A 57,671-nucleotide genomic window follows, 5' to 3' on the forward strand; every position below is an offset into this window, starting at 1 on the left:
ATGAAGCCTGCACTCTGTTCTTCAAGAGTTTGAACCAAACGACGACCTTTACTGTGTACGATGGTGTAAAGGAACAGCAATGGAATTGCGACAACCAGACCTAGCATGGTTGTAACAAGAGCTTCAGAGATACCGCCAGCCATTAGCTTAGGATCACCTGTACCAAATAGTGTGATTGCTTGGAACGTACCGATCATACCCATAACCGTACCCAGTAGACCTAGAAGTGGTGCTACAGAAGCGAACAGTTTGATTGAGCTGATAAAGCGCTCAATGCTCGGTGCGTTACGTAGGATGATTTCGTCCAGTTTCGCTTCAAGATCTTCAAGGTTGTCACCTTTGTGCTCTTGGTAAGCCTGGATAACTTCACCTAGAGGGTTACCAGGAATCACGGTTTCTGATTTCGCTTGCTTACGCATTTTACCGCCAATCACTTGAAGGCGTAGGAAGCAAACTAGAGCAATGATAGCGCCAACTGCACCCATACCAAGGATGACGTAACCTACAATGCCACCTTGATCAATACGTTCTTGAACGGTAGGGCTTTGTACAAGTAGAGACAGAATTACACCACGGGATGGGTCAATAAACAGTGGCTCATAGCTGTTTGACGCTGACTCAAAGCCTGCAACATGACGTGTAATATTGGTGCGAGGCTGTCGAGAGAGTTCTTCGAACTTACCTGTTTGAGGTACATAAGTAACGTACTTACCATCGGCAATCGCGTTAAATTCACCGACAAGAGTAACATCGCGAACCGCTTCTTTACCTTCGCCATAAACAACCGTTGCTTGGGTTGTTGCTGTCTCGCCTGAGGCAACCACTTGTTGAAGAATGGTATGCCAGAATGCTTCTAGCTCTTGTGTTGATGGCAGTTCTTTGCTTTCAGCCAGTTTCGTTAGTAGAGCGTCACGCTCTGGGAACTGAACAGCGTTTTGAGAGGCAGCAAATAAGCCCTTAAACTCGCCCGCATATTGGCGGACCACACCAAACATTTCGCCCAAAGTACCAGAGCGAACACGTAAGGTTTCTGTTAGTTCAGTCAGCTGCTTATCGTTTTCATCAAATGTCGCTTTAAGTTGATCGCCCAGTGCTTGCTGTGAAGCTAGCTCTTCACGAGCCTGTTGCAATAATGCTGCTTGCTTATCTCGGTTGTTCTTGAACTCAGCTTCACGGGCTTTGTTCTCTTTTGACTCAACGATGCTTTCTGATTTTACGTTTTTGAGTAGTTCAGATAGGTTTTTAGGCGTTTCTGCTTGTACGCCTGAAGCCATAAATAAGCTCGCTAGTAGACCAGCGGCTAGAGTTTTGAATCCTTTCATCTCTTATTCCTCCCCAGCATATACAGGCAATTTGATTAGCGCTGGTGGCGCTTGCTTCTTCGCGATTCGAAGGCCTTGCTGTACCGCTATGCGGTAGCTTTCCGGTAATGTTTCCCATTGACGTGTTTGTTGGTTCCACATACCTGTCTCACCACCGTCTGGAGATTGGAATAAAAGCGCCGTGCGACCAATACGTAGGAAATCGTAAGTCACGGTTTCCCCATTTCTATCTAGGCTAGCTTTGTAAGATTCAATTGAGCGAGAGAAGCCTTCTTCAATTTGGTAGGCTTCCATCACTTTACGGAATTTCTCAGAAGTCGTTACGTCGGCGCGATCCATGAGACGACGCAGTTCTTGGACACGTTTATTACGTTCTTTTTTCTGGAAAGGCAGATCGAGAGTCACAAACTCATCGAGTGCATCGATCATTTTAAGTGTTAGTGGCACTACTTCTGTTGCCGTTTGATCGATCTGAGCAATTTGGTTATTTAATGAGTCCAATTCACCTTGCTGTGATTGAACCATACGATTAATTTGCTCGTTGTAGACTTTCATGCTGTCGATTTGACGTAGTAAGCCTTTGTATTCTGCCAACATGCCTTCAGTACTTTCGGCATAATTGTCGATTTTTTGTTGCGAAGCTTCTGAAGATTGATTTGCTTTTGCTTGTGTGGAAACGACAGCACCAGAGTTGGCCGCTATAGAGCTACTACTGATAGTAAGCAATGCTGCAGCTATGGCACTGAGACCAAATTCCTTGAATTTCATGGTTGCATCCTTGTCAGTGTTTTAGTCAGTCGAAAAGGGCGCGGAAAACCCGCGCCAAATATTTTTTAGAAGTCGTATGATGCCTCGACGTATAGCTGACGTCCGATTGGATCGTCATACCCAGTTGCATAGAATGGAGAGGTATCGCTTAGAGGATCTGCAGGCGGTACTTTGTCAAACATGTTGATAGCACCAAGAGTTACACGACCACTCTCGTTGAATTGGTAAGAAGCCGTTAGGTTCCACGTTGTCATACTAGCGATTTCTGCTTTGTAACCCGCTTTTTTAGCAGAATCACAGTCATCAAAGTAGTAACGGTTTGCGTAGCTTGAACACATACGGTCGCGGTATTTACCAAATAGGTTGATAGCGACATCTTCATATGCCCAGCCAAGATTTAACGTTGCGGTGTATTCAGGCATGAAATCTCTTTCATCCGTTACAGGCTCGTTGTCGTTTTCTTGATATTCAGCAATCAAGATCTTCGTTACAGCAACACGCGTGTTAAATGAACCGAACTCATTAGTGTCGTATGCGTATTTGATCGCTAGGTCAATACCAGAACGCTCTTCATACGACTGGTTCACTGGACCATAGGATACCGACTTGATGGTGCCATCTGGGTTACGAACGACTTCAGTACCTGGGTATTTACCTGGATCGTTAATTACATCTTGGTAAGTTGGTGCAGTTACGACGTCTTCCATCTTGATGTGGTACCAGTCAACGGTTACACCAAGATCATCCACAGGCTCCCACGCTAGGCCCAAGTTAATGTTTGTACTTGTTTCTTCTTTCAGCTCTGAGTTAGGGCCATTAAGCGTATCGAAGTACTGAGTATCACACTCTGGGTACTTGTCTTTATCTTGTGGGCCGCTACCACCAGCGTTGGCACAAAGCACAGGGTCAAAACCAGAACCAAAGCCTCGAGTTTGATCACCAAATAGTCGCTTCAAGTCTGGAGCTCGGAAGCCTAGACCGTAGCTACCACGTAGCAATAGGGTGTCAGTAGGACGGTATGCTAGGGCTACTTTAGGAGTGAATGCGCCGCCAGTTGCCGAGTCGTCGAAGTAGTGGTCGTAACGACCAGCGACAGTCATTTCTAAATCTTCAATGATAGGAATAAGAGCTTCAACACCAAGACCAATCTGATCGCGGTCACCGCCGCCTGATGTTCCACCTAGACCAGAGAAACCACCAGCTGCTGTTGTAGCATCAATCGTCTCATTGTAGTCAGTACGGTTCCATTCACCATAAACAGCAAAGCCAGACATACCTGCAGGAAGTTCAACCAAATCACCAGCCAGTGAGCCGTTAACAGAGTAAAGCTTTGAGTAAGCTTCTTTGCTTGAAGTGCCGCTGTATTTGTCTACAACGTCTTGTGAGATAGGCCCTAGAAGATCGACATCACCATTTTGTACAGCTTGGTCGAGAGTTAGAAAGATTGCTGGGTTGCTTGTTTCAACGCTTTGCTCAGAGTAACCAGCGGATAGGTCCCAATCATACGTATCAGCAAGCAGGCCGTTCAAGCCTAAGGTTAAGCCAAAAGAATCGGCTTCAGTGTTACTTTCGCGTGGTCCAAATTCGACCATACGGCGAGTGTATTCGCCTTCGCCGCGGAAGTGAGTGGCATCAACTTCAACGCTGTAAGGGTTAGGTTCGAATTCAGATTCTGTAGACTTGTAGCCAAAACGGGCTTCTGCCATGGCAGTGACATTGTCGTTAATGTCCATTTCACCACGTAAAAGTAGGTCTACTTGTTTGTTTTCTGGTTTTAATGTTCGGTATGCAGAGCGGTTAACACCACACTTTCCATCCGCTCGTTCAATCGCGGCATCACCAACGACTTCTTTACATGAAGAACCAGCATCAGCTGGTGTTAGAAGTGTTCCGTTGGCGCCTTCAAAGTTTGCACCGTAGCTAGAGTAGCCACTTAGCTGAGAACGGCTAGAACCGTCATCGCCAGCCCAATCATCTCGGTCAGATTGCTTTAGCATTTCGTTGCCCGCAAATTGGCCAACGAAGAGAATACGTTTGTCGTCAAAGTTTTTGCCAGCTACAACGTCTAAACGACCATTTTGGTAACCACCATCCGTCGCGTCACCCGCGCGTACTTTTACAGAAACGCCATCAAAGTCTTTCTTTAAAATGAAGTTTACGACACCACCGATTGCGTCGGAGCCGTAGATAGCAGAACCTGAGTCGGTCATTACTTCAACACGCTCAATAGCGGCGACAGGGATTTGGCCGATATCTTGGAAGTTAGATGTACCATCTTGTGCTAGCGGGTATTGAGGAAGACGACGGCCATCAATAAGAATCAATGTGCGTGACGCGCCAAGGCCACGTAAGTTGACTGACTGCGCTGCTGGTGTAAACGAGAAAGAGTCTGTTTGAGCCATTACACCACCTGTGTTTTGGGTCAAACTGTTCAATACGTCTTGCGCGCTGTTAAAGCCTTTAGACTCAATGTCTTTACTATTAATAACAGTAACTGGTGAAGGACCTTCCATATCCGTCGTGGAGATACGCGAACCAGTAACTTTCATCTTTTGAAGTTTTTCAACTTGCTGCTCTTCTGCCAGTGCTGTTGCTGGGGCTGCAACTGCTGCTGTCCCCAAAGCAAGGCTTATCGCAACAGATAAAGCGGTTGTGTTTTTATACATCCTTGTTGCTCCGATTATTATTATTTCCTATGTCTGGCCGCATAGCGGCCAAATGTGACGTTAATATTTCGTTAACGTTCGGCCAATGTATAACCGAGATGAAAAAAGGAAGTCAAACCAGTGGTAAACGGGGATGCTTAAATGTAAAAAAGATGTAAATAACCAGGCTTTATTTAAAAGGCGGAATAAAAAACCGAATAAGGTTTATGAATCGAGATTAAATTTCAATAAAACACCGTATTTTGTGTTTCTTATAAACTTTAATGACTTATCTTGCCTATGGTTTTTTAGTGGGTAATTGAATCTGGAAAAAGATATTTTTCCAGTGAATTGTTCTGAGATGAGTTTTATATCGAATCCATACTTTGTTAGCTCGAACTTATTAGGTGGTATCAAAATATGATACCCATTGCGGTTAAAGGGCTCACTCGTATTTTTAGGTCAAATATAACCTTGGATTATGTGTCTATTTATGTGTGTAGGGTGCATTTTTATGTAGGGTTTTGGCTCTAAACAGCCTAGATTGATATTCTGTATGAATTATTTTTGTGGTTTTTTATAATTTTTTACAAAAACATTTCTGTTTTTCGACATCGAAGGAAGTTTGTCATGTTTTGGTTTCAAACACTTGAAGCTGATGTGGATTCAAGATAAATATGACGCTGAAATTATTGCAGTAGTAGAAAAGTCTAGCTCTTGAGGCGCAGGGAGTGTGCTTCAACAGTTTTAGTTACTACGAGATAAATATGCACCATTTTGGGCGGAAAATATCCTCTTTCACTCCGTTTGAACTGGACAGTAGACAAGGAGCAAGTTGTATATGCTGTCGTACTTTTTACGCCGTTTGGCGTTGGTTATCCCAACGTTTCTCGGGATAACTATTCTCATCTTTGCTATCACTCGTTTCGTGCCTGGCGGACCTGTTGAACGCATGTTGTCACAAATGCAGTCTCAGGGAGATGGCGCCGCATCAATGACGTCTGCGGGTGGTAATACGGCCCTTTCTGACGATCAAATCGCGGAGCTGAATGCATTTTATGGCCTGGATAAACCTGTAACGGAAGCGTACGTCGAGTGGTTAAGTCGTTTGGTAATGCTAGATCTTGGCGAGTCGACGCGTTACTACGAGCCTGTCTCGGATATGATCGCAGAGCGTTTGCCAGTGTCGTTGTTTTATGGCGGCATGACCTTCTTTATTAGTTATTTTATCTCGATTCCTCTTGGTTACTATAAGGCGCTCAAGCACGGTTCTGTGTTTGATTCCGCCTCTTCAGTACTCATTTTCGTAGGCTACGCGCTACCAGGTTATGTGGTGGGTGTATTGCTGATCACGTTATTTAGTTATCACTTGGAATGGTTTCCGATGGGAGGCTTTGTCGGCGATGACTTCGACGATTACGAAACCTTCTTTGAACGCGCTAAAGACATTATGTGGCATGCGGTGTTGCCTTTGATCTGTTACCTCATTGGTGATTTTGCCACGCTGACGATGACAATGAAAAATAACCTGATGGAAAACCTTTCCTCAGATTACATCCGCACCGCAATTGCGAAAGGATTACCTTTCAAAAAAGCAGTTCGTAAGCACGCGTTGCGTAACAGCTTAATTCCGATCGCGAGTCACTTTGGTAACTCTTTGTTGTTCTTCATGACCGGTGCCTTCCTGATTGAAGTTATCTTCAATATTGATGGCATTGGCTTATTGGGTTACGAATCAATCATGGAGCGTGATTACCCTGTTGTTATGGGTATTGTCGCCATTAATGCGTTGTTACTGCTCATTGGTAACATCATTTCAGATATTTGTGTTGCTTTAGTCGACCCACGTGTGAAGTTTGGAGCGTAACATGATTAAAGTTAGTCCATTAACTCAAAAGAAAATTCGTCACTTTAAAGAGATCAAACGAGGCTATTGGTCGTTTGTTGCTCTTTCTATCATGTTGATCCTTTCTCTATTCGCCGAACTTTTGATCAACAGTAAAGCGCTAGTCGTCAAGTACGATGGTAGCTACTATTTTCCTGTTGTCAGTGACGTACGTTTAGGTAGCGAATTCGGCCAAGAGTCATCCAGTGAAGCCGATTATCGTGTACTGCAAAAAGCGTTTGAGGCTGAAGGGGGCGACAACTTTGTTATTTTGCCGCTTGTGCCGTGGAACCCATACGAACAAGATTTTAGTGGTGATTTCCCGCCAACAGCGCCTAGTGCCGAAAATAAGCATTATTTAGGTACAGATGTGATAGGTCGCGATATTTTGGCGCGACTCGTCTACGGATTCAGAACGGCGATGGGATTTGCGTTGCTTACGATGGCCATTTCCTACGCGATCGGTACTGCAGTCGGTTGTGCTATGGGTTTTTGGGGCGGTAAATTTGACTTGTTTGTACAGCGACTTATCGAAATCTGGTCAATGGTCCCGTTTTTGTACGTCATTATGATTCTTGTCTCAATCGTTCAGCCGACGTTCGCTCTCTTTGTCGCTATTAACGTGCTTTTCACTTGGATGGGGATGACATGGTACATGCGGACCATGACCTATAAAGAAGCGGCACGAGAATATGTAATGGCGGCTCGTGCTTTAGGGGCATCGACCGGACGTATCTTGTTTAATCACATCTTGCCAAATACGATGGTGATGATTGTAACCCTAGCGCCTTTCACTATTGCAGCTAACATCACAGCACTGACTGCTCTCGATTACCTAGGATTAGGCTTGATGCCACCAACGCCAAGTTGGGGTGAACTACTGCAACAAGGTAAGTCAAACTTAGATTCGCCATGGATTGTTGCGTCAGTAGTGACTTCTATTGTTCTGGTTCTGGTAATGGTGACCTTTATTGGTGAAGCCATTCGAGCGGCTTTCGACCCGAAAAAATTCACACGCTATGTTTAAGCGAGCATTGTGAGCAAAACATAAAAAGGGAAGTTTTATGAAGAAATTATTTTTAGCGTCCACGCTGAGCGCCCTGAGTTTTGGTGCAATGTCAGCAACGCTTCCGACTGACTTAAACTGGCAAACAAACTGGGATGAGCCTCAATATGGTTCGCCAGAAGCGAAACGTGGAGGGACTTATCGCACCTTTATGTCAAGTTTCCCGCAGACGTTACGTAGTGTTGGCCCAGACGCTAATGCAGGGCTACGTTCTTTTATCTTAGATGAAACACCAGGCTTGGTGGTCCGCCACCCAGATACTTTAGAGTTTATCCCTGAGCTTGCTAACGAGTGGGCGTTAGCAGGTGACAACAAAACGGTCTATTTCAAACTCAACCCTGAAGCCAAATGGTCGGACGGCAAACCTGTGACTGCCGACGATTTCGTGTTCATGCTGAAGTTTTATCGTTCCAAGGACATCTTGGAGCCTTGGTACAACGATTACTACAACAAAACGATTGCGGATGTTATCAAGTACGACACTCACACGTTTGCTGTTAAGGCGGCGAAAGAGTTTAATCCGGAAGAGTTGCTGTTACGAATGGGGGCCCTGCGCCCACGTCCCGCACATTTTTATGCTAACCCTTCAAAAGATGAAAATGGTGACGGTATACATGACAACTTTGTCCGCTACTACAATTTTAAAAGTGAACCAACGACCAGTGCATACTACCTAGATGACATTAAAAAAGGTAAAAGTGTTACCTTCAAACATGTCGGTGAAGACTGGTGGGGTTACAGCAATAAGTATTATCAACATCGTTATAATGTCGACAAAATCCGCATCACAGTGATTCGCGACAGTGATATCGCGATGAAGCACTTTGAGAAAGGGAAGCTGGACGCATTTGGTCTTGTTTTACCAAGCTTATGGCATGATAAATCGAATACGGAACCTTACCAAAAGGGATACATTCAAAAGTTCTGGGGTTACAACCAATTTCCAGTTGGGGCTGGTGGTGTATGGATGAACACCGCGATGCCTTTGCTGGATGATTTAAACATTCGCAAGGGCATTACTTACGCGATTGACTTTGATGGCATGATAGAGAATGTCATGCGTGGCGACTACTCCCGTAAACCAAACCCGACCGGTTATGGTCATGGTAAATACACCCTACCAGATGCTAAGGCACCGAAGTTTGATCCCGCAAAAGCGGCCGGGGCATTCGAAGCCGCAGGTTTTAACAAAATTGGTTCTGATGGTATTCGTGTTAATGATAAAGGTGAGCGCTTAAGCTTCGAGCTGACCTACGGAACACCTGTTCATACTCCTCGTATTGCATTTTTGCGTGAGCAAGCCAAGCTAGCAGGGCTGGATATTGAGCTCAAGTTAGTTGATGGCTCATCTATGTTCAAATACGTACGTGAGAAAAAGCACGATTTGGCTTTCTTAGATATGGGTACGTCTGAGATCCCAACGTATTGGGAGTACTTCCATTCAGTCAATGCGAACAAGCCGCAAACTAACTCTTTCACAAACTACAGCACGCCTGAACTGGATGAAAAGATCATCGAGTATCGTTTTGGCATGGATATGGATAAAAAGATCCAGCTAGGTCATGAGATTCAGCGTGACATCATTGATGCTCACGTTATCGTCCCAGGCTACATGGTTCCTTATGTCCGCTATGGTCACTGGCGCTGGTTAAAGTTTCCAGATAAGCCAATGAATCGCATGACAGAGGCGCTGTTCAGTGGTGCAATCATAGGCGATGGCACTTACTGGGTTGATAGTGATATCAAAAAAGAAACGAAACAAGCGATGAAGTCAGGCAAAGCTTTTGAACCTGTTGTTGTCGTAGATGACACTTATAAGCTGTAAGGATTGGTTATGGAAAACGATGTAATCCTAAGTGTTAAAGATCTCGAAGTTGAATTTACCACCGATGATGGGCCAGTGAAGGTTCTGCATGGTGTGAACTTTGATGTGAGAGCTGGACGTACACTCGGTCTGGTGGGAGAGTCAGGTAGTGGTAAGAGCGTAACCTCAATGTCGATCATGGGGCTATTACCTAAGCCATATGGCAACATCATTAAAGGTGAAGTGAATTATCGCGGCACCAACCTAGTTGATTTGCCTGCGGAAGAGATGTACGCCATGCGTGGCGATCGCATTTCGATCATCTTCCAAGACCCAATGACGGCGCTTAACCCAGTGCATACCATTGGTCGTCAAATATGTGAAGTGCTTGAGCTCCATCGACCTGAGCTCGACAAAAAGGAGCGGGAGGCGTACTCGATTGAAATGCTGGCAAAAGTAAAAATTCCAATGCCAGAGAAGCGATTGAATGAGTATCCCCATAACCTATCTGGTGGTATGCGCCAGCGTGTCATGATCGCGATGGCATTGGCCTGTAAGCCGGATATTCTGATTTGTGATGAACCGACTACAGCGTTGGATGTTACGGTTCAGGCGTCTATCCTTGAACTGATGAATGAGCTTCAGGAAGAAACAGGCATGGCAATGATCTTCATCACTCACGACCTCGGAGTTGTGGCAGAAGTGTGTGATGATGTTGCCGTGATGTATGGTGGGCGTATTGTCGAAAAAGCAGAAATTTTTGAGTTGTTTGATAACCCGCAGCACCCCTACACAGAGCGTTTAATGGGATTGATGCCGAGCTTAGATAATGAGCCGAAGCAGATGATCGATATCAAGCCTATTGATGCCAGTATGTTTGCCAGTTAACTGGGCAAAGTGAACCAGTCATAAAAGAGGATGTTATGGCAAAAGAAGTATTAAGAGTTGAAAATCTTAAGCAGCACTTTGTTTCTGGTAAAGGGCTGTTCAAGAAAGGCTACACCATCAAAGCGGTAGACGGGGTTTCACTGTCTGTTTCTGAAGGTGAAACACTGGGGCTAGTTGGTGAGTCAGGTTGTGGTAAAAGCACCCTTGGTCGCACGATCTTAAAGTTATACGAGCCAACGGAAGGTAAGATTTTCTTTGAAGGTAAAGACATCACTAAACTGTCTGTCAAAGAGATGCGATCGCTGCGTAAAGACATGCAAATCGTCTTTCAAGACCCAATGGAGTCACTCAATCAGCGTCATACCATCGGTATGATTCTGGAAGAACCGTTTGTTATTCATAAAATTGGCACGCCAACAGAGCGTAAACAATGGGTAAAAGAGCTTTTAATCAAAGTGGGATTACCAGAAACGGCAGTAAACCGTTATCCACATGAATTTTCAGGCGGACAACGGCAGCGTATCGGTATCGCTCGCGCGATTGCATTGAAGCCTAAACTGCTGATTTGTGATGAATCGGTATCTGCGTTAGATGTGTCGGTACAGGCGCAAATCTTGAACCTATTGCTACAACTGCAACAAGAAATGAACTTGGCGATCATATTTATCTCTCACGATCTCTCGGTGGTGAAACATGTTTCTGACAAAGTTGCCGTGATGTATTTTGGCAAAGTGGTAGAAGCAGGCAGTGCTAAAGAAATTTATGCAAACCCGCAAAACGAATACACCAAAAAACTCCTATCTGCGATTCCGATCACTCACCCTAAATATCGGAAGAAAAAGCGCGTAGCTGAAAAAAAGCAGCAAGTGGCGTAAGTGATGCCACAGGTCCTATAACACAAAAACGCTCCGCCAAATAAGCGGAGCGTTTTTATGAGTAAATACCAGAACTTGGAGTCGATTCGCACTGATGTTTATTCTGATTGATTGAAGATCGTTGCATGCTAAACTCAAGACCTATTTTCTTTGTTTGGATAATGGACCATGCCGTCGAATTTGCCGAAATCCTTTAGTCGACCTTTCCTGAAAATCTTCCATATTTTGGAGGCGGTGTTATTAGTCTCTATTACCTTGGCGACGTTGTACGCCATGATGCAAGAGTTTGTGCACGTATTTGTAGAGAAGCGTGTCTTACTCACGGATATTCTTTTGATGTTTATCTATCTGGAAGTGCTCGCCATGGTGCAGCAGTTCGTGATGAACGGTAAAATTCCGGTACGCTATCCTATCTACATCGCGATGATGGCGATCGCCCGCTATATCACTCTCGGAATGAAAGAGCTGGATGCAATTTTGGTTGTGTGGTTATCTCTGGCTGCGTTTATTTTGGCTGCGGCTACTTTGCTGATCAGAATTGGACATCATTATTGGCCCTACGTTGATAACAGTACCTTGGAAAAAGACGAATAAAAGAAAGCCCCGTATTAGCGGGGCTTTTTTGTTTCAATACTCGATGACTTTTAGATCATTCAATGTTTTGGATCTGCTCACGCATCTGTTCAATTAGAACTTTCAGTTCAACGCCCGATGCGGTGATGTCGGTGCTGATGGATTTCGACGCTAGCGTGTTCGATTCACGGTTGAACTCTTGCATCATGAAGTCCAGACGACGACCGACTGCGCCACCTTTTTTCAGAATGTTTGTGGTTTCTTTTACGTGAGAATCAAGACGGTCTAGCTCTTCTGCTACGTCTGATTTCTGTGCCAGAAGGATTAGCTCTTGCTCAACGCGAGATGGGTCTAGCTCTACTTTCGCATCTTCAAATTTAGAGAACAGACGCTCACGTTGCCACTCTAGTATTTCTGGCATGCGTGCGCGCACTTTCACAACTTCTGATGTGATCGCTTCTAGGCGTTGCTCAATCAGCGCCTTCATGTTCTCGCCTTCACGAGCGCGCGCTTCAATAAATTCATCCATTGCGCCATCAAACGCTTCTAGTAGCACTTTATTTACCGCATCCATGTCTTGCTCTGGCGTTTCCATTACCCCCGGCCATTGCATGACTTGAAATGGATTGATTCGGCTCAGTTCACCAGTCATGTGCATGACTTGTTCAGCGGCTTTAATTACCTGGCTAGCAAGCGCTTCATTGATGCTAAGCTCACCTTTTGCGGCAGGGTTTGCTTCAAAACGCAGATTACATTCTACTTTGCCTCGCGCTAAGCGCTTACGAAAGCGCTCACGTAAAACGGGCTCTAATCCGCGAAATTGTTCTGGCATGCGGAAGTATGTTTCTAAATAACGCTGGTTCACGCTGCGGATTTCCCATACCGCAGAACCCCAATCGCCTTTTACTTCTTTGCGTGCATACGCTGTCATACTGTAAATCATCGAATTTTCCTGTCTTCATTTTTTGAAAATTACTTCAAGAGTGTATCACGCTGCGTCGATAGGTGCGCGGGATGTATGGATTGTTTATGTTGTGCCAGATGCGTAACCTATGAATCCGGAATCGATTCCGTTATAATCTTCGCCCAACCAAATCGTCTTCTCCTCATATTTAAGGTAGATGCCCATGCGTCCAAACGATCGCAAGGCGGATCAAGTTCGCCCTATCAAAATTACTCGTAACTACACAGCTTACGCTGAAGGGTCAGTGCTAGTTGAGTTCGGTAACACCAAAGTGTTGTGTAATGCGACCGTCGAAGAATCTGTGCCACGTTGGCTAAAAGGTCAAGGTAAAGGCTGGGTTACAGCTGAATACGGCATGCTACCTCGAGCAACACATTCTCGTACTCGTCGTGAAGCGGCAAGTGGCAAACAAGGCGGCCGTACGATGGAAATTCAGCGTCTTATCGCGCGAAGCCTACGTGCTGTTGTCGATCTAAAAGCCATGGGTGAGTTCATGATCACCGTTGACTGTGACGTTATCCAAGCTGACGGTGGTACGCGTACTGCATCCATTAGCGGCGCAAGTGTTGCAATGGCCGATGCGTTCCAACACCTAGTAGATAGCGGCAAGCTAAAAGCAAACCCAATGAAAGGCCACGTAGCGGCAGTTTCTGTCGGCTTACTAGGCGACGAAGTATTGTGTGATCTTGAATACGTTGAAGATTCAGCGGCAGACACAGACATGAACGTAGTAATGACCGAAGAAGGCAAGATGATTGAAATTCAGGGCACCGCAGAAGGTGAACCGTTCAGTCACGAGCAGCTGATGGCTCTGCTAGAGTCGGCGAAAGTCGGCATTACGGAAATTGTCGCAGCGCAGAAGGCGGCGTTAGCCAATTGATTTAGATAGCTCCCATTATGGGGGCTATTTTTTTATCTCGACAATAGAGAAATGAATGATTGTCGAGAAGAGACACAAGAAACCAAGGACATAGAGAGAAAATAATGAAAGCATACCAGCGTGAATTTATTGAGTTTGCACTTGAGAAAGAAGTTCTTAAGTTTGGTGAGTTTACTTTGAAATCTGGCCGTAAAAGCCCGTACTTCTTTAACGCTGGTCTTTTCAATACTGGTCGTGACCTAGCGCGTCTTGGTCGTTTTTACGCAGCAGCGCTTGCTGATTCTGGCATTGAGTTTGATGTGCTGTTTGGCCCGGCGTACAAAGGTATCCCAATCGCGACGACAACAGCAGTCGCGCTGGCGGATCATCATGACGTCGACACGCCTTACTGCTTCAACCGTAAAGAAGCGAAAGATCACGGCGAAGGCGGTAACCTTGTAGGCTCTGTGCTTGAAGGTCGTATCATGCTAGTAGATGACGTAATCACAGCAGGTACTGCGATTCGTGAATCGATGGAAATCATTCAAGCAAATGGCGCAGACCTTGCTGGTGTGTTGGTTGCGATTGACCGCCAAGAAAAAGGCAAAGGTGAGTTGTCTGCGATTCAAGAAGTGGAGCGTGACTTTGGTTGTGCAATCATCTCAATCATTAGCCTGACTGACCTTGTGACTTTCCTTGAAGAGAAAGGCACAGACAAAGAGCATCTAGAAGCAGTCAAAGCGTACCGCGCAGAATACGGCATTTAATTGGTTACTTTTTCTGAAAAAGTAAAAAGGGCAGATGGATATTCATCTGCTCTTTTTTGTTTTTGGATTCATCGCCTTGACCACTTACTTATAGCGAATGCCTTTCTCGACATGCTCATCTTGCATGGTTTTATAGCGTTTATGGAGCCACATCCATTGCTCTGGAGCGCGTAGAATGACTTCTTCCACATACTTGTTCATATAAGCGGCAGCGGCGACTTCGTCTTTTTGTGGATAATCGGCTTCAATGCACTTATCGGCGATGATGTCGTATTTTCCTTCGTCATTGCGAAACCCTGAGCCTGGGATGATCGCACATTTTGAGGTATACGCCAGAATGCTCGTGCCTGTTGTCGTACACGCATCGTCTACGGCAAAGAAGGGCACAAATACTGATTTTTTGCGACCGTAATCGTGATCCGGTAAATAGAACAGACGCTCACCGCTGCGTAAAACACGAATCATCTTTTTTACATCTTTACGATCAATCAGTTTATTGCCGTTATGTGTCCGTCCCCAATACTGGATAAAGTTATAAGCAGGATTATTATGCGGACGAAACGCGCCGTACCCGGCCACGCCTAACACGGCGAAAGCACGCGCAGTGATCTCTAGATTTAGAGCATGGACACAACAAAGTAGGACGCCTTTACCTTCTTTGGCTTTTTCACGCAGTGCGCCGAGATCTTTCTCGACGATCAGGTTTTTAAAGCGCCAAGTCGGCCAGAACCAAGTGATTCCGGTTTCTATCAGTGCCATACCGGTATTTTTGAAGTTCTCTTCAACAATATGTTGAATCTCTTCAGGTGTTTTGTCTGGAAAGGCCAATTCTAAGTTGCGCTGAGCAACGTGGACACGCTTTTTACCGTAGCGCATGCCAAGTTTACCGAGTGAACGACCTAATGAAAGCAGCAGCCGATAAGGAAGAATATTGACGAGGATGGCCAACAGACCAAAACCAAGCCATACGCCCCAGTTACGAAGGTGAAGAAGTGAAAGAGAAAACTCGGGCTGCGTGTATTTGTCTTTACTCATAGTCTTTTACTTTATTTGTGCACTCAAAAGCGCCCAGTACTCGTCAAAGTTTGCAGTCGGCTGGTATTTAAAGTCGCTACGCACAAAGCGGTTTAGGCTCCCCTCAACTTGTCCCAGAATTTGCGCGGCTAGGATGCGCTCTTCGACAGGGAAGGACTTCCCTTCACGAATTTTACGTTCACGCAGGATTTGGCGCAATTGTGTTTCTATACGCTCAAAGAGTTGATTGATGCGTTCACGTAGACGTTCATTTTCAAACATTAGAGCATGACCCGACAAAATGCGTGTCAGACCTGGGTTACGTTCAGAGAACGCCAAAATAAGGTGCATCACCATACGAATACGCTCTAGTGTATCTTTTTCGTCGTCTAGAATACGGTTGATACGTGTCATCAAGGCTTCTTCAATGAACTCAATCAACCCTTCGAACATGCGCGCTTTACTTGGGAAATGACGATACAGCGCGGCTTCTGAAACGCCGACTTGCTTGGCCAGTTTTGCCGTAGTAATGCGTGAAGCGCCATCTGTTGATTCAAGCATTTCTGCCAATGCTTGTAAGATCTCTTCACGACGGTTGGATTTTTTACTGCCGGCCATTAGTTACTTCCTTTCAAAATACAAAGTTGAGCGGAGGGGATTATAAGACGCTATTTCGCCTCAAACTAGACCACTAAGGGTGGAATGGGAGATTTAACACCCTTAGTTGTCATTTTTGTACCAAATTTATGCCAGCTTTTGTAAAAAATTGGCAGGTTTTTCAAACGTTAGTTACATCAATTGATGCATTTTTTCGAGAATTTTAAAGCTCAATGCTTCTTTTGATTCTAAAGCGAGCGCAAGTTCACCTTCAGGCCAGTAAAGGGTAATTGCGTTGTCGTTGCTGTTAAATCCTTGCCCTGCAACCGAAACGTCGTTTGCACAGATCATATCGAGGTTTTTCTTTGTTAACTTGCCTCGAGCATAGGTCTCTACATCATTGGTTTCAGCCGCAAAACCGACGGTAAACGGACGCTTCTCCGTCATTGCTGCCACAGATGCAACAATATCAGGATTTTTAACCATATTAATGACCATTTCGTCGTTGTCTTCTGTCTTTTTCAACTTTTGAGACGCGATCGTTTGTGGGCGGTAGTCGGCAACGGCAGCGCAGCTAATAAAGGCATCATGCTGGTTTGCATGTGTCATAACGGCTTCGTGCATCTCTTGGGCACTGGAAACATTTATGCGCTCAACACCTACGGGCGTATTTAAACTGACAGGACCGCTCACGAGGGTGACTTTTGCTCCCATCTGCGCTGCGGCGCTCGCCAATGCATAGCCCATTTTCCCGGAGCTATGGTTAGTAATGTAACGCACTGGATCAATCGCTTCGCGAGTTGGTCCGGCGGTAATGAGTATCGACTTACCTTCTAACAATTTTGGTTGAAAGAACTGTTCACATAGATGTACTAGCTGCATTGGTTCCAGCATTCGACCTGGTCCCACATCACCACAGGCTTGCTCTCCTGCCGCAGGGCCCCAGATGTGCATACCACGACGCGCTAACGTAGCGATGTTCTCTTGGGTTGCGATATTGCGATACATCTGTTGATTCATCGCAGGAGAAACAGCAACAGGGGAATCCGTCGCGAGCACGAGCGTAGTAAGTAAATCGTTCCCCATGCCTGCGGACATGCGCGCGATTAAGTCCGCGGTCGCGGGCGCTAATAGCACTAAATCTGCCCATTTGGCCAATTCAATATGGCCCATAGAGGCTTCCGCTGCTGGGTCTAGTAAACTGTCCGAGACAGGACGGCCCGAAACGGCTTGCATGGTTAAAGGGGTAATGAACTCTTTTGCGGCTTTCGTCATTACAACTTGAACTTGCGCTCCTCTCTCTATGAGGCGACGGGTTAGCTCCGCACATTTATACGCGGCAATACCGCCACTGATGCCGAGTAGAATTTTCTTTCCTGCTAGTGTTTGCATGTGAGATCTCCAATTTGATGACCGGATTTTAACACAATTCAAAGTCTGACCGCCCGAGCATATATAACGAGAAGATAATTCACATCAAACTCCAGAGTATTAATCTGACCGAGGAAGGGAAAATTCTCGCCTACCTCACAGACAAGTTGCGCGGAGTTTGCAAGTCTGAAAAGAAAAAGAGGTAGTGGAAACCATGGTGTTGAAAAGTCGAAACAAATTGCTGCTGATAACCCTAATTCCGCTGTTGTTGATCACCACGTTGATCTCAGTGGTGTATTACATCAACAGCAGTAAAAGTTTGGAAGCGGAGCTGGCAAGAGACAGGCAAGAGCTCATCGAAACGAAAAAGAAAGAGTTACAAGCCTATATGATGATGGGCGTGACGGCGATAAAACCGTTATACGACACGGATGTAAATGGAAGTAATAAAGAGGCAGCAAAAGAAATTCTGAAAGCCATGCGCTTTGAAAGCGATGGCTACTTTTTTGCCTACGACTCTCAAGGTGTGAATACGTTGCACGCCATCAAACCTGCATTAGAGGGTAAAAACCTTTACGACTTAAAAGATGAAAATGGGGTCGCAGTTATTGCGGGCTTGATTGACGCTTCTCAAAAAGGGGATGGGTTCCTCTATTTCTCGTGGCACAAACCGACCATTGACGCACAAGCGCCTAAGTTGGGCTATGCAGAATATCTATCGAAATGGGACTGGGTTTTAGGTACTGGCGTTTATATTGATGACATCGACCAGCAAGTTGCGATGCACAGAGAGTTAAAGACTCAAGAGCTAAAAGAGCATACATTATCTGCCGTGTTGATTTCCGCTATTGGATTGATCATTACCAGTGTTCTCACCAGTATCGTGGTGTCTAAAGGCATTCAGCCGTTACAACATGTCGCGGCTTCATTAAAAGATGTTGCCGCAGGCGGCGGTGACTTAACGGCTCGTTTAAAAGTCGAAAGTCAGGATGAAGTCGGTGAAGTGGCGGCGGCGTTTAATGAGTTTATGGATAAGCTGCATCCACTGATGCAGGACATTCATCGCTCTGCGACGACAGTACAGACCGTTTCCCAAAGCCTGAACACTCAGACCAGCCAAGCGAGCGGTCAAATGCAGGATCACTGTTTAGAGACGGACAAAGTCGTGACGGCAGTGACGCAAATGAGCATGACTGCCAAAGAAGTAGCCAGCAATACTAATGCGACCGCGCAGGCAATTGACGATGCCAACAGTCAAGTCACCGCCGCTCAGCATGAGGTCGAGCAAGCAATAGAAGGCATTACCGAACTCGTGACGGAGATAGACAGCACGTCAGATGCAATTTCTGAGTTGAGTTTACAGACCGAAAAAATAACCAAAGTGCTGGATGTGATTGGCGAGATAGCCGAGCAAACGAATTTGTTGGCCCTAAATGCGGCGATTGAAGCGGCTAGAGCCGGTGAGCAAGGTCGAGGGTTTGCCGTCGTTGCGGATGAAGTGCGCTCGTTAGCCAGTCGTACACAAAATAGTACTCATGAAATTGGCGACATGCTCAAGCAGCTACAAAATGGTGTATCAAGAGCGGTCAGTACGATGTCGGTGAGCCAAAAACGAGGTGTAAAAACGGCGGAAGAGTCCGCGCTCATTCAGCAATCTCTTTCTGGTGTTCATCATTCTATCGGAACAATTCGAGATATGGGTATTCAAACCGCGTCTGCCGCAGAAGAACAAAGTGCGGTTGCAGAAGACATCAACCAAAACTTAGTGGCTATTCAACAGATCGTGAACAACATTAATGAGACGTTGCAGCATGCCGAGTCAATCAGCACGCAGCTATCACAGTCTGGAACGGAAATTCACGGCTTGGTTGGCAACTTTAAACTCTGATGAACTGTTAAGTTGCATGGAAAGCACTGATGGTACGAAGAAAGCGAAAGTCATACTCGACTTTCGCTTTTTGTTTTGTGGAATAGGGACACTTTCCATATAAAGGGACATCAGATGATACTGAAAGCTTTGCCAAATGAGTCCATGCCCAGAGAGAAGCTACTGCAACGAGGGCCGCAAGCTTTGACCGATGCCGAACTGCTGGCCATCTTCTTGCGCACAGGCACCCGCGGAATGAACGTGATTGAGCTTGCAGACTTCCTTATTCAAGACTTTGGTTCGCTCAGACAACTATTTTCAGCATCAGAAGAAGAGTTTTGTCGTCACAAAGGATTAGGGCAAGCCAAGTATGTTCAGTTGCAAGCGGTACTAGAAATGACACAACGTTACTTGGCGGAGACGCTAAAGCGTGGTGATGCCTTAACCAGCCCCGACCAAACTAAGTTATATCTGTCTTCTATTTTAAGGGATCGGCAAAGAGAGGTTTTTTATATTCTTTTTCTCGATAACCAGCACCGAGTGATAAAAGATGAAATTTTATTTGAAGGAACGTTGGATGCAGCGTCGGTGTATCCGAGAGAAGTCGTCAAGCGTGCTCTGCATCATAACGCGGCGGCTTTGATTCTAGCGCACAATCATCCTTCAGGCGTCGCTGAGCCGAGCCAAGCTGACAGAAGGATTACAAGGCGTCTCACCGACGCATTAGCATTGGTGGATATTCGTATTTTGGACCATTTCGTCATCGGAGATGGGGAAAGTGTCTCTTTTGCTGAAAGAGGCTGGATATAACTGTGCGTTTTTTAGGTTGTTAGTTGCTAAAAATCTGCTATCATCCACGCCACTAAATTTTTAACTGAATTCAGCTTGGACTGCTAAAAAAATCTGCTGTCTAAAAAAAGATCACGAAAACCTGTAAAAAGGATCTGTTCGGGTCTTGAGCAATGCATATCAAGTTAGTATAATGCGCGACCTTTGATAGCCTTGTATGGATTTTCCATAGCGGTTCTTAACCTCTAACTTCTTTTCGAGAGATAGAGAGGTTCGGCCACCAAGGTTGATATCGAGCTGAAACGATTTTGGAGAAGACATTCATGTCACGAGTATGCCAAGTAACTGGTAAGCGTCCAGTAACGGGTAACAACCGTTCACACGCACGAAATGCTACTAAGCGTCGTTTTCTGCCGAACCTACAAACTCATCGTTTCTGGGTAGAGAGCGAAAAACGTTTTGTTAAACTACGTCTATCTGCTAAAGGTATGCGCATCATCGACAAGAAAGGTATTGATACTGTTCTTGCAGACATGCGTGCACGTGGCGAAAACGTTTAAGAGGAAATAAGCAATGGCAAAGAAAGGCGTTCGTGAGAAAATCCGTCTAGTATCTTCTGCAGGTACAGGCCACTTCTACACAACTGATAAGAACAAGCGTAACATGCCAGGCAAATTTGAGATCAAAAAGTTTGATCCAGTAGTTCGCCAGCACGTTATGTACAAAGAAGCAAAAATCAAATAATTGGTTTCAGTCTCTTTGATGAATTGAAAAACCCAACTTTCGAGTTGGGTTTTTTTATTACCTGAATAAAAATGCTGAAGAAAAGTGTTCAGTACGTCATCGGATTATAAAGTACTGCTGAAGTCATTTTACTGGTCCGACTCTATACTCGAATTTTTGATTGATCGCTCTCTGCCGCTTAGTTACCACTTCCCTACACACTTGCACACCGTTGTTCTAGTCAAGCTCAATACTCTTTGGTAATTTACTCATAACTATAAGAGAGTAGAGATGGTTATGCGTGTGAGTCCGGCTCGTCGCCGCCGATGGAACAATATTCTTATTCTGGGCATTATCGCGTTTATAGTGATCTTAAATGCGCCGATGTGGATCAAAACTTACCTATTAACAGACCAAGCAGCCCCTTACCCAAATGTACTTCGCTCCGACTATACGGTGGAGTCTTTGTACTATAGTGGCTGGGAGTTCGAGCTGCATGATGGACGGTGGCAATCCAACATCAAAGTTGATGCACCGATCAGTGAACTTGTATCACGCTGGCAATCATTGGAAGGGACCGAGCTTACCTCAGAACAGTACGACCATTTAAAACCTAACCTAGCGGTACCTGAAACGGTAGAAGTCTGGTATCAGGATCTCGAAGAGCCGCAGCGGGTGACTTTCTTTCGTTTACCTGATTTTTGGCTATTTAAAACCTGGCAAGACAAATGGGTCGCTATCTCCGTCGATGAAAACTACCTTATGCCAGAGTAGAGCCTTTTTGCGCCTATACCCCTAATAAGCTTCCCTATTTATCGTTTTTCTTTTCGATTATGCTAGCAGCGAGAACTATTAGCCGGTGAATTGGAGAATCTAATGCCTGAGTTGCCAGAAGTTGAAGTCAGTCGTATGGGAATTAGCCCCCACATGGTTGGACAAACGATCCAGTCGTTTACTTTTCGAACGCCTAAATTGCGCTGGGATATTCCTATAGAGCTTAAAAAATTGGAAGGGCAGGTGATCCGTGCGATTAGCCGTCGCGCGAAATACTTACTGATCGAGACAAACACAGGTACAGCCATTGTTCACTTGGGCATGTCGGGGTCTTTACGTGTCCTAGATGCCGACTTTCCGCCAGCAAAGCACGATCATGTGGATCTCAAACTAAGCAGTGGAAAAATACTGCGTTATAACGATCCGCGTCGTTTTGGGGCATGGCTGTGGTGTGCTCCTGACGAGTCACATGCTGTACTAGCAAACATGGGGCCTGAGCCTTTAACTGAAGAGTTCAATGCGGAATATGTAGCGGAGAAAGCTAAAAATAAGCGTGTCGCCGTCAAGCAGTTCATCATGGACAACAAAGTCGTGGTTGGTGTCGGGAACATCTACGCGAATGAGTCGTTGTTTAAATCTCGAATTCACCCTTCAAGGCCTGCAGGTAAGCTAACTTCTCAAGAGTGGGGGTTACTTGTTGAAAATATCAAAATGACACTTGAGATTGCCATTACGCAAGGTGGGACTACGCTGAAAGACTTTGCGCAAGCCGATGGAAAGCCGGGTTACTTTGCACAAGAGTTATTGGTTTACGGAAAAGCCGGAGAGCCATGCCCAGAATGCGGCGAACGACTTCAAGAGCTAAAAATAGGGCAGCGTAATACCTTCTTTTGTGGTGAGTGTCAGAAGTAAGACGAGCTAATATCGAGCTTAAGTTGTTGTAATCTTGCGCTAGAGCCTCAATAATTCAATCAGTTTCGAATAACTTAGTAAATTATATGAAAGTCATTTATCCGGGCACTTTTGATCCAGTGACTAATGGTCACCTCAATCTAATAGAACGTACTCACGAAATGTTTGATGAGGTTGTGATTGGCGTAGCCGCAAGCCCATCGAAGAACACCATGTTTTCATTGGAAGAGCGTGTTGCACTGATGCAGGACGTTGTAGCGCATTTACCTGGTGTGACGGTAAAGGGGTTCTCTGGGTTATTAGTGGATTTCGCGAGAGATGAGCAAGCTAAGGTTCTTATTCGTGGTTTGCGAACAACGGTAGACTTTGAATACGAGTTTGGACTGACCAACATGTATCGAAAGCTGTTACCAGGTATCGAAAGTGTATTTTTGACACCTGAAGAAGAGTTTGCGTTTCTATCGTCGACTATCGTGAGAGAAGTGGCCATTCATGGCGGAAGTATCGATCAGTTCGTTCCCAAGCCAGTAGCCATCGCGATTGGGGAAAAACTGAATGAAAGACAGTAAATTCCCTTATTATTTCTCAAACGCTCTCTCGATACTTATCCCTCGTTTTGTATATCGAGCACAAGCCAAGCGTTTACTTTCGAATTTAACTGAAGCCGAGAAGCAACTCTGCCTGGAGCGGGTGAACTATTACAACAAGTGTGAAACGCCGTTTTCAGTCGATAGCCGAGAACAAAGTTACGCGACTGTCGATACATTCAAAAAAACGAAAGGTTGGACGTATTTTTTCGATCTTCGCCAAGTTGTACGCTATTTCCCTTCCAGTTTTGCGTTTAACTACATCAACGGTGATGTTACACACATTCCCAATGTACCGAGCTTTATAAAAAGCCGCCCTATTTTTGGTAGCAACCAAAATTCAGTGGTGTTGAAACTTAATCAAGTTCGTCATTTTAAATTTATTGATGATCCTGTTCGCTATCAAGATAAAAAGGACATGGTAGCGTGGCGTGGCGTGGGTTTTCAGCCGCATCGTAAAAAGGTGATTCATGCGTTTTACAACCATCCGCAATGCAATATTGGCCAGACCCGCCCGGTAGAAGGGAAACCATGGGAAAAGGGCTTTATGAGTATTGAAGAGCAACTGCAGTATAAGTTTTTGCTCTGTATAGAAGGCAATGATGTGGCCACCAACCTTAAGTGGGCTATGTCGTCTAACTCCTTGGTTATTATGTCAAAGCCAAAATATGAGACTTGGTTTATGGAAGGTAAGTTAGAGGCAGGCGTCCACTATGTTGAAGTGAAGGATGACTATTCGGATTTGCCCGAAAAGATGGATTATTACCTAGCGAATGAGCAAGAAGCATTAGCGATCATTGAAAATGCGCACCAGTGGGTTGAGCAGTTCAAAGATAAACGTAAAGAGCGTTTGATCTCATTGATGGTTGCCGATAAGTACTTCGCTTTATCTCAGCAACAATAAAAAGGGGCGAAACGCCCCTTTTTATAATCTTAAGCTTCTAGAAATTGATCAACACCATTCTCACAGCGTTTAAGCTTGTTTTTAATTGTGTTTTCTAAAATCTCGTCATTTTGTCCGAGTGACGCGCGAGAGTTTTCTACGTGGTACAAGTGGTAGCCTACACCTGCAAATTTTAGGTAAAGACGTGACTTACCCGCATTCAACATGCGATGAACAAACTCGCTGTCTTCGCGTCCCCATCCAACAAAATCTTGGTTGAAGCCATTCACCTCGATGACATCTTGTCGCCAAAACGCCATGTTGCAGCCGCGAGTGGCTTTATCGTTATTACGCTCGTAAGAGAACCATTTCGATAGCAAGGCGTTGGTGATGCAGTTTTTACGATTGCGAATGCCTTTGCTGAAAATGGAAGGCACTAAGCCGTTTTCCATGATGGCCTTGCTGCAGCTTTCATCCGTTAACACACGTCCACCCTGCACAAACCAATTTGGTTTTGCGACTTGCTTATGTGATTCAATAAACGTTTGGGACAGCACCATGTCGCCATCAATCATGATGAGGTAGTCACCTGATGCTTTGGCGATCGCACGGTTGCGGCTCATTGAAAGCTGAAAGCCATTATCCTCGTGCCAACTATGAATCAGTGGAACCGGAAAACCTTCACGCATTTGGTCAACCATTGCTTTGGTGTCTTCTCGAGAGCCATCATCTGCAACAATGACTTCGTCAGGCAAAACGGTTTGACGTTTCACGCTTTCTAACACCGCTTTTAATGCTTCTTTCCAGTTGTAAGTGGTGATAATTAAAGTCGTTTTCATGATTTTTTTGCCTGTTCACGTAAGTAGAGATCGATATATTTTACAAAAGTAGAGTGCATGCTTAGCCAAGCTAGAATGAAGCCATGCTTGCCATCAAGGAAGCCTCGTTTGAGAACATACATCTTCAAAAAGCTAGCAAGAGCGTGAACGATAGCGGTCGTTAAACCCGCTTTCTTTTTACCTTCACGTTCATCCGTCCAGGCCTTGAGGTAGCCAGTGGTTTTATTGATGTAATGATGAAGGTGCTCGTAAGTGTAGTGATGCAGTCGACCATCCAGTTTTTCAGTTTGATAGTTTTTCTCATCAACTTTTTCATGAACGAGCGAATCATTATATTGCGTATATTCGGTGCGATATAAGCGCACAATCCAGTCTGGAGACCAACCAGAATGGTAGATGAACTTACCAAACGCTGAGCTTAGTCGATTAAGTTTGTATAAAACGTTCGGCTTATTGGCTGATACCGCGTGTAAGATACTTTCTTTTAGCTCTGGAGTGACTTGTTCGTCTGCATCAAGCCATAAAACGTAGTCTGCCGTAACGTATTGCTGCGCAAGTTGGCGTTGTTTACCGAAACCTGGCCAATCTAGATTGGTGTAAAACTTATCTGTGTATTGTCGGGCGATTTCTTCGGTGCGATCGGTGCTGCCCGAGTCTAGAAGGACAATCTCATCGACCCAATCTTTTACTGTGTCTAGACAAGCTTGTAAGTGCTTCTCTTCATTTTTTACAATTAAGGCAACGGCTAAGGTTGGTTTGGACAAGGTCATTTCCTTCTTAACAAATCAAGACAGTAAGTTTACTGGTATTGAGGATACAAATCTTCTAAGACTTGATCGAACATGCTCATTACTTGAGTGCTGGTAATGCGGTTCATTGCCGTTTCATCTTTAGCGCGAGTTCGCCAGCTTAACTCGTGACTGTTTTTACCTGTTTCCGCAAAGATCGTTTCTTCATACACTGAGATAACGTATTTTAGGTAGCGGTAAGGTCCCACTCGCAGCGGATTATGGTGTGCATAGAGCCCGATGATTGGCGTTTTCATGACATTCGCCATGTGTGCTGGTCCGGTATCGGGGGCGATGACTATTTCAACCTTATCTATTAACGCAAGCATTTGTAGAATTGAACTTTGTCCAACTAAATTTAGACACGGCTCTTCCAAGCGAGATTGAATGACTTCTGCCAGATCCAATTCTACCTGAGCAGGGCTGCCTGCCAGAATCACGTTCCAGCCTTTTACTCTGGCGTGATGAATCACATCCACATAACCTTCCGCGTTCCAGTTTTTATAAGCTTTGCTCGCACCAGGCACAATCAGCAGGTTAGGTTTACTACGAGAAATATGAGACTCTGCCCAAGCTTGGTCGTGGTCTGAATAAGAAAGTACCCAGTCTAGTTCTGCCTTTGGTACCCCAATTTGATGGGCAAAGGCCATTAAGCCATCTGCGACATGCAGAGATTGCGGGGAAGGCACTTTGACATTGGTAAATAGTGTTTGAAAGTCCTGGCTTCTATCAGAAGAGAAACCAAGTTTGTATTTTGCTTTAATGCCCAACGTTGCGACACTTGCTCGAATCGCGTACTGCATATGCAATAGCGCATCAAACTCTCTGCCTTTCAGCTGTCGCCAAAGTGATTTGTAGCCATCAAGTCCCGCTTTTTTATCAAAAACAATCACTTCTACACCATCGATGGCGGCTAATAACTGGGCTTCAAGTTTACCCGTTATCCAAGTAATCTGGGTCGAAGGCCAGTGTTTCTGAATAGCTTGAATGGTGGCGATAGTATTGCAAACGTCTCCGATAGCGGACAAACGCAAGACGCATAGTGACGATGGGGCAGAAGTGAACATAATTATTGTCTGATTCGATGAATAGAGGCAGGTAAATTATGCAGACATCCCCAATAAATGTAAAATACACGGCTCGAATATAGCTAAGTACTGATAAGTGTTCTGCAATGTCAAAGACAACACCACATCAATCGCAAGAATCTGGCAAGCCGGGTAACACCGGACTAAAGCGCATCGTTAAAGCGACGGGTTATTCGATCCAAGGATTAAAAGCGGCTTTTAAGCATGAAGCTGCCATTCGACAAGAGTTGGCTCTGTTGAGTATTGCTGTGATTTTGGCTTGGCTAGTGGATGTCGGCATGGTTGAGCGTATCTTAATGATCGGGGTCGTGGTATTAGTCTTGATTGTAGAGCTTGTAAACTCAGCGATTGAGGCGGTAGTGGATCGTATCGGTATTGAACGGCATGAACTCAGTGGGCGAGCTAAAGATATAGGCTCTGCTGCCGTTATGGTTGCTTTGGCGTTTGCTGCATTTACTTGGTTGTATATATTAGCCAGCCGGTATTTAGGCTAGAGGGTGAGCGCATGACTCAACAGTATAAAAACAACAACCAAGTGATCTGGTTTGATGACGAGATCATTACAGACCCTAGCCAACCGATATTTGATGCGGAATACTGGCAGTCCTTAGACAAGGTGGTTGGCAGTGCGACGGGGCGAGGCACGACATGGTTTATCCAACTAGAGAACATGCAAGCGGCACTACGTCATTACCGTCGTGGCGGTTTGTTTGGGAAGTTAGTTAACGATCATTATTGGTTCTCTGGCTGGGATAACACCCGTTGTGCGCAAGAGTTTCAGCTTTTGTTGGCGCTAATTGAGGCTGGGGTGCACGTTCCTCGTCCTATTGCAGCAAGAGTCGTAAAGTCAGGACTCTTCTATCAAGCTGATTTATTAAGTGAGCGAATCCCAAACGCCAGAGATATGGTTAGTATCTTGCAAGAACAGTCTTTATCGGTAGAAATGTATCAGAAAATAGGGCAAGAAATTGCCAAGATGCATCAGGTTGGCGTTAACCATACCGATTTGAATATCCACAATATCTTGATCGACGACAAAGATAAGGTATGGATTATCGATTTTGATAAGTGTCGTTTTGAAACTTCTGGTGACTGGAAGCATCAAAATCTAAATAGACTTCTGCGTTCATTTAATAAAGAGCGTTTAAAGCGACAGATTATTTGGCAAGAATCCGATTTTGAACATTTTCAGGACGGTTATACTTCTCAATCTTAATTGAGTTTTTTATCATTTTATATTAATTGCTCTAAGTAAGCCTTCTTGAGTCTAACGATGCTCGAGTGAGTCTATAAACTACAATAATCATAAAGTATTCATGTGTATCTGATGGCACAAAAATTAACGTAGGTAACATTTGTAATGAAAATATTAGTAACCGGTGGAGCTGGCTTCATTGGGTCAGCCGTTGTCCGACATATCATTCGTGACACCCAAGATACCGTTATCAATTTAGATAAACTGACCTACGCAGGGAATCTAGAATCACTGGTTGATGTCTCAGAGAGTGAACGTTACCACTTCGAGCAAGTGGATATCTGTGACCGAGCTGAACTAGATCGCGTGTTTTCAGAGCATCAACCCGATAGGGTGATGCATTTGGCCGCCGAGTCTCATGTCGATCGCTCTATTGATGGTCCTGCTGCTTTTATTGAGACCAACGTGATGGGCACTTACCATTTGCTTGAAGCGGCTCGTCAATATTGGTCGGGCTTAGATGAAGCGCGCCAATCGGCATTCCGTTTTCATCATATTTCTACGGATGAAGTGTATGGCGATTTAGAGGGTACGGACGATTTGTTCACCGAAACCACCTCATACGCGCCGAGCAGCCCATATTCTGCATCTAAAGCTTCGAGCGATCACCTGGTTCGCGCTTGGCAACGTACTTATGGCTTACCAACACTTATCACTAATTGCTCCAACAACTATGGCCCGTACCACTTCCCAGAGAAGTTGATCCCTCTGATGATTTTAAATGCCCTCGATGGCAAGCCGTTGCCTGTGTATGGTGATGGTATGCAGATCCGAGATTGGCTGTTTGTGGAAGACCATGCTCGCGCGCTGTACAAAGTGGTCAACAAAGGTGAAGTCGGTGAAACCTACAACATTGGTGGCCATAACGAAAAAGCCAACATCGAAGTGGTGAAAACCATTTGTGCTTTGCTTGAAGAGCTGCGACCAAACAAACCTGCAGGTGTTGAGTCTTATGAATCTTTGATCACGTATGTGAAAGATCGCCCAGGTCATGATGTGCGTTACGCAATTGATGCCACCAAGATTGCTCAAGAGCTTGGCTGGACGCCAGAAGAAACGTTTGAAAGCGGTATTCGCAAAACCGTGGAATGGTACCTCAATAATCAGCAATGGTGGCAACGCGTGCTTGATGGTTCATACAGTTTAGAGCGATTAGGAGCGGGCGAATAATGAAAGGCATTATTTTAGCAGGTGGCTCGGGCACTCGCCTTTACCCTATTACACGCGGTGTCTCTAAGCAGTTACTGCCGGTTTATGACAAACCAATGATTTACTACCCGTTGTCGGTACTCATGCTAGCTGGTATTCGTGAAATCTTGATCATCACCACGCCAGAAGACCAGGAAGGATTTCAGCGCCTATTGGGTGATGGCTCAGAGTTTGGCATTGAGTTGCAATACGCGATTCAACCAAGCCCAGACGGCTTAGCTCAAGCCTTCATCATTGGTGAAGAATTCATTGGCGATGACTCAGTATGTTTGGTGCTGGGTGACAACATCTTTTATGGGCAAGGGTTCACTCCAAAGTTAAAGAAAGCGGTTGAGACGGCAGAGAGTGGCAATGGGGCTACGGTGTTTGGCTACCAAGTGAAAGACCCTGAGCGATTTGGTGTGGTTGAGTTTGACGCCGACAGAAAAGCTATCTCTATTGAAGAAAAACCAGCTAAGCCAAAGAGCCACTATGCTGTGACGGGGCTGTATTTCTTTGACAACCAAGTCGTGAGTAGAGCTAAGCAAGTCGAACCATCAGAGCGAGGTGAGCTGGAAATTACCACATTAAATCAAATGTACCTAACAGCAAACGAGCTCAATGTTGAAATGTTAGGGCGTGGTTTTGCCTGGTTAGACACAGGTACTTACGAAAGCTTGCTCGAAGCTGCTCAATTTGTTTCGACGATAGAGAAACGACAAGGTTATAAGATTGCATGTTTGGAAGAAATTGCCTTTAACAATGGTTGGATTAGCAAACAGAAGTTAATGGCGGCAGCTGATGCCCTTAAGAAGAACAATTATGGTATCTACCTATCAAGCATTGTGAGCGAAGATGACAATTAAACTTAACAGCCCATTAGCCCCAGACTTAACTAAGCTTTCTAACTATTTATCTCAAGTAAATGAGAGTGGTTGGTATACTAACTTTGGGCCATTGCATGAAAAGCTTACTAGACGACTTGAAACGTTTTTGGGTGTTAAAAACTTATTGTTAGTTTCTAATGGTACGCTGGCACTTCAGGTGGCATGTAAAGTTTTAGGAATTGAATCCGCGATCTCTACACCATTTAGCTTTGTTGCAACTTCATCAGCGTTGATGTGGCAAGGTATTGATGTGAGCTATTGCGATATCGATTCAAAATCTTATAACTTATCTCCAGATGCTTTGAAAGCAGCTCTTGAAGCAAATTCTCAAGTAGATGGTGTTGTTGCAACACATGTATATGGAAATCCTTGTGAAGTTGAGAGTTTCAAAGAAATTGCAGAGCAATATAAGGTCAAAGTTCTATACGACGCTGCTCATGCATTTGGAGTTAAGGTTGGTCAGGAGTCTCTCTTAAACTTTGGCGATGCTAGTACATTGAGTTTTCATGCCACTAAGATATTCCATACAGTCGAAGGTGGTGCAATTGTATTCAAGCGGCATGAAGATTATTTACGTGCGAAAGAGTTCATTAACTTTGGTCTTCAAGCGAATGGACAATTAGGCGAGCCAGGTATTAATGCAAAGTTGAATGAGTACCAATGCGCAGTAGGATTAACACTACTTGATCAGATTGAAGAGGTAATTGAGCATCGATCCAACCTGTTTAGTTTGTACCGGACGCTTTTAGAACCTTATGTTGAATTACCTCTTTGGCTACCCGAAGCGTCGTATAACGGTGCTTACATGCCAATTTTCGTTAGAGATAAAGACAAGCAGGAAAGACTACTTGATGCTTTGTCTGAGCATGATATTGAACATCGACGATATTTTACACCATCTTTAGATGTTGCTTACCCTGATAATCTGAGCTTTGGATGCCCTATAAGTCAGCAGATATCAAAAGGAATTATTTGTCTACCGCTACATGCCAGTATGTCTTCAAATGATGTTGAAGCAGTATGTAAAGTTATAGAATTGATATTAAATTAACCATGTGAGAGTTCTTATAGTATGAAAATTGCTATTATGCAGCCTTATTTTTTACCATATATTGGCTACTGGCAGCTCTTGGCTTCTGTAGATAAATTTATTGTTTATGATGATATTCAGTACACCAAGAAAGGGTGGATAAATCGTAATCGTTACTTAAGTGCTTCAGGGAAAGTAGAGACTTTTACCATTCCTATTAAGAAAGACTCTGATTACCTTGATGTTAGAGAGCGTTTTATATCTCCAACATTCTTGAAAGAAAGAACTAAACTATTAAATAAGATTAGAGAGTCTTATCGAAAGTCACCAAATTTTGATGAAGGATATCAGATTTTTAGTGATATTTTGTTGGATGAAGAAGATAATCTATTTCTTTTCATTCTAAACTCTATAGAAAAAATAAAATCTTATTTAGATATTGATACTGAAATTATAATTTCATCGAGTCTGAATAATAAAAATCTTAAAGGACAAGATAGAGTTATAGATACTTGTGTTAAATTAGCTGGTGACACTTATATCAATCCTCCTGGAGGGCGGGATTTATACAGTGAATCGAACTTTCGATCTCAAGGCTTAACTCTAGAATTCCTAAATGTATCATTAAAACCATATACGCATACTCAGACAAGTGATTTTGAGCCAGGACTTTCAATACTTGATATGATTTTTAATGTACCTAAGACCCAGTTGATGGATTATTTAATATGAAAAGATTTGCAATTCATTCTGTGCCAAGATCCGGTTCATCTTGGTTAGGTGAGATTATTAATAGCTCTCCTGATGTTAACTATCTATATCAGCCGCTTTTTTCCTACGAGTTTAAATCATTTCTAGATGAAAATTCTAAAAAAGATGATATCGATGCATTTTTTAATAACATTGCACAAACCAACTCTTCTTTTATTCGTCAAGATGCTGAACGAAAGGAAGGTCGTAAGCCTATATTCGAAAAGAACAATCATTTGGGTACTATCGTATATAAGGAAGTTAGATACCATCATATTATAGAGAATATGATCAAAAAGTGCCCTGATGTAAAGGTTTTAGGCTTGGTTAGAGACCCGAGAGCTGTAATTAGCAGTTGGTATAATGCAAAGCGAGAATTTAGATCCGATTTAGGCTGGCTTTTGGAAGAAGAGTTGATCTATGCAGGCAAGAAAAACTTAGAGAAAAAAGAAGAATATTTTGGTCTGTCTAAGTGGGTGGAGACTACAAAGTTATTTGAAAAACTTTCTCAGCTGTATCCAGATAACTTTAAACTCGTGCACTATAGTGCGCTACTAGAAGACCCTCTAGAACAAGTTGAAGATATATTCGATTTTCTAGGGCTAGAGCTTACCTCACAAACTAAGTCATTTCTTATATCAAAAAAGAAGGTTGATACTACCTACTCTGTATTCAAAAACAAGGATAAAGACATAAGCTGGCAAAATAGCCTTGATGCAGACATTGTAAGTCGTATAGAGGATTTTGTTAAAGAGAGTAAGTTGGAACACTACTTGTAGGTCGGTAATAATATGTCTGTTAAAGTTTCAATTCTTTGTGTTTGTTATAATCACTCTAAATATATTGAAAAAACAATTAATAGCTTTCTCAACCAGTTCTGTGATTTCGAATTTGAAGTTATTGTTTATGATGATCTCTCTACGGACAATAGTAGAGAAATTATTGATGAGATATGTGAAAAGCATTCGAACATAGTTCGAATGTATACTGATGAAAATCTTTACTCTAAAGGCATCCGAACTCTAGCATTGTCACACTTATCACCAAAGGCTAAAGGAGAGTACTTAGCTTTTTGCGAAGGTGATGACTATTGGATAGATAATACAAAGCTACAGAAACAATTTGATGCTTTAGAGGGGAACCCAAATATAGACCTTTGCTTTCACCCAGCATACTCAGAGGACCCAGAAGGCAATAGAGAGCTAGTCTCAAATCATTTTGAGGGAACCCATTACGTTTCTACTGATGAAGTTATACTAGGAGATGGTGATTACTGCCCAACAGCATCTTTATTTATCCGTAAGTCTGCTTTATCCCTAGCTTCATCAAGCACTATTAAATTAATGCCATGTGGGGACTATTTTATGCAGATTATGTCTTCTGTAAAGGGAGGCGGAGTCTACTTACCTGAACCAATGTCTGTATATAGAATTAATCAAAAAGATTCTTTTTCAACAAGGATATCCTCGTCCTCTCACGAAAATCAGAGAGACTTTTTGTTAGCAATGGCCAATAGTTTGGAGTCACTAAAACAAGACTTGGATGGAGTGAACTTAAAGTCATTTAACAATCGAATAAGAAAATATAAACAGAGAGCGCGAAAATCTCAAAGGAAGGCGATAAAGGAGAGGATCAGAAATCTAATATTCTCTAACCCTTCCCAATAAAATAGGTGAGCGATATGTTTATGGCTCACCTATTTATTTAGTTTATTTTTACACAGCCCCACTCTGGGAAGTGCTTACATACATAAGCATTGAGCTCTTTCTCTGCTTCTGAGTAAACACGAGCTGGTTCTTCAGTATGGTTTAATTGTATCGATGACACCATACCCGCGCCGACAGTCACGTTACTAATGCGGTCAATAATGATAAAAGCGCCAGTTTGAGGTAGCTGCTGATAAACATCCATTGCAACTTTATCGGTAAGCTTTATTGAGGCGAGTGCAATCTCGTTTAACTCAAGGCGCGTATTTTTATGATCATGCTGCTTAAGTGTATTGACATCAACCTTATGCTCAATTTGAGAAACCTTACCTGTACAGGTTTTAGTCGCAAATTTGAATAGGTATTCTTTATGCGTTTGCATCGGGGATTCATCCATCCAAACGATATGAGCTTGGTAAGCGTCTACAACCTCCGGAATGTTGTTGGAATGGACAAGCATATCGCCGCGTGACACATCGATTTCATCTTCAAGCGTTAGGGTGATGGCTTGACCCGGCATTGCTTCTTTTAGCTCACCATCGAAGGTAAAGATAGATTTGATGCGAGAAACTTTGTTCGATGGAAGAGCAGTAACCTCATCACCAACCTGTACAATGCCTGAAGCAAGGGTGCCACAAAAACCACGGAAGTTTAGGTTTGGGCGATTGACATATTGCACTGGGAAGCGCATGACTTCAGTGTTGATGTCTTGGTTAATCTTAACTGTTTCAAGCAGCTTCATTAATGTAGCGCCAGGGTACCAATCCATGTTCTCACTTGGAGTGACAACATTGTCGCCTTTTAGAGCAGAGATTGGCACAAAGCGGATATCCTTGATGTTGAAGTTCTTTGCCATATCTCGGTAATCGGCTTTGATTTTCTGATACACCTCTTGGCTGTAGTCCATCAGATCCATTTTGTTAACGGCAACGATAACGTGCTGAATTCCAAGTAGACTACAGATATAGCTATGACGACGTGTTTGCGTCTGGATACCGTGGCGAGCATCAACCATTACAATCGCAAGATCACAGGTAGAAGCACCCGTAACCATATTACGAGTGTACTGTTCATGTCCTGGAGTGTCGGCGATGATGAATTTACGCTTGTCGGTTGAGAAGTAGCGGTAGGCAACATCAATCGTGATGCCTTGTTCACGCTCGGACTGTAGACCGTCGACTAGTAGTGCTAAGTCGAACGCTTCATCTGTCGTATTGAACTTTTGAGAATCTTTTTCGATCGCAGCCATTTGATCTTCATAAATCAGCTTGCTGTCGTATAGTAGGCGACCAATCAGTGTAGATTTGCCGTCATCAACGTTACCACAAGTTAAGAAACGAAGTAGGTCTTTGTTTTCATGTACGTTTAGGTACGCTTCAATGTCTTTAGCGATAAGCTCAGAGCTATGAGACATAATGACTTCCTTTTAAATGTATTCTTTTTCAGTGAGCGCTTGAATCACTTGGTCGGCACACGCTTCGACAGACAGCTCAGCTGTCTTGATGTGAATTTCTGGAGATATAGGCGCTTGGTACTCAGAGTCGATGCCAGTGAAGTGTTTAATCTCACCTGCGCGTGCCTTTTTATACAGGCCTTTAGGATCTCTTTGCTCGCAGATTGCGAGTGGAGTATCAACAAACACCTCTAAAAACTCGCCTTGCTGCATTAACTGGCGCACTTGCTTTCTATCTGAGATAAATGGCGAAATAAACGCGGTCAGAACAATGTTCCCGGCATCGACAAATAGTTTAGCCACCTCGCCAATGCGGCGAATGTTCTCAATACGGTCTAGATCACTAAAGCCAAGATCTTTGTTTAGACCGTGGCGCACATTGTCACCATCAAGAAGGTAACTATGTTTACCTAACGCTAATAGCTTGCTTTCTACCGCGTTAGCGACGGTCGATTTTCCTGAGCCACTAAGTCCGGTAAACCAAAGTACAACAGGCTTTTGCTGCTTAAGCGCAACACGATCTTCATGAGTTACGCTGGTGTTATGCCAAACCACATCGTCACTCACAGACTCATTGTGCTTCTTTTGATACGGCGAGGTCATAGTTAGAAGTAACCCTCACGTTTCTTTTTCTCCATGGAGCCAGAGCTATCGTGGTCAATGGCACGGCCTTGGCGCTCAGAAGTGGTTGTAAGCAGCATCTCTTGAATGATCTCTGGTAGCGTTGTTGCTTGAGATTCAACCGCTCCCGTTAATGGGTAGCAGCCTAGTGTACGGAAGCGAACCATGCGTTGTTCTACCGTCTCCCCTTCACGAAGCTCCATGCGATCATCATCTTTCATGATCAACATACCGTCACGCTCAACGACGGGACGCTCTTTTGCAAAGTACAGGCTTGGAATCTCGATGCTCTCTAGGTAGATATATTGCCAGATATCCAGCTCAGTCCAGTTAGAAAGAGGGAATACGCGAATGCTCTCGCCTTGGTTTACTTTGCCGTTGTAGATATTCCAAAGCTCAGGGCGTTGATTTTTAGGATCCCAGCGGTGATGTTCATCACGGAAAGAGTAAACACGCTCTTTCGCGCGAGACTTTTCTTCGTCACGACGAGCACCACCAAAAGCAGCATCAAAGCCATGATTATCTAAGGCTTGTTTTAGGCCTTGTGTCTTCATGATATCAGTATGTTTTGAGCTGCCATGCACAAATGGGCTGATGTTCATCGCAAGCCCTTCTGGATTTTGGTGCACAATCAGCTTCATACCAAGCTTTTTCGCCATGTAGTCACGAAACTCAATCATTTCTTTGAATTTCCATGTGGTATCAACATGCATAAGGGGAAACGGGGGAATGCCAGGCGCAAAGGCTTTCTGCGCAAGGTGTAGCATCACTGAAGAGTCTTTACCAACAGAGTAAAGCATCACTGGGTTATCAAACTCGGCAGCTACCTCACGCATAATATGGATAGATTCTGCCTCAAGCTGCTTAAGGTGAGTCATTCGTTGTGGAGAAAGTTTCATTCCGGTCTCTCTTTGATTTGATGAGGGAGTTAAACGCCATAGATAGTTGTGATAGCCGTTAATACTAAACCGCTATACGTAATACTCATCGGCACCCCAATCTTTATATAATCCTTGATACAGTACTGACCTGCATTGTAAACCATTAAGTTGGTTTGGTATCCATATGGGCTAATAAAGCTTGCACTTGCGCCGAACGCGACAGCTAAAATATAGCTGTGAAGATTTGCATCTAGACTCGTCGCAAGGGCATAAGCAACGGGGAAGACTAAGGCCGCCGCCGCATTGTTGGTGACCAACTCCGTTAGCAATAAAGTGACCAAGTAAACCATGATAAGCCCTGACAATGGGCTCATAAATTCAGCTTGTTCTGTCATTGCGCTCCGCAGGAGGTCGACTGCTGTACTATTATCTAATGCCTGAGACAGCAAAAGTGCAGATGAAATTACTAGCCATATCTGGACTGGTAGCCTTCGTATAATTTCATTCGTTTTCAGTGCTCCAGTTAATAGTAGAACACCAAGCAACAAGATCAGGTTGTGCAGCAGTGGAGCTATCTTCATAGCTGCAAGAGCGATAGCACTAAAAAAGCCAAGAACAGCGATAATTTCTTGCGGTCCTTTGAGTAGCCTATCGGCTTTTAGCGCTTGGAGCTGTATAAAGTTTTTAGCGATGTTATTTCGCTGGTGATAGTCATCACCTACAGCGAGTACCAGATAGTCGCCAGCTCTTAAGGTAACTTCACCGAGCTTTCCGGAAACCGTGTGACCATCGCGTCGGATCGCGACCACTGCAGCGTTGAACATAGCGCGAAAGCCAATTTGTTTTAGGGTCTTATTTACTAAAGCACTTTCAGGGCGTAATACGACCTCTTTGAGATCATGACTTAGCCTTTCGCCTTTATGAGCAAAGAGTGATAAGCCCGTGAATTGATTCAATTGAGTTACTTTTCTAATCTCTCCACAGAATAATAGGCGATCATTTTCCTCTATTAACTCATGTGGTGATACTGGTGAAATAGTTCTTCCTTGGCGATGAATCTCGACTAAAAACAGAGAGTTTAGATTTCTCAGCCCGTTGCGCTGAATAGTTTTACCGATAAGTGGGGAGTTTGGTTCTACCTCAGCATCAATGAAATATTGAGCTTGAGTATCTGCTCGTTCAATGTTGCTAGGTAGCCAATGGCTAAGTAAAAACAGGGTGAGCCCGCACCCAAGTACAGCAATGCCGCCAACAAGTGAAAAATCAAAAAAGGAGAGACTAGGTAGCCCAGCATCGAGCACCATACTATTGACGATTAAATTCGTCGAAGTGCCGATCAGCGTTAGTGTTCCGCCAAGGATGGCAGCAAAAGATAGGGGAAGTAGCAGTTTGCTGGCTGGGTGAAGGGTATTGGCACGTATTGGGGCGATCATGGTGGAGACCACCGCTGTGTTGTTTAGAAATGCTGAAGACAATGTGGTTATCGAGAACAGTCGAACCCAGGTAGATTTATAGCTAGGTTTGATGACTAATTGCGAGATTCTACGAAGTAGTGAGGTCTTTTCTAAAGCTAGCGAGCAGATGATAAGTAGTACCAGCGTAAGTACGCCAGGATTGGCAATACTGCTAATGAGTTGCTCTGTCGATACGGATCTGCTGCTATATAAAACAAGCAAAACTACTCCAAAAACCTTTTCAGGTTTGTTTTGATACCTTGTGACAAGGGCAATTATTGCAATCACAAAAACGGTAATGACAAAGTAGGCTGAATGGGTCTGTGACATTATTTAATTGCTTCAATTGTTTTTTGAGTCGAGTTTAAATAGCCTTGAATAAAATCACTCATTTGCTGAGAGTTACTATGTTGAAAGCGCTCTAGTACTTTACTCGCTAGCTGAGTTTTATCGGTAATGTCTATAATATTCAGAGCAATCATGTCTTCTACAATAGCTTTGAAGTTGAAGTAACTAGGGCCTGATATCACTGGAACGTTGAGTGCGACTGGTTCAAGCACATTATGTCCACCAACTTTATCCCCAAGCAAACTCCCAGCCATAAAGCAAACATCACTGGCACCAAGGAGAATCAGCATTTCACCCATAGTATCAGCAAGGTATACCTGTGTATCGGCGTTAACTATTGCAGCATTGGTTCTTCTGGTGCTATTGAAGCCGGAATTTTGGCAAAGCGCAAACACATCATCAAATCGTTCCGGATGGCGAGGAACCAAAATAAGTAATGCATTTGGATGAGATTTTAAAACTTGTCTATGTGCATCTAATACCTGTTCGTCCTCGCCTTTGTGGGTGCTAGCTGCAATCCAAATTGGACGATCCTTTCCAAGCTGGGCTCGAAGCTGCTGTCCTTGCTGTTTCACTTGCTCTGATATTTGAATATCGAACTTAATCGAGCCAGTAACGGATAGTTTCTTTTTCTCAACGCCTAAGCGTTCGAAGCGCTCTGCATCTGAATCCGTTTGGCAGAGTACTTGAGTTAGGCATGGATGAAGCTGGTTAAAAAGCCGCTGTATTTTGGCGTAGTTCTGACACGATTTTTCAGATAGGCGAGCATTCACGACTGTTATAGGGATACCCGCTTTGTAAACATGGTGAAGCGTGTTTGGCCACAGCTCAGTCTCAATGATCAACATTTGTTTTGGTTGTACTGCTTTAAGAAAACCTTTGATAGCAAACCCAAAGTCAATTGGCATATAGCGGTGTTCAATTAAATCACCCAACTTAGCAATCTGTTCAGCTCCGGTACTTGTTGTTGTTGTAACTAGAATAGATTGTTCGGGGTTTTGTTCCTTAAGGGCTTTAATTAAAGGTGTTGCTGCTATGCTTTCACCAACAGATACGGCATGTATCCAAATAGGTTTGTCGTTGCTTTTTAGCTTGGGAGTGATACCAAAGTGCTCTTTCCAGCGAGAGCCGAACTTAGGCTTATTTGGTTTGCTCTTGTACAAACCAAATAAAAGCAGCGGTGACGCTAGAGCGAGTAGTATGGTATAAACAATACGAACTAACATGAGCTTATCGTAATGGCGTCAAGTTTTTGGATGCTATCTAGCACTTGCTTAGGCGAAAGTTCTGTCAAACACTTAAGGTGTTTGTATTGACATTCACGCTGGAAACAAGGGCGACAATCAATATCGGTATGAACAATCTCCACTTTTTCTGCGAGTGGGGGGGTGTACTTCGGTGAAGTTGAGCCATACACGGCAACAACATTACAACCAACCGCAGCTGCCACATGCATTAAGCCTGAGTCATTCGCGACAACAGTCTTACATGCAGCAAGTAAGTCGACCGCTTCAATTAAGCTGGTTTGGCCTGCTAGAACGTGAATGTCCTCATGGAATTGCGTCGGAACAAGTGCGCGAATATTGTTACAAGTCTCTAAGTCCTTTTGAGAACCAAACAACCAGATTTGATGCCCAGAACGAGCCATTTGCGTCGCAACTTCAGCGTAGTGTGTTTCGGGCCATTTTTTGGCAGGACCAAACTCTGCTCCTGGGCACAGTCCAATAATTGGTTGGTCTTGCGTTAAGTTGAACTTTTTGAGCGTGGCTTGTTGCTCTGCTTCGTTGATTGCAAGGCGTGGGCGAGGTAAAGTTTCAAGCCCGCCAAGAGAGTTAGAATCCACCATTTCTGCTTTTGGATAAGCTAACGCTACATAGCGCTCTACCATGTACTGAAAAGACTTCATGTTAGGGCGTAAGTCATTCAATAAACCATAGCGCATTTCTCCTTTCCAGCCAGTACGAAGAGGAATGTTGGCAAACCATGGGATCAGTGCTGATTTCGCTGATTTAGGCAAGATATAGGCGTGGTCATATTGCTTTTCACGTAATGATTTACCAATTTCCCTGCGGCCTAATAAGTTAAACTCACCATGACCGATAGGCATTTCAATCGCTTGGTGGATTTCTGGCATACGATCAAGAATCGGTTTACACCATCCTGGAGCGATAACGTCAATTTGGCTATCTGGATGGCGTTGCTTTAATACGATATATAACGATTGCGACATTACCATATCGCCGACCCATGCCGGGCCAATGACTAAAATCTTCATGCTTTGTTTTTCCAGTATAGGAATTTCAAAATTGACTCATAAGTTCTAAAAAGTTCAGCGTATATTTTATTCGCAAGAGTCATTTTGGATTTATCTTTTCTTTTACCACCAATCGTCGAAGCAATCTCTGCTCTAGTAAAGAGATCTGGAGACACGCTGTAAACTTGAACACCATGTCTCCATGGTTTTTCCATGTAGTCATCGACTGGTTCAATAAACTCTTGAGCATGCATAACAAACTTTGAGGCTGCTTTAGGTGTGACGATATAAGCGGTGGTACCACAAGTGCCTGCTGAGTATCCCCCTAGCATATGATTATCATCAATAGGTACGATTGGGGTGAATACACGCTTCTGAGTGGCAGACAACTTGATGTAGTCATAATTAGAAGTCAATGGAAGGGTATGTTCGAGTACTTGCTTCAGCCCTTCGACGGGGTCGACGTTGTCTTCTAAGATGACGATCGGTTCATTAAGCTCAACACAGCGAACCCACAACTCGTAATGGCTTGCAAAACAGGCGACTTCACTGGTTTTTAATTGATACCCTTTGCGGCGTAGAGTAATGGTAGGACGACTTTTTTCTGAATGAAGAAAACGGTCAACAGAGCCATCTATTGCATCAAAAAATTCAAACGTAATGCCTTGTTGTTTTAACTTTTCTTCAATACGTTCTCGGCGATCTAGCGATCGAGCCAAGCTTACGACAAATACTTTCACTGCACTTTCCAGTCGCTGTTATATCTTGGTTTAAACAAATTGTAATAGTTATTGCCGTCTTCTTGAGAGTGCAGCAACTGTAGTACCCACATATATTGTTCGGGTTTATCACCGACAAAATATTCAATGGCTTCATTACAGGTACGAGCGTCTTGCTCTTCGCCTTTATCCAGCTCAAACGCTGGTAAAATCTCAATATCAAACGTACCATCTTCAGTGTTCATCGACGCAAATAGAGGTAGTACTTTTGAGCGTGATAGTTTCGCAATTTTGCCTAAACCAGGTAGCGTTGCTTTACGTGTTGCAAAAAAATCCACAAACACACTATGCTCTGGGCCGTGATCTTGATCGGGTAGGTAATACCCTACATAGCCATCTCGAATGGATTTCAGGAAAGGCTTAATGCCACCTGAGCGTTCATAAACACGGCCACCGTATTGGACTCTTTGCTTGTGCATTAGCCAGTCAGCAACATCATTCTTTTGTTTCTTCGCCATTGCAGAAACTGGCATTCCCATTGACGCGAGCAAGATAGCAGGCACATCAATTGCCCAAGAGTGGGGAACCATTAAAATCACATTTTCGTTGTTATCAATGTGCTGTCGTAAAATGTCTAGGCCGCGAATTTGGCAACGGTTCTGAAGCCATTTTGGTGAGCGTAAACTTAGTAACCCGAAGCGAAAAAAGAACATGGCTGCTGTGTAGAGTGTTTTTTCTATCAAAGTTTCACGTTCTTGGAACGACTTTTCCGGAAAACACAGCTCAAAGTTAACCCTCGCTCGGTGAGCTGGACCTTTGTGGGATTTACACAGTTTTTTGGCTATGGTTTTCGCTAACCACTTTTGTAAACCCAGAGGCATTAATGATAATGGTAAAAATAAGAGAACACCTAACCACGTGCCCCAGTACTTAGGCGACAGAAAGTGGCGCTTAAACTCAGGGTTATATGCTTTAGGGTCGAAGTCATCACGTTTTATGGTCATGGCGTGTCTAGTTACCTACTCGTGTACGGGCGAAGTGGTTTAAATGAGAAAAAGATAGTTAGGAATGATACAGGCTATTGCACTTGAGTAAAGGTGGCAGGTTATGGTTCTACCACCTTGTGGTGCTTAACTGTTTTGGATAGTTAAGTATTCGGCAACGCCTTCTGCAACTGTCTTGAATTCAACATCACAACCTGCGGTGCGCAGTTTGGTCAGATCCGCTTGTGTGAACTCTTGGTAAGCGCCTTTTAGGTGCTCAGGGAATGGGATGGTTTCAATTTGGCCTTTGCCATGATGCTTGATAACTGCTTTTGCTACCTCTTCAAAAGATTCAGCACGGCCAGTACCACAGTTAAAAATGCCTGATACGCCGTTTTCTAAGAACCACAGGTTTACTTTACATACATCACCAACGTAAACGAAGTCGCGTTTGAATGATTCGCTGCCCGCAAACAATTTAGGATTTTCACCTGAGTTAAGTTGGTTGTTTAGGTGGAACGCAACTGATGCCATGCTACCTTTGTGGTCTTCACGTGGGCCATATACGTTGAAGTAGCGGAAGCCGGTGATTTGAGAAAGGGTCTCACCATGTTCTTCAGCGTCTTGCCATAGGCGACGAACGTAGTTATCAAACTGCTGTTTCGAGTAACCGTATACATTCAGTGCGCCTTCGTATTCGCGTTCTTCAACGAAAGTATCGGTATCGCCGTAAGTGGCTGCTGAAGAAGCGTATAGGAATGGAATCTCGCGATCTAAACAGTAATGAAGCAGCTCTTTAGAGTACTCGTAGTTGTTTAGCATCATGTACTTACCATCCCACTCAGTCGTTGCAGAGCAAGCACCTTCGTGGAAAATTGCCTCAATCGGACCAAAATCATCGCCCGCCATAATTTGGGTCAGAAAGTCGTCACGATCCATGTAATCTGTGATGTCCAGATCAACTAAGTTCTTAAACTTTTTGCCATTTTTTAGGTTGTCGACAACCAGGATATCGTTAATGCCAGCTTCGTTTAGTGCTTTAACAATGTTGCTGCCGATCATGCCAGCGCCACCAGTTACGATGATCATAGAACTTCCACCATAGATTAAAATTTTCTCAGGAATTCTAGCAAGAAACGAAAAGTAGCGCTATTGGAAGCAGGAAGATAGGTTTGAGTCTTCTATGACTCTATATAAAAAAGGGAGCCGCAGCTCCCTTGATTACTTTATTATTCCACACCCGAACGGTTAGGCCTTTGATACCAAGGATTTCGCTCATCGGTCAACTCAATCAAGCTGTATTTACGTCCGAGTTTCTGTCCTCCGTCACGAGTAAGAGGCTGCCAACTAAAGTTCGCACGATTGTTGCTTGGCTTAACGGTCATGATGTCAAATGGAATCGACAAGTAGAAACCTTTGGTAAAGCTACCTTCACCAAATTCATCCGCAGACAAGTCTGTAAATGACGCAAAGGCACCAGCAATTACGCCACTCTTGAACTGCTTAGAAACGTTGATTTGTGTACCAACATCACCAGCTAGGAACTGACCAATATCGACTTGGATCATCAAATCTTGTAGGAATTCCCATTGAGGGTAGTAGTAACCAGATACAAAACCAGTGAAGCCTTTATCAATAACTTGGAACGGACGTCCATATTCTGGCACGTTTTGCCATTTCTCATCGTAAACACCGAAGTAACTTTGTGGATCACGTTGAGAAATTACGTTGACGTCAGCGCCAATCGCCCAGTTAGCTCCTTGTGGACGGTAAAGAAACTCGGTACCGACTCCAGCAAACATGCTCTCCAGATAACCCGCGTAGAATTGTTGATCCATGGTATCGGAATACTCTTGGAACCAAGTCAACTGTAGGTTTGACATGGTCACAGCGTGTTCATTTTGGTAAGCACGGAACATGGTGCGAACCCGAGGAACGGTAGTACCATCGGGTGGAGTGACATAATTAAACTTATCGTAGTTGTTATACCAATCCCAGTATAACGAACCGCCAATTTCAAGGTTGTCCGTCAGCCAGTATGAGGCATTCCCGCTTAGCCCTACACTAAAGAGATAGAAATCTTCAGCGTTACCTAGAGTTTGAACAAGCTTCGGTGCAAAGCCCCAATCAAAACGCTTAAAACCATCATAGACAGATTCTCCATTTGGCTTATTGCTAGCCTTTGCGGTTGCATCTTCTATTTTGGGGTTGATGTAATTAACTTGGGCAAAGTCGCGGTACTTTTCTTTGGAAATAATCGTTTGTTCGCCGACCAAGCCTCGGCTACGTTCATTGATCGCATAGGTATCAATGTCTTCAGGCATTTCATTATGAAGTACAGCCGCTGCTTTTTCGTGTGCCTCTGTACGGTCACGATATTTCTTCTGTTCACCAATGACAGTTACGGTGTTGTCATCAACATAAATGCGCGTGTTTTGGTAACCCGCAATTTTGTCTAAATCTTCCGTTACACGTTCCCAGTCAACATCAGATAGTTCTTCTGGTTGGTTATCTTCGAGTTCTGGCGTAGGCTCATCTCGCCAGAATGATGGCATGTCATTGAAGTTAGTGTTGAGCGTTAAACCTGCGACCAAAGTGTCTCCGCGTTCATAATTTAAACGAAAATCGGCCATTCCTACACGGTATAGCATACCAACGTTCCAAGGAGTATGTGGTGTCATGTCCACGCCACCTTTTACCACAGGGAAGTCTTCGCTGTAATCATTGCTATCGTATTCGAGTTTAAAGCGTAATGGTGCATGTAAGGTTTGATATTCAACACCACCAAACAATGCAGTTGGTCCTTTAAATGCTCTATCAAAGTTAGTTGTGCCACCTGTATCTAAATAGTCAGAGGGGCGTTCACAAAATCGATCTGACAATTTACAAGTCGGGTTATAGATGTTGTCACGAGTGCCTAGCGACCCCCAACCAATACCAAAAGTAAAATCAAAGGTCCCTAGCTCAGAGTTGGAATACCGCTTCGTAGCTGCGATGTATTCTCCATCGAATAAGCCGGTACCAGCAAAGTCTCGAACACCCAGTGATAGCTCAGGAATATACTGAGATTCTTTTAGCAATCGAATTTTAAAGTCAATACCTTTATCGGTATAGTTTGTGTCTCCCGAGAAACTAGGATCCTTACTATAAAGCAAATCTCGCACCGAAGTATAACGAATGGTTGTTTCTAACCAAGGCATTAGTTGCAGAGTAACGTTGTAAAAAAGGTACTCATCACTACCGGTAACAGAAAAGTTGAATTCCCCTTCAGGAGCCATACGTCCTGTTGGCATCTGCATCAAGCCAACACCACCAAAATCAGATTGAGAAGGCTGTAACGAGGGAGCCTCAAAGGGTACTTCTTGAGCCCAAACCAATGCTGGGCCCATTAAAGAAAGGGTTAAGCTTTTTCTAATTGGTATCATTACGGTCTCTTTGTAGCATTTGGTATCAATTGAGTGAGTAGGCGGATTATATCTTGATCCATGTCAGACCGTTCAAGATCACCAAACGGTACATATACCAAGGTCAGAGGTGGTAGGTAATATTGTGTTGTTAACCAAGCTCCGTGATGTGGCTTAACTACGTGACCATCTGGGTAGATCAACACTGGTGGTGTTGATAATGCACCAATGTTACTTTTCAAATTCTCTATTTGCTTCTGCAAAGGGATGCCTGCTTGCCCTTTAATAGAATACACGCTATTCAAGTTTCCCAAGAAATACACTTTTTCTTCGCGCAGAGGGCTTGCGAGCAGGAGATTGCCGCGCAACAGTGGGTTGTCGAATTTATTTAGTCGAATTTTATCAACATCGATCGCAGACAGTAAGCGTGGTGCAAAGCTTTGCTTCTGAATGAATTTATAGAATGGATGTGCAACCAAATTATGTTGAATCATTTGATTGAGTACTGTGCTCTTTAAAGCGGTAGAGTTTTTTTCGGCGCGTTCCGATTTGTCAAACAAAGTGGTACCAAGAGAGTATTGCAGAGACACGCTTTGCTCCTTAGCAAGTGCTAACAGGCTTTCTAAACGAGTCGGCTCTTGGAATTGTAGCTGTTTGCCTACTCCTAGCAATTCAACATTTAATGGTTGCATAGCAGAGATTTCTGTTTGAGCGAAGCTAGGCATACTCAAAAGCGGCATGACCAAACCGAGTAATGTTAGTAGTTGCTTGCTCATGATTTGCTATATCCCTTCAAAATGGTTAACTCAACCGGAATCATATTTGGTCCTAAGTATTGTAAGGTTTTGATAACCTGACCTTGCTCGTTTACCCAATAGTAGTTTTCGACTGATTGAGAAAGGCTGCTAAACTCAACAACTTCTTTATATACGTCGGTCATCGTGTTGGATATAGGGGTTGTTAACGTTTTTTGGCCTGAGTAAGAACGCGTTACATTTGCTGGAAAACCATAACGGTATTGTGTTGCCCAGTCGTATGAGAGTGCAAAGTTGACAGAGGCTGAATCAGAAGAAAAATCTGGCACATCACCATAAATACCCGCTAAGTCCCCATTCTGTAGACCTATCGTTTTGACTATATGCCCATTCTCCGTAACGATCATAGCTTTGTCAGCACTTACCCATTTCAGTTGTATTTTTCCATTGAGAGGATTTCGCTCTGCAAAAGCTAAAACAACAAATACCTGTTTTTGATTCCCAAGTTTTAAATAGGCACTGGCATAAGGAACGGCATTTATTTCTTCAGGGGTCATCTCTACATCGATGTAGTTACCGTACGCTTCTTGAACGGTTGCTGAAACATCATTGAACTTTTGTGTACAACCAAAGAGTAAGGCGAATAGCGGAAGAGTGAGAAGTGGGCGTATCCATTTAGACGTTCGGAAGATATTCATTATTCCCTCTTACAAATAAAATCGCCCTGAGTCATTCAGGGCGATTATCTTCTATCTACAAAACGAAATTAGTTAGTAGAAGTAGAAGTAGAAGTAGATGTTGAAGTAGATGTTGAATCGCTATCTGACGCTGCAACTGCCACTACAGTTACTGCTGCAGCTGCACCTACTGCTACGGCTGTTGTACCTGTTGCAGATGCAGACGCTGCGCCTGCTGAACCTGCTTCTTCTGCTGCAAATACAGTTGATGCGCTTAGAGCCATAAGAATAGCTAGAGCTGTATTCTTCATTATTAATCCTTGTGTTAACTAGTTTTAAAACATCGATGTTTGAAACTCTATTTAGAGTTCCAATTCATATTCTAGTTAAAAGTTGGGCAGACTGTAAATAGTTTCTTATAAAAGGTTTTTTTGTTGTATTTATGAAACAGTTGGTTTTTTTACCAAACAATTGCGTGCAGCTAATTAATTGGAAAATTGCGAATATGCTCCATTGAGTATACTCTTCCGCGGGTGTGGACTTGCCTCAAAGGAGAGTTATCTTGTACCCTAGTACGCACTTCAAAGGGGGCATTCACTGTGGGAGAAGCTGATGAGCAAGTCCAGAGTACACCGAGTGCTCAAAGCATCTTATTTGCCAAAATACATACGTGTTATGGATAACGTGTTTAACCATAGGGCGGTAGCGTGCGTAAAAATGACAAAACATCTATTTTTCAGACATAAACATCTCTTCATTTCTCTAGTGTCCATTACAGTGCTGAGTGCATGTGCGAGTAAACCTCGCCACGTTAAGGCAGATCTTCCACTTGTTACGCAAGAGTCATCTTCGATAGAAATGATGGAGGAAGTTCCAGAACAGTATTGGGGATATTTGAACAGACCTGAACTGGTGTCTATATCGCATCCAAATTATCATGTTGCTGTTGGGCCGATTTATTTCTCTGCACTGGGCCTATACTGTCGAGAAGTGAACATTGACTCCACTTCTAATGTAGTGTGCTCGATAAAGTCAGATAAAAACAATACCCCAAATACTTGGTATTGGGTCAATGGGCTTGTTAAAGATAAACTAGAGAAAAAGCTTTAAAAATGATGAAGATGACAAATAAAGCACCTCAATGGCTAGTTGCAATTACAAGCTTTGCTTGTATCAATTCAGCTTTCGCGCTTGATAGTAACAATTTAAACCTCAATGCAGCTAATCCTACGTTTTCTTCCTCTGGAACTTTAAACCAATCTCAGACGCCACCCAACGAGAAACTCTCTGCTGGTTCATTTAATAAAGAGAACAGAAATAATCTTCTTTTGCCAGGTGAGGTGGATGTTAGACAATTACTCCCTTCCTCTGGAGAAGAACTACCACCTCCTTATGCAGCAAATATTTTTGCTGGTGGTTATGAGACTGAAAGAGCTGATGGTTTGAATGATAATTATCTCGTTGCGGCTGGGGATAAGATTAACATCTGGCTGTGGGGAGCTGTAAATTACTCTAATGTTGCTACGGTGGACAATCAAGGAAATATCTTTATACCAGAAGTTGGCCCGATTCATGTCCTTGGAACAAAAGCTAGCCAAATCAACGAGCTTGTGACAAAAAAAATTAAACACGTTTATACCACTAACGTAAACGTGTATGTGAATTTACTTACTGCGACGCCAGTTAGTGTTTTTCTAAGTGGGCCAGTCATTAGACCAGGGCAATACGCTGGGATGGCCTCTGATTCAATACTTTATTTTCTTAAACGTGCTGGCGGTATTGACTCTGAACGTGGCAGTTATCGAGAAATTCAAGTTCTACGAAATGGTAAAATCATAATCAATGTTGATCTCTATGATTTTATGCAATCTGGAGTTATGCCAAAAGTTAGCTTTAAAGATGGTGATGTTATCTTGGTTACACCACAGAAAGCTGCTATCACAGTATCCGGAGGGGCTCGCAATCCCTTTCGCTTTGAACTGGAAAATTCTAGTGAATTAGGAGAAAAGTTAGCGGCTTATGCAAAGCCGCTCGCAAAAGTTTCGCATGTTGGAGTTGTTGGGAATCGAATAGATGGACCATTCTCACGTTATATGACTTACCAAGATTTCCTGAGGTTTGAATTACGAGACGGGGATAAAGTTATCTTCAATGATGATTTACACGCTCAAGTCATAGATGTTCAGGTTTCTGGTAGCTACTTAGGACCATCTTACTTTGCTGTTACAAAAGGCACTAAGTTACATGATTTGCTGAATAATATTCCCATTGATCCAATGCTTACAGATTACCAATCTATTTATATATTGAGAGATAGCGTTGCGAAAAAGCAAAAAGAAATGATTGATGAGTCTCTTAATCGGCTAGAAAGAAGTATTTTTACTGCACCAGCGTCTTCAGATGGAGAAGCTGTAATCAGAGCAAAAGAAGCAGAAATGGTACTTCAGTTTACTGAGCGAGCTCGTAAAGTTCAGCCGCTAGGGAAAGTCATCGTTTCTGAACATGGTCTTGTAGCTAATATATTATTAGAACAAGGTGACCAAATTGTCATTCCAAACAAAACAGATCTAATTCAAGTGGGGGGTGAGGTTTTGATGCCACAAGCGCTCGTTTATAACCCTAATGCCACTATCGACGACTACATTGCGTGGGCCGGTGGTTTCACTGATAGGGCCGAGGATCAGCGTATAGCAGTTGTGCGAGCAAACGGCCTGGTTGAATTTGATAGTGGGAAACCCATACAAAAAGGTGATCAAATCTTAGTTTTACCTAAAGTTGACACTAAAACAATGCAGGCAGTTAAAGATATTACGCAAATCATTTACCAAATTGCTGTAGCAGCAAATGTAGCGATAAACTAACCTATGAAAACTGATCATATAGTGTTATCGCTAGATCCAATGTACTCGCCACTACACGAGAAAATAGCGGGGATATTGGGAAAGAAAAGGTATGCAGTTACTTCCTGTTTATCAAAAAAAATCTATCTACCTACTTTCAAGCAGTTTCTAGCAGTTAATATGATCGCAGCAGTGAGTAAGGAGCAAGCGCAGCCTTACCAAGAAAAAATATCTTTACTTCGAACATACCATCATGCTTATGTTCAAAAAGTAGAAGGCCGGACTCTCAGTAATGAGGAGTTGAACTATATGGCTAGGTTTTACGTGGCGCTTAAATGTTTTGTTATAGAAAAAGATATCAGTCTCGTTTTACTGCATAATGATGCAAGGTGGTATCACGCTGTGGCAATTGATGTATGCAGGGAGTTGGATATAAATTATTTGGTTACAGAGCAGGGGCTTATTCGACCATTTACAACTGTTATCGATCCCCAAGGTGTTAATGCCAACAGCAAGATAGATTTTAAAATATTTAATAATGATGTTCAACACACCCCAAAAGAGCAGGGGAGTTTTATACCAAAAGATACTCATGACTCAATAAAGTCGATGCTTTTTTTCTTTATTTTTTTATTGGGTTTTGCTTTTGAGCGTATAAATAAGAACCGAACAGTTATCCGCTATATGCATAATAGCTATAGTTTGAAAAAGTATTTCAAACGTATTGCGAACAAACTGATTAAGAGAAAAAAGGGAACATTAGTACCTTCATTAAGTTCTCATGGTTCCATTCTACTACTACTCCAGTTGGAAAATGACTCACAGTTTCTACTGCATAGTCCTTTCAAGTCTAATCAGGAGGTTATCAACTTGGTCGCAGATTTGGCCAAGTTGGCAAAAGTGAAGTTAGCAGTTAAGCGTCATCCCTTGGACGATAAAGAGTATCAACTTGATGACAATACCTATTATGTTGATGGGAAAATAGCAGAGCTGGCAAGTTCTGCTGAAATTGTATTTACTATCAACTCTAGTTCAAGCATTGAAGTTTTAAAGACCGTGACTCCATTAATATTGATGGGCGAGTCAATTTATGCTTATAAAGGGGTGGCCGTAGAATTCGATTCTAACCATCCATCCCAAGTGATGGTGCAAGCAAAGGCAGAGGTCGACTCCGTGACCAGACAAAGGTTTGTCCATTATTTGCATAACGAATACTTGGTACAGGGAGCTGGCTATTCGTTTTGCTCTAAGCACCTTGAGCACAAATTAGAGCAGATTTTAACTTAAAGACGGTATGTACACTGTTAGTTGGAGAGAGCACACTCATGAAAACACTTGATATCAATGACTACTATTCCATTTCGGGTGAGCAAAAGCCGGTGTTGGAGTCGATTGTTGACACGTTTAAGCACCAGGCAAATGCATTGAATGAGATGGCTAATAGTATTGATTTTGAGCAATACCAAAAGGCTATTTCTTATATTATTAACTGCCAAGGTCATGTCATTGTATGTGGAATGGGTAAATCTGGTCACGTAGGTAAGAAAATTTCTGCCACATTAGCGTCGACGGGCACGCCAAGTTTCTTCTTACATCCAAGCGAAGCATTTCATGGTGATTTAGGGATGATCACTAAAGAGGATGTAATTGTTCTAATTTCTAACAGTGGCGAAACGGATGAAGTATTGCAATTGATTCCTTCGTTGAAGTCATTTGGCAATAAGATCATCTCTATTACCGGAAGACTTGATTCTACGATGAGCTGCAACTCAGATGCCACATTGCTACTAGCGCAGATCCAAGAATCTTGCCCTAACAATTTGGCACCAACCACTTCAACAACTCTTACTATTGCCTTAGGTGATGCGTTGGCCGTTGCGTTGATGAAAATGCGCCAGTTTATGCCAAATGACTTTGCTCGCTTTCACCCTGGTGGTTCTTTGGGTCGACGTTTGCTGACTCGAGTTCAAGATGAAATGGGAACAGACAATTTACCGTTAGTTGATGTTAGCGATTTTATGCCGTCAGTCATCATTAAAATGAACGAGAGCCGAAAAGGAGTCGCGATTGTTATTGAGAATGATCAGTTAAAAGGCATTATTACTGACGGTGATTTGCGTAGAGCATTAGCAAAAGAGGCTGAGTTTAATATATTAAAAGCTGGGGATGTAATGAGCCGAGAACCAAAAACATGTTATGACACTGAAATGCTGGCGGATGCAGAAGAAAAGATGCGTCAACACTCTATCTCATCTTTGGTCGTTTTAGACGATGAAAGTAAGGTAGTTGGATTAATTCAGATCTTTAACATGTAAATGAAAGATTTACGCCAAGCTTTGAGGGTTCAAGGGCGTGTAATATATGCTCTTACTTTACGTGAAGCACTTGGTAAATATGGTAAAAGCAAAATAGGTTATTTATGGGCATTACTTGAACCTATTATTCAGATTTTGCTATTAGTAACCATTTTTACCATGCTTGAACGACGCTCTCCCCTAGGTGGGGACTTAGCGGTATTTTTTACGACAGGAATTGTGCCATGGTTAATATATAGTAACTTGGGAAATCGGATGTCTGGTGCGCTGGGGGCTAACCAAGCGTTATTATCTTACCCGCATGTTACTCCATTTGATGTACTGTTTAGTCGTGCATTGTTAGAGTCAATCACCATGATCGTGGTCTTTATCATTATTATATCTGCCTTACAGGCTGTTGGTAGAAGTGCTGTGATATATGATCTTAACAATGTGTTAGTTGGTATTGGTTTGTTAATGCTTTTCGCTATGGGGGTTGGAATGATAAACTCTGCCGTTAGAATGTATTTTGATGGTTGGGATAAAATTTTCAGAGCCAGTAACCGACCTCTTTACTTCTTGTCTGGAATATTTTTTACGTCTGCTAGTTTGCCCCACCAGGCCAGAGATTACTTGCAATGGAACCCGATATTTCAATATGTGGAATGGATTAGGAGCGGTTTTTTTTCCACATATCAAAACATGTATATTAATCACTCTTATGCACTGTTTTGCTCAGCAATTTCTGTTTTTCTAGGATTGTCACTAACCCAATATACTCGGCGCCAGGCTCGTAACTTATGATAGAACTAATTAATGTATCTAAAGTTTACAAAACACCTAATGGGAAAAAACACGTGTTGAAACCGTGCTCTGTTAGTTTTCCCAAAGGTCGTAACATCGGGCTGCTAGGAGTTAACGGTGCGGGTAAATCCACTTTGTTGCGTATGATTGCGGGTTCTGAGCATCCAACGAACGGAGTGATTAAACGAAATGTAAAGATGTCCTGGCCATTAGGTTTTTCTGGTGGGTTTAATGGCTCTTTAACGGGGGCAGAAAACTTACGTTTTGTTAGCCGAATTTACGGGGCGGACATCAATCAAGTTACTAACTTTGTAAGATGTTTTTCTGAATTAGGCGATTATCTGAATATGCCAGTTAAAAGCTACAGTTCAGGTATGAAAGCAAGGTTGGCGTTTGGTTTGTCTATGGCTATTGACTTTGATTGCTATTTGGTTGATGAGATCACTGGAGTTGGCGATAGAAAGTTCCAAAAAAAATGCCGGGATGCTTTTAAAGAGCGTAGCAAAAAATCTAGCATAATTATGGTTTCTCACAATATGCCAACTTTGAAAGAACATTGTGATATGGGGTTGGTATTGACGGAAGGGAAATTATCATTTTATGAAGATATTAATCAAGCAATAGATAAATACTTAACGTTATCGAAATGAACTTAAATAAAAAACATAAAATATTCCTTAATAAATTTTGGAAAAATAGAAATAGCAAGCAGAAAAGTTATATTTTGTTTGTTATTTTACCTACATTATTAGCAGTCATTTACTATGCGTTTATTGCATCTGGAAAATTTGTGGTAGAAACAAGATTTTCTGTAAAAGGCAACGAAATGCAACAACTCGATCTTCTGAGTGGAATAGCTGGTATCCCTTCACAAGGAGGTGCTGTTACAGATTCTTATATTGTACAGGACTATATACATTCACTTGATATGGTAAAAGCAATTAGTAAACGACTCGCTGTTAAAGACATATTTAATCATCCTGATGCGGATTGGATCTCTGCTTTAGGGACTCAAACTACTCAAGTTGATCTGTTAACGTACTGGAATAAGCTTGTTACCGCTTCCTATGATCCAACCACAACTATCATTACTTTAAAAGTCAGAGCATTTTCTCCCGATGATGCGAAAAAACTGTCAGAAGAGATCCTTCATCAAAGTGAGATTCTGGTAAACAATCTATCAGAAAGAGCAAGAAATGATGACTTAACTTTCGCTGAAGCTGAAGTTCAAAGAGCAGAGAAAAGGGTAACTAACGCACGAGCACTTATGCATGATTTCAGAGTTTCAGCGCAGGACCTAGATCCGGCGCAATCAGCTAGTGCGAAAATGATGTTGATCGGTGAGTTAGAAGTACAGCTAGCGAAAACAAAGGCAGAACTAAACGCTTTAACCAGTTACATGGATGCGAAAGCACCTGCCGTTGTAAACCTAAAGCGAGAAGTTATGGCGTTGACTATGCAAATTCAAAACGAGAAAAAAGCAATTGCGGGTGATCCTGATACTCAATCGACCTTAAGCGGTGTCTTTGCCGACTATGAGCCATTGTTGGTTGAAAGAACTTTTGCTGAGAAAGCCTACACTTCTGCGTTGGCATCTTTAGAAGCGGCTAGGGTTGAGGCTTCAAGAAAGCATCGCTACCTGGCTACTTTTGTCGAACCATTGCTGCCGGATGAAGCAACGGAACCTAAGAGGTTGCGCTCTATATTTACGGTGTTTTTTGCGACATCTCTTGCATGGGTGATTGGTTTACTTGGCCTTGGCATTGTTAAAGAACATATTGGTTGGGTGTAACTAAGTAAGTTAATGTACCTAAAATTGTTATGTATTATTTTCTCGGCTGTCCTAACAATATTTAAATATGTTACTTTAAACTGTGAATTGAAGTCGTAATCTTATATTTATTCTGAATGCAATGAGTGGGCAGGGATGTGAAAAGAGATTATTTAATAAAGAAAGCGAAAGATATTATTAATAATTTTGACTTGAATGAAAATAACTTTAATAAGATGGCTGATGATAAGAAAGGAAATTTAGTACTTTCTAAAAGTGTTATTCCAGACAAGGTTAAAATTGAATTTAATAACAGCTGTAACTGTCGAGTTTTTATTGGAAGCAATGTTAGAGGGAGCTTCTCTATAAATATAAATAAAGATAACTCTACAGTTTATATTGGCGATAATTGTCATCTAAAACAGACGATTTTAAAGTCTGAGTGCATAAATGATTTTATAGTTCTAGGAAATCATGTAACAACCTCTGGCGCTGTTGCATTTCGAAGTGGGCTAAGATCTGGCAACTCATCATCAGCGATCATAGTTGGTGATGATTGTATGTTTTCACATGGTATTACAGTAAGAAATACAGATGCTCATCCGATTTGGAGTATAGAAACTATGCAACAAGTTAATAAGCCTAAAGATTTTATCTACATAGAGCCTCACGTTTGGATCGGCCAAGGTGCAATGATTTTGAAAGATGTACATATTGGTGCATGTTCTATAGTAGCTGCTGGTTCAATCGTCACTAAAAGTGCTGAGCGCTTCTCGAAAATCTATGGCAGTCCATCTAAAAATAAAGTTGACGCGACTGTTTTCTGGTCAAGATCATATACGTCTGAGGCAAAGAAAACAGCGCAGTACTTTTATGATAAATATTTTTGTTGTGAGTGATATTAATGAAAAATGTAATTACATATGGAACGTTCGATGTGTTTCATGTTGGTCATTTAAGACTTTTAGAAAGAGCAAAATCTTTAGGGGACAACCTTATTGTGGCATTGTCTACAGATGAATTTAATTTAACACATAAAGGAAAAGTAACAGCGATTCCATATCCAGATAGGGCGGAAATTGTTAATGCAATAAAGCATGTTAATCAAGTCATTCCAGAGACATCATGGGAACAGAAAATTGAAGATGTGAAAAAGTATAACATTGATATTTTTGTTATAGGTGATGATTGGGAGGGTGAATTTGACTTTCTAAAAGAGCACTGCGAAGTTGTATATTTATCTAGAACAGAAAATATTTCTTCTACAGATATTAAAAATCATATTAAGGCTAATGCTAGTACTCAAATCGGTATTCATGAGGAAAACGCGCAATGAGAGTGGCCTTCTTAATTTGGAACAAATTTCAATTTAAACATTTTAGCAAGTTTTACGATATTTTCGATGATATCACATTGATTATTGAAAGACGATTAGCTAATGACTCTATTTTTAGTGTAGATCAACTAGCTGATATGAAGATGAAAAAGCTATTTATTGATAAGTCTAAGATTAAACACTTAGATGGAGTTTTTGATGTTATTTTTTGTCAAACAGTTTTTCCTCAAATAGAGTATATCGAAAAAAGTAAGATTGCTATGCTTCAGTATGGGTTAGCAAAAGAAAATCACAATTACGGAACGTGGAGATCATTTGCCAGTGTAATTTTTTCTTATGGTAATTACTCTACTGAAAAACTATCACATTTTGCCCCTACGTTTAATATTGGACATCCAAAATTTGATAAACTATCGGTGGGTGAGAGTAGTTCTCTTAAAGAGACGCTAAAGTTAGATAATTTAAAGAAAACTATTTTGTATTGCCCTACTTGGGGGGACTTATCATCTTACCCTCATTATATCGATGAGATTTTAAGTAAAGCGGATGATTATAATGTAATACTGAAACTGCATCACAACACGTTAACATTAAGTGATGTTACCAACGACTTCTCTGATAGTCACGTTATTGTAGCAAATGACTATGAATTAAGTGAGTTGATTCAAGTCTCAGATGTCGTTATTTCTGATTACAGTGGTGCGATATTTGACGCGGTTTATTGTGATAAACCGATAGTTTTGTGTCATCATCTGGATTTAGAGTCAATGCAGCATGACAAAGTAGGGCTGGATAGCTTAGAGTTTAAATGCTCTGAAAGGCTAGGCGTTGTTGTAAACGAACCCAAAGAGCTTTCTATTGCTTTAGAAAAAGCTTTACATAATCCTATTGATACACACGAAATTAAAAATGATTTATTCGTAGATCTAACGCGTGATGAGTTTGTATCAACTATCAAGCATACGACACAGGGTTGTGTATTAGGCAATCTAAATAAAACTCAGGGGCAACGATTTGTTTCTGATTTAGTTAGACATGAAAGAAAACAAAAGTTTGCTTTGAAGAAAGCGATGAGATAAATGAGCTATGTTAAGAGCTGCTTTTAAACTTATATCACCTTTGTTACCGTCAAAAATTAACATAAAATTAATTACATTTTGTACAAGACTTGGTTTTGGTGGGAAATATCTTTTTAAATATTATATTAAAAATGCTGAAGTCAAGAATTATGTAATTGAAAACTACTTTTTCGATAGATACCCAGAGCTAAGTGGTTGTGGCTTAGATAAAAAGGGTACTGATAAAGTTTCTAATGAAGCTAGAAAAATAAGTTCATCTAGCGGTAATGGTTCCACTAATTATACAAATTCAAAACTTGATTCCATTTTTGAATCAATGTCTACATCTTTTGAAAATAATGACCATGATTCTGCAATGGGATTTTACAATGTCCTTGTCAGCAGACATTTCAACACCGCACAGGCTCAAAAGGCAATAATAGAGCGGAGTAAAGATGCTTCATTTTACAAAGCGAATAAAGATGTTGTCCACAAGGCGATTTGTAATCTGATTGATTCTCGAAAGGGAAATAAGTTTTTATTGCAATATTTTAA

The 57,671-nt window shown here is 42.8% G+C and carries 58 protein-coding genes (1 of these 58 running past the window's edge); 35 read left to right on the forward strand and 23 right to left on the reverse strand.

What is annotated here, in order from left to right:
* From R7O12_RS11605 to R7O12_RS11615, 3 genes are all read right to left on the reverse strand, one after another.
* On the reverse strand, positions 1-1,322 hold a 1,322-nt coding region (locus tag R7O12_RS11605; RefSeq protein ID WP_318125859.1), incomplete at its 3' end, for a MotA/TolQ/ExbB proton channel family protein.
* Between the two features lie 3 nt (positions 1,323-1,325).
* The gene (locus tag R7O12_RS11610; protein ID WP_005379365.1) at positions 1,326-2,090 is read right to left on the reverse strand and encodes a DUF3450 domain-containing protein; all 765 of its coding nucleotides are present in this window, start codon (positions 2,088-2,090) and stop codon (positions 1,326-1,328) included.
* A gap of 65 nt (positions 2,091-2,155) precedes the next feature.
* A complete protein-coding gene (locus R7O12_RS11615; RefSeq protein ID WP_318100915.1) occupies positions 2,156-4,756 on the reverse strand; it encodes a TonB-dependent receptor in 2,601 nt (866 codons plus the stop codon).
* Positions 4,757-5,576: 820 nt separating this feature from the next.
* Between R7O12_RS11615 and R7O12_RS11620 the strand changes: the two genes are divergently transcribed.
* The 6 genes from R7O12_RS11620 (at position 5,577) to R7O12_RS11645 (ending at position 11,847) form a co-directional block, all read left to right on the forward strand.
* On the forward strand, positions 5,577-6,602 hold the full coding sequence (locus R7O12_RS11620; protein ID WP_005384771.1) for an ABC transporter permease subunit: 1,026 nt from the start codon (positions 5,577-5,579) through the stop codon (positions 6,600-6,602).
* Position 6,603: 1 nt separating this feature from the next.
* Complete coding sequence (locus R7O12_RS11625) at positions 6,604-7,647, forward strand: ABC transporter permease (protein WP_005379369.1); 1,044 nt, start codon at positions 6,604-6,606, stop codon at positions 7,645-7,647.
* Between the two features lie 37 nt (positions 7,648-7,684).
* Positions 7,685-9,511: an extracellular solute-binding protein gene (locus R7O12_RS11630; protein WP_318100912.1), complete on the forward strand. Its 1,827-nt coding sequence runs from the start codon at positions 7,685-7,687 to the stop codon at positions 9,509-9,511.
* A gap of 9 nt (positions 9,512-9,520) precedes the next feature.
* The gene (locus R7O12_RS11635) at positions 9,521-10,378 is read left to right on the forward strand and encodes an ABC transporter ATP-binding protein (protein WP_005379371.1); all 858 of its coding nucleotides are present in this window, start codon (positions 9,521-9,523) and stop codon (positions 10,376-10,378) included.
* Between the two features lie 35 nt (positions 10,379-10,413).
* Positions 10,414-11,253: an ABC transporter ATP-binding protein gene (locus tag R7O12_RS11640; RefSeq protein ID WP_104975751.1), complete on the forward strand. Its 840-nt coding sequence runs from the start codon at positions 10,414-10,416 to the stop codon at positions 11,251-11,253.
* A gap of 168 nt (positions 11,254-11,421) precedes the next feature.
* Positions 11,422-11,847, forward strand: coding sequence for a phosphate-starvation-inducible PsiE family protein (locus R7O12_RS11645; RefSeq protein WP_318100908.1), 426 nt, complete (start codon positions 11,422-11,424; stop codon positions 11,845-11,847).
* Between the two features lie 55 nt (positions 11,848-11,902).
* On the opposite strand, the gene R7O12_RS11650 is transcribed toward R7O12_RS11645, so the two are convergent.
* A complete protein-coding gene (locus R7O12_RS11650) occupies positions 11,903-12,769 on the reverse strand; it encodes a YicC/YloC family endoribonuclease (protein WP_005384776.1) in 867 nt (288 codons plus the stop codon).
* Positions 12,770-12,953: 184 nt separating this feature from the next.
* Between R7O12_RS11650 and rph the strand changes: the two genes are divergently transcribed.
* Complete coding sequence (rph, locus tag R7O12_RS11655; protein ID WP_031780917.1) at positions 12,954-13,670, forward strand: ribonuclease PH; 717 nt, start codon at positions 12,954-12,956, stop codon at positions 13,668-13,670.
* A gap of 104 nt (positions 13,671-13,774) precedes the next feature.
* Complete coding sequence (gene pyrE, locus R7O12_RS11660; RefSeq protein WP_318100906.1) at positions 13,775-14,416, forward strand: orotate phosphoribosyltransferase; 642 nt, start codon at positions 13,775-13,777, stop codon at positions 14,414-14,416.
* An 84-nt stretch (positions 14,417-14,500) separates the two neighbouring features.
* Here the strand turns inward: pyrE and R7O12_RS11665 are convergent, their stop codons facing one another.
* The 3 genes from R7O12_RS11665 to coaBC all read right to left on the reverse strand — a co-directional run bounded on the left by R7O12_RS11665 (position 14,501) and on the right by coaBC (position 17,419).
* Positions 14,501-15,451, reverse strand: coding sequence for a Kdo(2)-lipid IV(A) acyltransferase (locus R7O12_RS11665; protein WP_318100905.1), 951 nt, complete (start codon positions 15,449-15,451; stop codon positions 14,501-14,503).
* Positions 15,452-15,457: 6 nt separating this feature from the next.
* A complete protein-coding gene (gene slmA / locus R7O12_RS11670) occupies positions 15,458-16,048 on the reverse strand; it encodes a nucleoid occlusion factor SlmA (protein WP_005379386.1) in 591 nt (196 codons plus the stop codon).
* A gap of 171 nt (positions 16,049-16,219) precedes the next feature.
* The gene (coaBC, locus tag R7O12_RS11675; protein ID WP_017820705.1) at positions 16,220-17,419 is read right to left on the reverse strand and encodes a bifunctional phosphopantothenoylcysteine decarboxylase/phosphopantothenate--cysteine ligase CoaBC; all 1,200 of its coding nucleotides are present in this window, start codon (positions 17,417-17,419) and stop codon (positions 16,220-16,222) included.
* A gap of 193 nt (positions 17,420-17,612) precedes the next feature.
* On the opposite strand from coaBC, the gene R7O12_RS11680 reads away from it, so the two are divergent.
* The 8 genes from R7O12_RS11680 (at position 17,613) to R7O12_RS11715 (ending at position 23,954) form a co-directional block, all read left to right on the forward strand.
* Positions 17,613-19,286, forward strand: coding sequence for a methyl-accepting chemotaxis protein (locus R7O12_RS11680; RefSeq protein ID WP_033905951.1), 1,674 nt, complete (start codon positions 17,613-17,615; stop codon positions 19,284-19,286).
* A gap of 114 nt (positions 19,287-19,400) precedes the next feature.
* On the forward strand, positions 19,401-20,075 hold the full coding sequence (gene radC, locus R7O12_RS11685) for a RadC family protein (protein ID WP_085569719.1): 675 nt from the start codon (positions 19,401-19,403) through the stop codon (positions 20,073-20,075).
* A gap of 302 nt (positions 20,076-20,377) precedes the next feature.
* Positions 20,378-20,614, forward strand: a complete 237-nt coding sequence (rpmB, locus tag R7O12_RS11690; RefSeq protein WP_005384783.1) for a 50S ribosomal protein L28 — start codon at positions 20,378-20,380, stop codon at positions 20,612-20,614.
* A gap of 13 nt (positions 20,615-20,627) precedes the next feature.
* Positions 20,628-20,798 (forward strand): 50S ribosomal protein L33, encoded by a 171-nt coding sequence (rpmG, locus tag R7O12_RS11695; protein WP_004410866.1) that lies wholly within the window; start codon positions 20,628-20,630, stop codon positions 20,796-20,798.
* 276 nt (positions 20,799-21,074) lie between these two features.
* Positions 21,075-21,551, forward strand: coding sequence for a hypothetical protein (locus tag R7O12_RS11700; RefSeq protein ID WP_262651925.1), 477 nt, complete (start codon positions 21,075-21,077; stop codon positions 21,549-21,551).
* A 102-nt stretch (positions 21,552-21,653) separates the two neighbouring features.
* Positions 21,654-22,463, forward strand: coding sequence for a bifunctional DNA-formamidopyrimidine glycosylase/DNA-(apurinic or apyrimidinic site) lyase (gene mutM, locus R7O12_RS11705; protein WP_258657589.1), 810 nt, complete (start codon positions 21,654-21,656; stop codon positions 22,461-22,463).
* A gap of 86 nt (positions 22,464-22,549) precedes the next feature.
* Complete coding sequence (coaD, locus tag R7O12_RS11710) at positions 22,550-23,032, forward strand: pantetheine-phosphate adenylyltransferase (protein ID WP_005395788.1); 483 nt, start codon at positions 22,550-22,552, stop codon at positions 23,030-23,032.
* On the forward strand, positions 23,019-23,954 hold the full coding sequence (locus R7O12_RS11715; RefSeq protein WP_053307285.1) for a glycosyl transferase family 90: 936 nt from the start codon (positions 23,019-23,021) through the stop codon (positions 23,952-23,954). The genes coaD and R7O12_RS11715 overlap by 14 nt, the downstream gene beginning before the upstream one ends.
* A 29-nt stretch (positions 23,955-23,983) precedes the next feature.
* Here R7O12_RS11715 and R7O12_RS11720 read toward each other — a convergent pair whose 3' ends face one another.
* Genes R7O12_RS11720 through R7O12_RS11730 form a run of 3 tightly spaced genes read right to left on the reverse strand, consistent with a single transcriptional unit; the run spans position 23,984 to position 26,627 of the window.
* Positions 23,984-24,772, reverse strand: coding sequence for a glycosyltransferase family 2 protein (locus tag R7O12_RS11720; RefSeq protein WP_005379421.1), 789 nt, complete (start codon positions 24,770-24,772; stop codon positions 23,984-23,986).
* A complete protein-coding gene (locus R7O12_RS11725) occupies positions 24,769-25,536 on the reverse strand; it encodes a glycosyltransferase family 2 protein (protein WP_005395793.1) in 768 nt (255 codons plus the stop codon). The genes R7O12_RS11720 and R7O12_RS11725 overlap by 4 nt, the downstream gene beginning before the upstream one ends.
* Positions 25,537-25,571: 35 nt before the next feature.
* Positions 25,572-26,627, reverse strand: a complete 1,056-nt coding sequence (locus R7O12_RS11730) for a glycosyltransferase family 9 protein (protein WP_318125862.1) — start codon at positions 26,625-26,627, stop codon at positions 25,572-25,574.
* Positions 26,628-26,734: 107 nt separating this feature from the next.
* Here R7O12_RS11730 and R7O12_RS11735 point away from each other — a divergent pair, with 107 nt between their 5' ends.
* The 8 genes from R7O12_RS11735 (at position 26,735) to R7O12_RS11770 (ending at position 33,425) form a co-directional block, all read left to right on the forward strand.
* On the forward strand, positions 26,735-27,142 hold the full coding sequence (locus tag R7O12_RS11735; protein WP_005395798.1) for a diacylglycerol kinase: 408 nt from the start codon (positions 26,735-26,737) through the stop codon (positions 27,140-27,142).
* A gap of 11 nt (positions 27,143-27,153) precedes the next feature.
* On the forward strand, positions 27,154-27,864 hold the full coding sequence (locus tag R7O12_RS11740) for a 3-deoxy-D-manno-octulosonic acid kinase (protein ID WP_318100901.1): 711 nt from the start codon (positions 27,154-27,156) through the stop codon (positions 27,862-27,864).
* A gap of 144 nt (positions 27,865-28,008) precedes the next feature.
* Positions 28,009-29,073, forward strand: coding sequence for a dTDP-glucose 4,6-dehydratase (gene rfbB, locus R7O12_RS11745; protein WP_318100898.1), 1,065 nt, complete (start codon positions 28,009-28,011; stop codon positions 29,071-29,073).
* On the forward strand, positions 29,073-29,957 hold the full coding sequence (gene rfbA, locus R7O12_RS11750) for a glucose-1-phosphate thymidylyltransferase RfbA (RefSeq protein WP_054576842.1): 885 nt from the start codon (positions 29,073-29,075) through the stop codon (positions 29,955-29,957). The genes rfbB and rfbA overlap by 1 nt, the downstream gene beginning before the upstream one ends.
* Entirely contained in the window at positions 29,947-31,029 is a 1,083-nt protein-coding gene (locus R7O12_RS11755; protein ID WP_170893629.1) for a DegT/DnrJ/EryC1/StrS family aminotransferase, read from the forward strand. Before rfbA ends, R7O12_RS11755 begins: the two co-directional genes overlap by 11 nt.
* 21 nt (positions 31,030-31,050) lie before the next feature.
* Entirely contained in the window at positions 31,051-31,740 is a 690-nt protein-coding gene (locus tag R7O12_RS11760; RefSeq protein ID WP_170893630.1) for a WbqC family protein, read from the forward strand.
* Entirely contained in the window at positions 31,737-32,537 is an 801-nt protein-coding gene (locus R7O12_RS11765) for a sulfotransferase family protein (protein ID WP_170893631.1), read from the forward strand. Before R7O12_RS11760 ends, R7O12_RS11765 begins: the two co-directional genes overlap by 4 nt.
* Before the next feature lie 12 nt (positions 32,538-32,549).
* Complete coding sequence (locus R7O12_RS11770; protein WP_170893632.1) at positions 32,550-33,425, forward strand: glycosyltransferase family 2 protein; 876 nt, start codon at positions 32,550-32,552, stop codon at positions 33,423-33,425.
* 37 nt (positions 33,426-33,462) lie between these two features.
* Here the strand turns inward: R7O12_RS11770 and cysN are convergent, their stop codons facing one another.
* From cysN to R7O12_RS11835, 13 genes are all read right to left on the reverse strand, one after another.
* Complete coding sequence (gene cysN / locus R7O12_RS11775) at positions 33,463-34,878, reverse strand: sulfate adenylyltransferase subunit CysN (protein WP_054576847.1); 1,416 nt, start codon at positions 34,876-34,878, stop codon at positions 33,463-33,465.
* Between the two features lie 12 nt (positions 34,879-34,890).
* Positions 34,891-35,520 (reverse strand): adenylyl-sulfate kinase, encoded by a 630-nt coding sequence (gene cysC / locus R7O12_RS11780; protein ID WP_132936690.1) that lies wholly within the window; start codon positions 35,518-35,520, stop codon positions 34,891-34,893.
* A gap of 2 nt (positions 35,521-35,522) precedes the next feature.
* The gene (gene cysD, locus R7O12_RS11785; RefSeq protein WP_049534422.1) at positions 35,523-36,437 is read right to left on the reverse strand and encodes a sulfate adenylyltransferase subunit CysD; all 915 of its coding nucleotides are present in this window, start codon (positions 36,435-36,437) and stop codon (positions 35,523-35,525) included.
* 29 nt (positions 36,438-36,466) lie between these two features.
* On the reverse strand, positions 36,467-38,203 hold the full coding sequence (locus R7O12_RS11790; protein WP_132936692.1) for an SLC13 family permease: 1,737 nt from the start codon (positions 38,201-38,203) through the stop codon (positions 36,467-36,469).
* On the reverse strand, positions 38,203-39,447 hold the full coding sequence (gene waaA / locus R7O12_RS11795) for a lipid IV(A) 3-deoxy-D-manno-octulosonic acid transferase (RefSeq protein ID WP_318100893.1): 1,245 nt from the start codon (positions 39,445-39,447) through the stop codon (positions 38,203-38,205). Before waaA ends, R7O12_RS11790 begins: the two co-directional genes overlap by 1 nt.
* A complete protein-coding gene (gene waaF, locus R7O12_RS11800; protein WP_064368919.1) occupies positions 39,441-40,496 on the reverse strand; it encodes a lipopolysaccharide heptosyltransferase II in 1,056 nt (351 codons plus the stop codon). The genes waaA and waaF overlap by 7 nt, the downstream gene beginning before the upstream one ends.
* Positions 40,493-41,215 (reverse strand): glycosyltransferase family 25 protein, encoded by a 723-nt coding sequence (locus R7O12_RS11805; protein ID WP_132936694.1) that lies wholly within the window; start codon positions 41,213-41,215, stop codon positions 40,493-40,495. The genes waaF and R7O12_RS11805 overlap by 4 nt, the downstream gene beginning before the upstream one ends.
* Positions 41,212-42,198, reverse strand: a complete 987-nt coding sequence (gene lpxM / locus R7O12_RS11810) for a lauroyl-Kdo(2)-lipid IV(A) myristoyltransferase (protein WP_171345971.1) — start codon at positions 42,196-42,198, stop codon at positions 41,212-41,214. The genes R7O12_RS11805 and lpxM overlap by 4 nt, the downstream gene beginning before the upstream one ends.
* A 126-nt stretch (positions 42,199-42,324) precedes the next feature.
* Positions 42,325-43,266 (reverse strand): ADP-glyceromanno-heptose 6-epimerase, encoded by a 942-nt coding sequence (gene rfaD, locus R7O12_RS11815; RefSeq protein ID WP_170893635.1) that lies wholly within the window; start codon positions 43,264-43,266, stop codon positions 42,325-42,327.
* A gap of 140 nt (positions 43,267-43,406) precedes the next feature.
* Positions 43,407-45,602: a YjbH domain-containing protein gene (locus R7O12_RS11820; RefSeq protein WP_318075963.1), complete on the reverse strand. Its 2,196-nt coding sequence runs from the start codon at positions 45,600-45,602 to the stop codon at positions 43,407-43,409.
* Positions 45,602-46,357, reverse strand: a complete 756-nt coding sequence (locus R7O12_RS11825) for a capsule biosynthesis GfcC family protein (protein ID WP_170893637.1) — start codon at positions 46,355-46,357, stop codon at positions 45,602-45,604. The genes R7O12_RS11820 and R7O12_RS11825 overlap by 1 nt, the downstream gene beginning before the upstream one ends.
* A complete protein-coding gene (locus R7O12_RS11830) occupies positions 46,354-47,034 on the reverse strand; it encodes a YjbF family lipoprotein (protein WP_170893638.1) in 681 nt (226 codons plus the stop codon). Before R7O12_RS11830 ends, R7O12_RS11825 begins: the two co-directional genes overlap by 4 nt.
* A gap of 68 nt (positions 47,035-47,102) precedes the next feature.
* Positions 47,103-47,324 (reverse strand): hypothetical protein, encoded by a 222-nt coding sequence (locus tag R7O12_RS11835; protein ID WP_154204902.1) that lies wholly within the window; start codon positions 47,322-47,324, stop codon positions 47,103-47,105.
* 301 nt (positions 47,325-47,625) lie between these two features.
* Between R7O12_RS11835 and R7O12_RS11840 the strand changes: the two genes are divergently transcribed.
* The 11 genes from R7O12_RS11840 to R7O12_RS11890 all read left to right on the forward strand — a co-directional run.
* On the forward strand, positions 47,626-48,123 hold the full coding sequence (locus tag R7O12_RS11840) for a hypothetical protein (protein ID WP_154204901.1): 498 nt from the start codon (positions 47,626-47,628) through the stop codon (positions 48,121-48,123).
* 2 nt (positions 48,124-48,125) lie between these two features.
* Complete coding sequence (locus R7O12_RS11845) at positions 48,126-49,874, forward strand: polysaccharide biosynthesis/export family protein (RefSeq protein WP_170893639.1); 1,749 nt, start codon at positions 48,126-48,128, stop codon at positions 49,872-49,874.
* A 159-nt stretch (positions 49,875-50,033) separates the two neighbouring features.
* Positions 50,034-51,140, forward strand: a complete 1,107-nt coding sequence (locus R7O12_RS11850) for a phosphoribosylamine--glycine ligase (RefSeq protein ID WP_318125865.1) — start codon at positions 50,034-50,036, stop codon at positions 51,138-51,140.
* 38 nt (positions 51,141-51,178) lie between these two features.
* Complete coding sequence (locus tag R7O12_RS11855) at positions 51,179-52,168, forward strand: SIS domain-containing protein (protein WP_170893641.1); 990 nt, start codon at positions 51,179-51,181, stop codon at positions 52,166-52,168.
* A complete protein-coding gene (locus R7O12_RS11860) occupies positions 52,169-52,951 on the forward strand; it encodes an ABC transporter permease (protein WP_170893642.1) in 783 nt (260 codons plus the stop codon).
* Positions 52,948-53,601 carry an ABC transporter ATP-binding protein gene (locus R7O12_RS11865; protein ID WP_170893643.1) on the forward strand — a complete coding sequence of 218 codons (654 nt, stop codon included), beginning with the start codon at positions 52,948-52,950 and terminating at the stop codon, positions 53,599-53,601. The genes R7O12_RS11860 and R7O12_RS11865 overlap by 4 nt, the downstream gene beginning before the upstream one ends.
* Positions 53,598-54,743, forward strand: a complete 1,146-nt coding sequence (locus R7O12_RS11870; protein ID WP_170893644.1) for a capsule biosynthesis protein — start codon at positions 53,598-53,600, stop codon at positions 54,741-54,743. Before R7O12_RS11865 ends, R7O12_RS11870 begins: the two co-directional genes overlap by 4 nt.
* Positions 54,744-54,880: 137 nt before the next feature.
* Positions 54,881-55,621, forward strand: coding sequence for an acyltransferase (locus R7O12_RS11875; RefSeq protein ID WP_170893645.1), 741 nt, complete (start codon positions 54,881-54,883; stop codon positions 55,619-55,621).
* A 5-nt stretch (positions 55,622-55,626) separates the two neighbouring features.
* Entirely contained in the window at positions 55,627-56,058 is a 432-nt protein-coding gene (locus R7O12_RS11880; protein ID WP_170893646.1) for an adenylyltransferase/cytidyltransferase family protein, read from the forward strand.
* The gene (locus R7O12_RS11885; protein ID WP_318075962.1) at positions 56,055-57,137 is read left to right on the forward strand and encodes a CDP-glycerol glycerophosphotransferase family protein; all 1,083 of its coding nucleotides are present in this window, start codon (positions 56,055-56,057) and stop codon (positions 57,135-57,137) included. Before R7O12_RS11880 ends, R7O12_RS11885 begins: the two co-directional genes overlap by 4 nt.
* Before the next feature lie 7 nt (positions 57,138-57,144).
* On the forward strand, positions 57,145-57,671 hold the 5' portion of the coding sequence (locus R7O12_RS11890) for a hypothetical protein (RefSeq protein WP_170893648.1). Its footprint extends 1,576 nt past the window's final position; the window shows 527 of its 2,103 coding nt (coding positions 1-527); it begins with the start codon at positions 57,145-57,147; its stop codon lies off the right edge, out of view.

The organism is Vibrio sp. Vb1574, from assembly GCF_033338675.1.

Excerpts from the sequence above, each read along its gene's own strand:
- lpxM (WP_171345971.1), bottom strand. The coding sequence starts at position 42,198 with ATGACCATAAAACGTGATGACTTCGACCCTAAAGCATATAACCCTGAG.
- coaD (WP_005395788.1), top strand. The coding sequence starts at position 22,550 with ATGAAAGTCATTTATCCGGGCACTTTTGATCCAGTGACTAATGGTCAC.
- slmA (WP_005379386.1), bottom strand. The coding sequence starts at position 16,048 with ATGGCCGGCAGTAAAAAATCCAACCGTCGTGAAGAGATCTTACAAGCA.
- pyrE (WP_318100906.1), top strand. The coding sequence starts at position 13,775 with ATGAAAGCATACCAGCGTGAATTTATTGAGTTTGCACTTGAGAAAGAA.
- R7O12_RS11845 (WP_170893639.1), top strand. The coding sequence starts at position 48,126 with ATGATGAAGATGACAAATAAAGCACCTCAATGGCTAGTTGCAATTACA.
- R7O12_RS11765 (WP_170893631.1), top strand. The coding sequence starts at position 31,737 with ATGAAAAGATTTGCAATTCATTCTGTGCCAAGATCCGGTTCATCTTGG.
- R7O12_RS11865 (WP_170893643.1), top strand. The coding sequence starts at position 52,948 with ATGATAGAACTAATTAATGTATCTAAAGTTTACAAAACACCTAATGGG.
- R7O12_RS11855 (WP_170893641.1), top strand. The coding sequence starts at position 51,179 with ATGAAAACACTTGATATCAATGACTACTATTCCATTTCGGGTGAGCAA.
- waaA (WP_318100893.1), bottom strand. The coding sequence starts at position 39,447 with ATGTTAGTTCGTATTGTTTATACCATACTACTCGCTCTAGCGTCACCG.
- R7O12_RS11615 (WP_318100915.1), bottom strand. The coding sequence starts at position 4,756 with ATGTATAAAAACACAACCGCTTTATCTGTTGCGATAAGCCTTGCTTTG.
- R7O12_RS11885 (WP_318075962.1), top strand. The coding sequence starts at position 56,055 with ATGAGAGTGGCCTTCTTAATTTGGAACAAATTTCAATTTAAACATTTT.
- R7O12_RS11680 (WP_033905951.1), top strand. The coding sequence starts at position 17,613 with ATGGTGTTGAAAAGTCGAAACAAATTGCTGCTGATAACCCTAATTCCG.
- R7O12_RS11715 (WP_053307285.1), top strand. The coding sequence starts at position 23,019 with ATGAAAGACAGTAAATTCCCTTATTATTTCTCAAACGCTCTCTCGATA.
- R7O12_RS11755 (WP_170893629.1), top strand. The coding sequence starts at position 29,947 with ATGACAATTAAACTTAACAGCCCATTAGCCCCAGACTTAACTAAGCTT.
- R7O12_RS11770 (WP_170893632.1), top strand. The coding sequence starts at position 32,550 with ATGTCTGTTAAAGTTTCAATTCTTTGTGTTTGTTATAATCACTCTAAA.
- R7O12_RS11825 (WP_170893637.1), bottom strand. The coding sequence starts at position 46,357 with ATGAGCAAGCAACTACTAACATTACTCGGTTTGGTCATGCCGCTTTTG.
- R7O12_RS11665 (WP_318100905.1), bottom strand. The coding sequence starts at position 15,451 with ATGAGTAAAGACAAATACACGCAGCCCGAGTTTTCTCTTTCACTTCTT.
- rfaD (WP_170893635.1), bottom strand. The coding sequence starts at position 43,266 with ATGATCATCGTAACTGGTGGCGCTGGCATGATCGGCAGCAACATTGTT.
- rpmG (WP_004410866.1), top strand. The coding sequence starts at position 20,628 with ATGGCAAAGAAAGGCGTTCGTGAGAAAATCCGTCTAGTATCTTCTGCA.
- rfbA (WP_054576842.1), top strand. The coding sequence starts at position 29,073 with ATGAAAGGCATTATTTTAGCAGGTGGCTCGGGCACTCGCCTTTACCCT.
- R7O12_RS11735 (WP_005395798.1), top strand. The coding sequence starts at position 26,735 with ATGTCAAAGACAACACCACATCAATCGCAAGAATCTGGCAAGCCGGGT.
- R7O12_RS11835 (WP_154204902.1), bottom strand. The coding sequence starts at position 47,324 with ATGAAGAATACAGCTCTAGCTATTCTTATGGCTCTAAGCGCATCAACT.
- waaF (WP_064368919.1), bottom strand. The coding sequence starts at position 40,496 with ATGAAGATTTTAGTCATTGGCCCGGCATGGGTCGGCGATATGGTAATG.
- R7O12_RS11630 (WP_318100912.1), top strand. The coding sequence starts at position 7,685 with ATGAAGAAATTATTTTTAGCGTCCACGCTGAGCGCCCTGAGTTTTGGT.
- R7O12_RS11820 (WP_318075963.1), bottom strand. The coding sequence starts at position 45,602 with ATGATACCAATTAGAAAAAGCTTAACCCTTTCTTTAATGGGCCCAGCA.
- cysC (WP_132936690.1), bottom strand. The coding sequence starts at position 35,520 with ATGACCTCGCCGTATCAAAAGAAGCACAATGAGTCTGTGAGTGACGAT.
- R7O12_RS11610 (WP_005379365.1), bottom strand. The coding sequence starts at position 2,090 with ATGAAATTCAAGGAATTTGGTCTCAGTGCCATAGCTGCAGCATTGCTT.
- rpmB (WP_005384783.1), top strand. The coding sequence starts at position 20,378 with ATGTCACGAGTATGCCAAGTAACTGGTAAGCGTCCAGTAACGGGTAAC.
- R7O12_RS11650 (WP_005384776.1), bottom strand. The coding sequence starts at position 12,769 with ATGATTTACAGTATGACAGCGTATGCACGCAAAGAAGTAAAAGGCGAT.
- cysD (WP_049534422.1), bottom strand. The coding sequence starts at position 36,437 with ATGAAACTTTCTCCACAACGAATGACTCACCTTAAGCAGCTTGAGGCA.
- coaBC (WP_017820705.1), bottom strand. The coding sequence starts at position 17,419 with ATGCAAACACTAGCAGGAAAGAAAATTCTACTCGGCATCAGTGGCGGT.
- R7O12_RS11640 (WP_104975751.1), top strand. The coding sequence starts at position 10,414 with ATGGCAAAAGAAGTATTAAGAGTTGAAAATCTTAAGCAGCACTTTGTT.
- R7O12_RS11880 (WP_170893646.1), top strand. The coding sequence starts at position 55,627 with ATGAAAAATGTAATTACATATGGAACGTTCGATGTGTTTCATGTTGGT.
- R7O12_RS11730 (WP_318125862.1), bottom strand. The coding sequence starts at position 26,627 with ATGTTCACTTCTGCCCCATCGTCACTATGCGTCTTGCGTTTGTCCGCT.
- mutM (WP_258657589.1), top strand. The coding sequence starts at position 21,654 with ATGCCTGAGTTGCCAGAAGTTGAAGTCAGTCGTATGGGAATTAGCCCC.
- R7O12_RS11635 (WP_005379371.1), top strand. The coding sequence starts at position 9,521 with ATGGAAAACGATGTAATCCTAAGTGTTAAAGATCTCGAAGTTGAATTT.
- R7O12_RS11625 (WP_005379369.1), top strand. The coding sequence starts at position 6,604 with ATGATTAAAGTTAGTCCATTAACTCAAAAGAAAATTCGTCACTTTAAA.
- R7O12_RS11840 (WP_154204901.1), top strand. The coding sequence starts at position 47,626 with ATGAGCAAGTCCAGAGTACACCGAGTGCTCAAAGCATCTTATTTGCCA.
- R7O12_RS11790 (WP_132936692.1), bottom strand. The coding sequence starts at position 38,203 with ATGTCACAGACCCATTCAGCCTACTTTGTCATTACCGTTTTTGTGATT.
- R7O12_RS11740 (WP_318100901.1), top strand. The coding sequence starts at position 27,154 with ATGACTCAACAGTATAAAAACAACAACCAAGTGATCTGGTTTGATGAC.
- R7O12_RS11850 (WP_318125865.1), top strand. The coding sequence starts at position 50,034 with ATGATCGCAGCAGTGAGTAAGGAGCAAGCGCAGCCTTACCAAGAAAAA.
- R7O12_RS11720 (WP_005379421.1), bottom strand. The coding sequence starts at position 24,772 with ATGAAAACGACTTTAATTATCACCACTTACAACTGGAAAGAAGCATTA.
- rfbB (WP_318100898.1), top strand. The coding sequence starts at position 28,009 with ATGAAAATATTAGTAACCGGTGGAGCTGGCTTCATTGGGTCAGCCGTT.
- cysN (WP_054576847.1), bottom strand. The coding sequence starts at position 34,878 with ATGTCTCATAGCTCTGAGCTTATCGCTAAAGACATTGAAGCGTACCTA.
- rph (WP_031780917.1), top strand. The coding sequence starts at position 12,954 with ATGCGTCCAAACGATCGCAAGGCGGATCAAGTTCGCCCTATCAAAATT.
- R7O12_RS11700 (WP_262651925.1), top strand. The coding sequence starts at position 21,075 with ATGCGTGTGAGTCCGGCTCGTCGCCGCCGATGGAACAATATTCTTATT.
- R7O12_RS11760 (WP_170893630.1), top strand. The coding sequence starts at position 31,051 with ATGAAAATTGCTATTATGCAGCCTTATTTTTTACCATATATTGGCTAC.
- radC (WP_085569719.1), top strand. The coding sequence starts at position 19,401 with ATGATACTGAAAGCTTTGCCAAATGAGTCCATGCCCAGAGAGAAGCTA.
- R7O12_RS11645 (WP_318100908.1), top strand. The coding sequence starts at position 11,422 with ATGCCGTCGAATTTGCCGAAATCCTTTAGTCGACCTTTCCTGAAAATC.
- R7O12_RS11830 (WP_170893638.1), bottom strand. The coding sequence starts at position 47,034 with ATGAATATCTTCCGAACGTCTAAATGGATACGCCCACTTCTCACTCTT.
- R7O12_RS11860 (WP_170893642.1), top strand. The coding sequence starts at position 52,169 with ATGAAAGATTTACGCCAAGCTTTGAGGGTTCAAGGGCGTGTAATATAT.
- R7O12_RS11870 (WP_170893644.1), top strand. The coding sequence starts at position 53,598 with ATGAACTTAAATAAAAAACATAAAATATTCCTTAATAAATTTTGGAAA.
- R7O12_RS11620 (WP_005384771.1), top strand. The coding sequence starts at position 5,577 with ATGCTGTCGTACTTTTTACGCCGTTTGGCGTTGGTTATCCCAACGTTT.